This is a genomic window from Streptomyces sp. Isolate_45 (genome assembly GCF_024721315.2).
GTDB lineage: Bacteria > Actinomycetota > Actinomycetes > Streptomycetales > Streptomycetaceae > Streptomyces.
On sequence record NZ_JANFAK020000046.1, the window covers coordinates 1 to 55,000 of the forward strand.

Genomic DNA, 55,000 nt, shown 5'->3' on the forward strand with positions numbered 1-55,000 from the left:
CTCTTCCGATGTCGCGGGGTCTCGGGGACGGCGCGCCGCCGGGGAGGGGGGGCGGCCCCCCCCGCCCCCCCCCCCCCACCCACGCGGGGTGAGGGCCTGGAGCAGCGGCAGGATCAGCTGGTGGCGGCCGGTCCTGTCCAGCGGCTCGAACGCCTCCCGGGCCCGGGGGTCCCCGTCGAAAGCGGCCACCAGGTCCGGCGGCGGCTCCGCCGTCCTCCGGGACGCGTACGCCGCCTCCCACCTGCCGTCCTCCTGCGCCCTGCGCACCTCGGCCAACCCGGGCCCGCGCATCCGGCCCGCGTCCGTGAGCGCGGCGACCTTGTCCCACGTTCACCTTCGGCCACAGGCTCCGGGGGCGGCGCGGCACGTACCGCTGGAGGTGGTGCCGCTCGTCGAGGGAGCGGCGCTGCCCGGAGATCCAGCCGTAGCAGAGCCCGATGTCGACGGATTCGTCATCGGTCACCGACGGGATGCCGGGCCGCTTCTTCCCCGCCGCCTTGTCCCACACGCCCTCCGCCCGCGCCCAGTGTTCCGCCGGCCAACCCTAGAAGGCCTCCGCGTCCGGGAAGGCGATGATGTCGACCCCGTCGCCGCCGCCGCTCTCGCCGCTCTCATCTCTCTCGTCCATGGCGCCGGCCCGGGTCCGGGCCCGAGCACGGGGGGCCCGGCCCCCGGGTCACCGCCCGCGCGGCCCATCACACCGTGCGGGGCCCGGCGGTGGCCGCCACGATGGGGAGGGCCGGCGGCGACGGGAGTGAGTGGATGAGCGCGGAACGGTACGAGCTGGTGTTCCCCGACGACGACGGAACGGGGCAGGACGTCGTGGTCGTGGACCGCACCGAGGCGAAGGGATCCGGTGGCCATCCGGTGTACACGGACGCGACCGGCATCGTGCGCGCCGAGATCAGCGACCGGGGGGAGGTCCGCATGCTGGCCACGGGAGGTCAGCAGGCACCGCTGAGGCGGGTCGTGGCCCGCCCCCTGCCGGAGGATCCCGTTTGACTTTACCGTGCCTTTACGATTCCGTACGGGTTGATCACCGGCTTCATCGCAAAGGACCCCGTACCCATGCTCCGCCTCGCCCGTACCTCGCTCCTCTCCGCCGCGCTCCTCCTGGGCGCCACGGCCTGCTCGGCCGCGGACGCCGTCGACCAGGTGGACAAGGCCGTGGACGAGACCTACGAGGTGACGTACGAGGTCACCGGCAAGGGCGTGGACTCCATCGAGTTCGCCGCCGGCGGCGGCACCGCCTCCGCGCCGAAGGCGGAGACGGTGTCCGCCCCCGCGCTGCCCTGGAAGAGGACGGTCACCCTCCGGGGCATCATGCCGGCGTCGGTGGTGCCGGTCGCGGCGGACGTGACGGGCGGGCAGGTGACCTGCAAGATCACCTACAAGGGCAAGGTCATCGCCGAGCAGACCGGGCAGGGCCTCGTGACGGCCGGCGGTTGCGTCGCCGTCTCCCCGATCGTGGGCTGACCCGGCCGCCGGCCCGGCCGGGCGGGAGCCCGGTCCGCCGGGGCCAGGGTCGGCTACGCGGCGCCGCCGCAGATGACGTCGTACGGTCGGCCGACCGACATGGTCAGCTCCATGGGCTCGGTGGTTCCCGTCGGGCACGCCCCCTTGTCCGCGACGAGGTCCAGGACCTTGAAGGCGTCCGCCCCCGCCGAGGCGCACGGCACCTCCTGCGCGGTCGAGCTGACGCAGTCCCCCTTCACCAACTGCCCGCCGCCGGCGCCCGCGTCGCCGGGGTGGTCGCCGGAGAGGTTGCGCCCGCAGACGGTGTGGGTGGGGATGCCGGAGCCCTTCTTGCCGTCCTTCGCGGAGGCGCCGTAGGACACCGAGACGCGGATCATGACGTCCGTCCCCGCGGGGCACTGGATCGAACCGGGAAGGATGCCGGCCGAGGTGACCTCCAGCGCCTCGAAGGTCGCGCCGGGGTCGCCGCAGTCCAGCGCCCGGTAGCCGTCCGGAGCGCCCCCGGGGTCCGGGCCGCCGCAGTCGCCGGTCTTCCAGGACCCGTTGCCGGCCTTCGCCGAGGAGGGCGAGGAGGACGAGGACGAAGGTGAGTCGTCCCCCGTGTCGTCGCCGTCGAGGACGATGGCCAGGGTGATGGAGAGTCCGAGGAGCACCGCCACGATCACCGCCCCCGCGGTGCCGCCCCTGCGTGCGGGGGCCGGGGGTGGGGTACTGCCGTGCGCGTCCATGCTGGTTCTCCTCGTTGCCGGGGTGTCGGGAGCCGGCTCACCGGTCGGTGTGCGGATCGTCCGGGACGGACGGATCGCCCGGGGCGGACGGGTCGGTGGTGGAGCGGTGGGCGAGGCGGTCGGCGGCGCGGCGCCCGCGGCGCTCGACGGGGAGCACCCCGGTGGCGGCGCCCAGCCCGAAGGGCGGCATGTCCGCGTAGATCGATTCGTACGAGCCCTCGGGCGAGACGTAGGCCTCGTGCCAGATGCCCACGTGCCCGCGCACCTTGCCGGCGCGCTCCTTGCGGTTGACGGCCGCCCACACCCGGTGGTGGAGGGCGTCCGGCGCCGCGGCGTAGGCGTGCAACTTCTCCTGGGACTCCCAGTACTGGACCACGTAGTAGGTGCGCGGCGACGCGGTCAGCAGGACGTGGCCGAGCAGGCCGCGGCTCCGGTCGCGGCTCAGCTCGCGCAGCATCCGGGGCATGGCCACGAGCACCGGCGCCCATTGGTGCGCCGCCCAGAAGTGGTTGATGCGCATCCCGATCAGCAGCACCACCGCGTCGCCCTCGTGGGCGGCGGTGGTGCGGCCGGGAATCGGCTTGGCGAACACGCGACCTCCGGTGGTCCGGGTGGACGGGGGCAGGGTTGGATAGCGGCACTGTCCACGTGCTGATAGTTAGATAGTGACGCTCTCCAAGAAAAGGTGCAAGGGTGCGGCTGGCCGAATTGAGTGAGCGCAGTGGTGTGTCCACCGCGACGATCAAGTACTACCTGCGGGAAGGGCTGTTGCCGCCCGGTCACCGGGTCGCCGCGACGACGGCCGACTACGACGAGGGCCATCTGGCCCGGCTGCGACTGGTCCGCACGCTCATCCAGGTCGGCCAGGTGTCGGTCGCCAGGGCGCGCGAGGTGCTCCGACACATCGACGACGATTCCCTGGGGCGCACCATGCGGATGGGGGCGGCGCTGTGGGCGCTCCCGCAGGTTCCCGAACCGGACGAGTCGGACGAGGCCGTCGTCACCGCGCGCCGCGAGGTCGACCGGCTGCTGGAGACGTTGGGCTGGTCCACCGCCCGCGAGCTCGCCGACCTCTCGCCGGACCACCGCTCGCTCGTCGTGGCGGTCGCCTCGCTGCTGCGGCTGGGCCACTCCTGGGACGCCGAGCGGATGGTCCCGTACGCCCGGCTCATGCACGAGGTGGCCGTCAGGGACCTGGACTACATCGACACCCGTGCGTCCGGCGCGGACATGGCGGAGGCCGCGGTCGCCTCCGCCGTGCTCTTCGACCCCGCCCTCAAGGCGATGCACCGGCTCGCGCAACAGGAGGAGTCGGTGCGCCGGTACGGGCTGGACTGATCCGGCGCCACGACCCCCGGTCGTGGCCCCGCGTCACGGCCCGGCGTCACGACCCGTCGACCGCCCCCCCGTGCCGGGGCGTATCCGCGGGCCAGGACCACCTCCTTGGTCAGGGCGGTGAAGGCGCGGGCGGCGGCGCTCAGGTAGCCGCCCTCGCGCCGCAACAGGGTGACGGTGCGCGGCGGCAGGGCGGGGGTCAGCGGGACCGGGGTCAGTCGGGGGTGGTCGTCCGTGATGGCGTCCGGCAGGACGGTGGCCAGGCCGGTCCGCCGCACCAGCTCCGTCAGGGCCTGGACGGAATTGGTCTCGACCGCGATCCGCGGCCGGACCCGGTGCGCGGCGAGGTACGCGTCGATGTGCGTGCGGGTCGCGAAGTCCCCGCTGAGCAGGGCCAGTCGAAGCTCGGCCAACTCCGCGACGGGCAGCGGGTCCGCCGGCCGATCGGGGGCGGGGCCGGCGACGACGAGGCCCAGCGTCTCGGTGTAGAGCGCTGCGGCGGCGATGCCGGGCGGGTGGGGGCCGTCGAAGGCGATGCCGAGGTCGAGGGAGTCCGCCAGCAGCCCGGCCTCGACGCGGTCCTGCGGCATCTCCCGTACGTCGACGGTGACGGCCGGGTGGACTTCGTGGAGGGCCGCGAGCAGCGGGCCCAGCAGGTACGCGGTGAACGTGGGCGTCATCGCCAGCCGCAGGTGGCCGCGGGACAGGTCGGCGACGTCGTGGACGGCGCGCTCCGCCGCCGCGAGGTCCCGCAGTGCGCGGCGCGCGTGGTGCGCGTAGGCCTCGCCCGCGTCGGTGAGGCGCACCGTGCGGCCGCCCCGGTCCAGCAATCGCACGCCCACGGCGCTCTCCAACTGCTTGATCTGCTGGGACAGGGTGGGTTGGGAGATCCGCAGGACCTCGGCGGCGCGGGTGAAGCTGTGGTGCTCGGCGACCGCGAGCAGGTAGCGCAGGTGACGCAGTTCCGGAGCCATGGCATCAACTATAGATGGCATCGATGAGATGTATCAGATCTGCGTCTTGGACACTATGACCGCAGCTCATGCATGGTGGAACACATCAGCCCCACGGGGGAGGATCCCAGTGCAGAGGGAGTGACCATGCACGGTCTCATCGAGGGCGTCGCCCGTTTCCGGCGCGACGTCTTCCCCGCCAAGGCGAAGCTCTTCGCCGATCTGGCGCACACCCACCGACCGCCCACGCTGTTCATCGGGTGCTCCGACGCCCGAGTGGTGCCGGAGCTGATCACCCAGAGCGAGCCGGGTGAGCTCTTCGTCATCCGCACCGCGGGCAATCTCGTACCCGCCCACACCCCGTCCCCCGACGGGGTCGCGGCCGGCATCGAATACGCGGTCTCCGTCCTCGGCGTCACCGACGCCGTGGTGTGCGGGCACTCCGCCTGCGGTGCCATGACCGCCCTCGCCGAAGGGCACGACCTCAGCGCCGCACCGGCCGTCGCCGGCTGGCTCCGGCACGCCGACGCCTCCCTGGCCCGCAGCTCGGGTGGGCTCGACTCCCTCGTACGGGAGAACGTGCGCGCCCAGCTCGCGAACCTGGCCACCCACCCCTCGGTGGCCCGCGCCATCGCGGAAGGCGCCCTCACCCTGCGCGGCTGGGTCTACGACATCCCCACGGGCGCCGTCGAACAGCTCGACCCCGTGGCCGCCTGACCCCCCACCCGACCCGCCCGCGGCCTCCGTCGCACCCCGCTTCGGGAGCCCGGGGCCAAGTCGGGCACGACCTTCCCCGTCGAAAGGACACCCCTTCCCATGCCGCACGCCCAGTTCGACACCACCGTCCGCAGCCGCCTCGCCGAGGCCGCCGTCGAAGCCAAGATCCGAAAGGACCTGACGTGGCGCCAGATCGCCGACGTCACCGGACTGTCCGTGGCCTTCGTCACGGCCGCCGTCCTCGGCCAGCACCCGCTGCCCGCCCCCGCGGCGGAAGCCGTCGCCGAACTCCTCGGCTTGGACGACGACGACGCCCTGTGGCTGCAGACCATCCCCACGCGAGGCGGAGTTCCCGGCGCGCTGCCGACCGACCCGACCGTCTACCGTTTCCACGAGATGCTCCAGGTCTACGGCACCACCCTCAAGGCCCTGGTCCACGAGGAGTTCGGCGACGGCATCATCAGCGCCATCAACTTCCGGCTGGACGTCAAGAAGGTCGCCGACCCCGAGGGCGGCGAGCGCGCTGTCATCACCCTGGACGGCAAGTACCTGCCGACCAAGCCCTTCTGAGGCAGGACCGACTCCCTTCGCCGGGCCGGACCCCGTCGCCTCCGGCGCGGCCCCGGCCGGGCTCAGTCCCGGCCGGCCCGGTCCCGGCGGGCCAGGCAGGTCAGCGCGGCCTCCGTCAGCGCGGTGACTCCGGCCGGGAGCGCCGTACGGACGTCCGGGGCGAAGTCCGGTGCGTGGTTGGCGGGGAGCGCCGCCAGCTTGCCCGCCGCGCCCTCCCCGGGCGCCGCCGCCCAGGCCGCCGGGCCGATGGAGCCGAGCATCCAGTAGGCGAGCCGAACGCCGGGCGCCCCGTGCACCTCCAGTCCGGCGTCACCGAACAATCCGAAGTCCTCCGTGGCGAGCGACGGCGGCCACATCGCCACCCGCCGCGTTCCGAACCGCGCCGTGTGGGCGTCCCGGACCGCTGCCGTCGTCGCCGGATCGGGGTGGGTGACGGGCGAGGAGCGCTCGCGGACGATCTCCGGTTCCCGGGGGCAGTCCGAGGCGGCGCACTCCGCGCGGACGATCCGCTCCACCGCCGTGGCCGCCCGCGCGAGCGCCGCCTCCCCGGCGGCCCGCACCGTGATGCCCAACTCGGCGCGATCGGGCACGATGTTCGCCCGCTCGCCCGCCCGGAACGAACCCACGGTGACGGCCACCTGCTCGGACGGGGCCGCCTCGCGCGCCACCACCGTCTGGAGCCGCGTCACCAGGTGCGCGGCCGTCACCACCGGATCCACCGTCAGGTGCGGCGCCCCCGCGTGCCCGCCGCGTCCGTGGACGACGACCCGGAAGGTGACGCTGCCGGCCGTCATCGGCCCGTACCCGTGCGCGACCATGCCCGCGGGCAGCGGCGCCGCGTGCTGCGCCAGGACCGTGTCCGGCCGACCGGCGCGCTCGTACAGCCCGTCGGCGAGCATGGCCCGCGCGCCCTCCAGGGTCTCCTCGGCGGGCTGCCCCACCACGATCAGCGTGCCCTCCCAGTGCGGGGCGTCCGGGCCGGCCAGCAGCGACGCCGTCCCCGCGGCCGCGGCCAGGTGCAGATCGTGCCCGCAGGCGTGCGCCACGGGACCCTCGCTCGCGTACGGCAGCCCGGTCGTCTCCCGTACGGGCAGCGCGTCCAGTTCCGCGCGCAGCATCACCGTCGGGCCCGTGCCCCGGCGCAGCACCCCGGCCACGCCGTGGCCGCCGATCCCGCGGATGGTCTCGTACCCGTCGGACTCCAACCGACCGGCGAACCGCTCGGCCGTGCGGGCCTCCTCGCCCGACAGCTCGGGGTGGCTGTGCAGGTCCAGGTAGAAGGCCGTCAGCGGCCTGAGGAGCGCGGGCAGTCCGGCGTACGCGGAGGTGACGGTCATACCGCCATCCTCGGACACCCGCTCCGACCGCGGACGTCAGGGCGCTGACACTTCTTGTCAGCGGTGTGACAGGAAGGGGACAGGTGACTTGACGGCCGGACCGGCTTTGCTGGAGACGCGCCGAAGAACCAAGGCAACGGTCGCCCACCCGGTGACCGCCAACCCAAGGAGTCCCCATGCAGAAGTCGCCTCTGGCCTCGCTCGCCGACGAGATCCTGGAGCTGGAGTCGGAGACCTTCGAGATCTCGGACTACTCGGACGCCAGCGAGGTCGTGCTCGCCGGTTCCACGAGCTGCAGCTCCACCTCGACGTGTTCCTCCACCACCAGCACCACCTCCTGCAGCGCCTGACCCCAGCGCCACACCGATGCCCCGGACCCCGCGCAGGCGGGGGTCCGGGGCATTCGGCGTACGGCCCGGTCAGGGGAAGGGGTGCGGCACCAGTCGGATCTCCTCCCGCGTCAGATCGGACTCCCGCAGGCCCGCCCGCCGGGCGGCAGTCCGCAACCGCGGCATGAACGGCGCCCGTTGGCGCGACCAGCCGAAGTCGATCGGCAGCAACCCCGGCACGACCGCGCAGACCGTTCGCAGCCCCATCGCGCGCTGCTCCGGCGTCGTCTGGTCGACGACGATCACATCGTGCCCCGCGCCGGTCAACTGCCCCACGCACGACAACAGATCGTCCCGCAGGTCCCCGCTCGTGGGCCGGTGCTCGGTCTCCCACTCCCGGTAGAGGTCAGCCATCGGCGCGACGCCCGTCGGCTCCAGGTAGGTCCGCACGTGCGGGGCCATCGCGGGCAGCCCGTACAGCTGGGCGTGGTCCTTGAGGTGCTTCACCAGCCCGAAGTCCCGGCTCATCGCCTCCAGTTCGACCTGCCGTTCGGCCACCTGGCCCGGTAGGTGCGGGATGTAGGTCAGCACCTCCGAGAGGGCCGCCTCCACCGCCGTCGCCGGATCCATCGCCGCGCCCGCACCGAAGGAGTACAACCCCGGGCCGCCGTCGCGCCGCACGGCGAGGCCGGTCACCACGGGGACCGCCAGGTCGACGCGGTTGTCGAAGGCGTGGACGTCGTAGCCCTGCAGGGCCGCCCGGTCCACCATCATCCGCACCGCCGGCCCCGGTACGGAGGCCAGGTCGATCTGCGTCAGGTGCTGTCCGCCGTACCAGGCGAGCAGGAAGGCGTCCCGCTCGATCAGTTCCAGCAGGGCGCCGAGCAGGGCCTCCTCCAGGCAGCTGCCGATCGCGCAGCCGTTGGAGCACTCGAAGACGAAGTTGTCGGAGGCGAGCCCGGCGCTGTAGTAGGCCAGCCGGGCCGGCACCAGCACCGGCCGGTCGTCCCGCAGGGAGTGCCCGTACACCCAGGGGATCGGCCGCTCCGGATCGAAGGGCGACACCAGCGGGTCGTCCCGGTAGGTCTCCGGCGGGTAGAACCCGCACTCCGCCGGATCCAACGCCCGCTCGCCCAGCTCCGCGTACGACGCGGTGAGAACCGAGGCGCCGGTGCGCCGGTGGGTGCCCGCGTACCGCTCCAGTCCTTCGAGGAAGGCCAGGTCACGGCTGGCCGCGAAGCTGTTGGCCTGACCGCTCCAGGTGACGTCCGTCAGCCCGGCGTAGCCGCGCATGAAGACGCTCCCGGCGACCGGCGCGGTCGTAGGTGAGGTGACGTTGATCCAGGTCCCCCCGCCGAGCACCCCGGTCACCGGATTGGCCAGCGCCGTCCGCGGCATCGGGTACGAGGAGGCCTTCCGCAGCCGCTGCGCGCCCGGGGCGGGCTTGGGCCGGGAGACGGGCGCGAAGGGGGCGGGGCCGTCGGAGCCGCCCGGCCCGCAGTCGGGGCAGAGCGGATCGGCGGCGAGGGGGTACGTCCGCACCTGGAGGGTTTCCAGGTCCAGCCGGGACACCTGGGGCAGGGCCCGGTCGGCGGCCGACGGGCCGGGGGCGAGGACCGGGGCGCCGGGGCCGTGGACGGCGGCGTGCACGGCCGACGCGGCGTCCAGCGCGTACGGGGACAGCCGGGGCCAGTCCGCGGCGACGGCGGTGACCGGCCCGCCGCCCGTCTCCAGCGCGTCCCGCTCGCTACGGCTGCGCAGCCGCTGCCAGCGCATGGCCAGGCACTGCCCGCAGGCGGGAGCGGAGCCGTCGCCGCCCCAGGGGCCGATCAGCACGGCCCGGGCGGTCAGGTGGACGCCGGCGCCCGGCCGCACCGCCGCGAAGGGGTCGGCGGTGCGCGGCCCGAGGGCGTCGTGCACGCCGAGGGTGACCACTCGCGCCCCCCGGCCGGAGCCCGCCAGGGCCCCTTCCAGTTGGCGCCGGGCCGTCTCCATGGGGGCGCCGTCGGGGGCTTCGGCCCGAACGGGCCTCACGTCGGCCGCGGTCATGAGGAGTTGCTCCAACGGAACGTCTTCAGGCCGATGCCGCCGAACAGCAGGGCGAATCCGAGCAGCGCGGCGCAGCCGATGCCGATGGCCGACATCGAGCCCGATCCGGTGAGCGCCCCGGTGGCCGCGTCGTTGAGGTAGCGCAGCGGCAACACCCGGGAGACGCCCTGCAGCCAGGACGGCATCATGTCGAGGGGCAGGAAGGACCCCGACAGGAAGGCCATCGGCACCATCATGCAGTTGGCGATCGCGGCGACGGCCTCGGGGGTGTTGGCGTACGTTCCGACGATCACCCCGATGGCCATGAAGGCCGTGATGCCGAGGACCAGGGCGGGCAGCACCAGCGGCCAACGTCCGTCCAGCTCCAGTCCGAAGCCGGGCAGCATCGCGACGGCCACGAACACCATCGCCTGCACGACGCCGACCACCAGGGCCAGGACGTACCGCGAGGCCAGGACGGTCGTCAGCGGCGTGGGCGTGAGGCGGATCAGGCGCAGCAGGTCGTCGCGCCGCCACTGCATCAGCGTGAAGGCGATCCCGAAGACGGCGGCGTTGGCGACGCCCCACGACATCACGCCGGGCGCGATGTACGAGATGTACGGGCGGCCGCTCTCCTCCACGTCCTGGCCGCTGAAGATCAGGCCGAAGACGACGAGGAAGAGGAGGGGGAAGGCGAAGGTGAAGAAGAGGGTCGCCTTGTCCCGGACCTGGGCCCGGTAGCCGGCGGCGGTCAGTGCCGTGTATGCGCTCATGCCCGGTGCTCCGTGGTGTGTGCGGTGGTGGGGCCCGCGGTGTGGCCGGTGAGTTCCAGGTAGACGTCCTCCAGGGTCGCCGTCCGGGTCATCACCCCGTCGAGGCCGGTCAGGGCGTCGACCGCCTGGAGGAGCCGGCCGGGTGCGGAGGTTTCCAGCACCATCGACCCGCCCTGCTCGGTCACCCGGTCCACGCCGGGCAGCGCGGCGGCCTCGTCCGGGGCGATCCGGCCGGCCGGAACGAGCAGTCGGGCCGGCGCGCCGGCGGCGCTGACCAGTTGGTGCGGGGAGTCGAGGGCGGCGATGCGGCCACCCACGAGGATGGCCACCCGGTCACACAGGGCCTCGGCCTCGTCGAGGTGGTGCGTGGTGTAGACGATGGTGCGGCCCTCGCCCTTGAGGGCGCGCAGCACCTCCCACAGGTCGCGACGGGCCTGCGGGTCGAGCGCGGCCGTCGGCTCGTCGAGGAAGATCAACTCGGGGTCGTGGACGAGCGCCGAGGCGATGGCGAGCCGCTGGCGCTGCCCGCCCGAGAGGTTCTCGACCATGACGTCGCGCTGCTCGGTCAGTCCGACGGTCTCCAGCGTGCGGTCGGCGGCGGCCGCGTCCTTGCGGTAGAGCCCGGCGACGGTGGCCAGGTGCTCGCGCGCCGACTGCCGGACGAAGAACGCCGAGGCCTGTGTCTGGACGCCGATGCGCGGCAGCAGGGCCGTGTCGCGGGGCCAGGGGCTGTGGCCGAGCACCTGGACCGTCCCGGAGTCGGCCCGGCGCAGGCCCTCGATGATCTCGATGAGGGTGGTCTTGCCCGCACCGTTGGGGCCGAGCAGGCCGAAGAACTCGCCGCGGCGCACGTCGAGGGAGATCCCGTCCACGGCCTGGCGGTCGCCGTAGCGCTTGCGGACCTCGTGGACGGAGACGGCGGGCGATTCGGGCGGTGGGGTGTGGTGAGTCGTCATGGGCGGTGCGGTTCCCTCGGTGTCTGGACGTGTGTCGGGCGGGAGGTCGGGACGGTGGAGCGGTCGGGGACGGGGGAAGGGGAGGGGTAGGGGGGCGGGGGACGGGGAAGGGTCGCGGGGTCAGGTGCCCGCGCGGCCGATGGCCAGGAGTACGGCGGTCACCCCCACCCCGGCGAGGAGCAGGACGAGCACGGCCGAGCCGATCCCGTAGCCGAGGTAGAGCCGGCGGGCCCGTACCGGGTACGCGGCCGCCGCCGCCCGGTCGCGCAGCCGTAGCCGCAGGTAGGCCGAACTGGCGGGGGCCAGCCGGGTCACGCGCAGGGCGTGCCCGAGGATCGTGTAACCGTCGAGCGGCGGCAACGGGACCAGGTTGACCAGGGCCTGCGCACTGCCGAGCAGCAGGAGCGCGCCCAGGACCCGGCCGGTCGCGTCACCCGGCGGGAGGGCCGTCCACCAGGCGAAGAAGGGCAGCAGGAAAAGGAGGTTGGCGAAGGCGCCCGCCCCGGCCACGGCCAGCTGGTCCCGACGGCGTCGCAGGTAACGGTAGTTGTCCACGGTGCAGTACATGATCGCGACGGGCAGCCGCCAGCGCAGCCCGATCTCCCCGACCGTCCCCCCGACGTGGCGGGCCGCGACCCCGTGTGCGAACTCGTGCAGGGCCGTACTGAGCCACAGCAGGGTCGCCACCGCCACGAGCGGCGCCGGCCGGCCCAGCAGCCACCACAGGTCACCGAGGAGACGGCCGGCGGAGGCCGCGAGGACCCCCTCTACGGCCAGGCACACCAGCAGCAGGAGACCCAGGAGGAACGGCCGCAGTACCGGCCGCAGGAACGCGTGCAGCCGGGCCGTCGTCGCGTCGGCGTCCGCGACCAGCCGCAGGGTCCCCTTCAGCAGCGTTCCGGTGCGCTGCGGGCCCGGTCCGGCCGCCGGCCCCGGGGCCGGACCGCCGGCGAGCAGCCGCCGGCTGCCGAGCAGCCCGAGCAACTGCCGCCAGTTGCCCTCGCCGAGCCGTCGCCCGAAGGCCTCCCCGTACGCCTCGCCGATCTCCGCCAGGCTGCGGGACCCGTCCAGTCGGGAGACCAGGAAGTACTCCTTCGGCCCGATCTCGAACGAGGCCCCGGACCCGGGGTCCTTGACCAGGTGCACGACCGCGGCGCCGTTCAGCAGGGGCGGCGACAGCAGGATCCCGGCCCGCAGCGCCGGCCGGTGCTCCAGCATCCCGGAGGGCGAGGGGGAGGTCACGAGCCGACCACCCCGGCCGCCGCGTCCCCGGCGGAGCCCGTCGGGGCGGCCCCGCCCTCGCGCAGGACCCGGCCCAGCAGGTGCGCCAGGTAGGCCTCGTCGCGGATGGTCACGTGCAGCCGGTTGTTGGTCATGTGCATGTACGGGGACAGCAGCAGCGGCAGCGCCACCGCCGGGTCGGTCACCTTCTCGTCCCGGGTGCCGTCCCAGGACCGGAAGACCAGCTCGCCCGAGACGGCGAGGGCCTCGGCCCGCCGGCGCAACTCCCGGCAGTGCTCGGCCCAACCCGCGAGGAACCCGGGCAGCCGCCCGGTCTCACCGGAGCCGACGGCCTCCAGCACGGCGGCGAAACGCCGTCCGAGCCCCGGGCCCGTCTGCGCGTAGGTGCGGTCGTACTCCGCCGAACCGATGAACCCCGTGCCGGGGAAGGCCTGGTGCCAGAACTGGTAGTAGCGGTCGAGGTAGCCGCCCAGTTCCTCCCGGTCGGGCAGGAACACCCCGGCCATCACCATCATCAGCTGGGCCGAGGTTCCCAGGAGGACCGTGCGCACGTGCAGGTTCATCCCGCTCAGCGCCTCCATGACCAGGTCGCTGGAGTGCGCGAAGTGCCACTCCGCCAACTCGATCCCGGCCGGGCCGCCGTACTTCCCGTACTCCGGTTCGTACGGCTCGTGGCTGAACGAGTTGTTGGGCCGCAGGTTCATCCTGCCGTCGGGGCCCATGAAGGCGGCGCGGTCGCCCTCGGGGAACTCGATGTCGAACAGGGTGTTGTAGAACTCGTTGAGGAAGCCGGAATCCACCTCGTAGAGGGCCGGCCGCGCCTTGAGGAACGCCGACACCGCCTCCTGCGCGCGACGGCTCACCTCCGGCTCCGCCTCCGGAGTCACCGGGCGCAGCCGCAGCCGCACGTGCGGCCCCTCCAACCAGTAGTTGATGAAGAAGTGCCCGGCCAGCAGCCCGTCCGCGGTGAGCGAGGCGATCAGCGGGCGCACACAGTTGACCAGCAGTGGCTGTGGGTTGGCGGCGTAGAAGACGTGCATCGCCTGCCACGCACCGCGCGTCGGGGTCATCTCTGACATCGGGGACCGTCCTCCGGGCTCGGGATGATTGCGTTCGTGGTCGTCGTGAAGGTCTCCACGGCGAGTTCGGCGACGTGCTCGCCGCGCGCCGAACGGGTGTGCAGGCCGCCGGGATCCGGGAGCATCTCGCGGAACACGACCCGGTGACCGGGCTCCCGCAGCAGCGGCTCGAAGGCCGCCAGCGACAGCAGGCTCGCGAAGTCCACGTACTGCGGCTTCGCGCCGAGCGCGGACGGACCGGCCGACACCGTCGCGAAGACCCGCTCCGGCAGCCCGTGCGCCCGCCGCCAGCGCTGCCACTCCAGGAAGTGCGCCGCCTCCCGCGCGCCGCGCGCCGGCAACTCCCCGGCCGTCGTGCTCCAACTGCGCCGGCTGAGCACCAGGTCCCCGTGCACGACCCGGGGCCGCCGGCTCACCCCGCCGTGCGACACGGCCTCGGGCACGCCCGCCCAGACGTCGAGCGGGGACATCGACGACGGCGACAGCAGCAGCAGGGTGCGCGGTACGGCGGGCAGGGCCAGCGGCACCAGGTAGCCCAGGTAGACCGGGATCACCTCCACCCCGAGCCTGCGCGAGCGCAGCACGACCCGGCCCGTGGCCGGCACGTGCTCCGCGTACAGGTCGTCGAGCCGCAGCAGCCGGTCCTCGGGCAGGGTGCCGCTCTCGCCGGGGCAGACGATCTCGTAGTCGGTGAGGCGCCCGTGCAGGTTCAGGTTGGTGGTGACCGGGCCTCCGGTGACCTCGGCGAACACCGCTCCGGGCGGGGTGACCTCGGCGGCGGTGGCCCGCAGCTGCCCGTCGAGCGCGGCCCGTCCGTCCTGCTCCTCGTAGACGTGGGTGAACCGGCTGAAGGGGAAGGACAGCCCGCCGTAGGAGCGGTTCAGTACGGTCAGCCGCTCGCCCGTCCCCGGGTCGCGGGCGAACTGGAGGTGGTGGCAGCGCGGCGCGAACCCCGCCGCCATGGGCTCCAGTTCGGCGGCGACGGCCGCCATGTCCGCATCCGCCAGCCGGAGTTCGCCCCCGCCCTGGTCCTCGTACGCCGCCCAGTGCTCCCGCATCCGACCGACGAAGGCACGCCGCGCCGCGTCCAGGGCCCGGATGCCCGGCAGACCCAACCAGTTCTCCTCCGGCACGTACTCGCCCTGCGCGTCGAAGGGGGTGCGCCGGGCCGAGAACGACAGGTACTGGTCGAAGAAGTCCTCGTGGAAGTCGTGGACCAGGCCCAGCAGGTCCTCGCACCGACCGCCCTGCCCGTAGCGGGCGGTGAAGAACCCCTCGAAGGTGATCCGCTGCGCGAGGGTCAGGTCGAACGCGGGCAGGATCCGCTCCACCGAGCGCAGCGCGCCGCCCCCGGCCTCCGCCCACGCGGGCCGCCGCGCGGCGAGGTCACGGCCCGCGCTGACGTCCTCGTAGACCAAGGTCTGCGGCAGCGGGGTGTTCGGCGCCGCGCCCAGTTCCTCCTGGGCCCGGCGCAGCCCCGCGCGCAGCGCCGGCAGGAGCTCCGCGCGTTCGTCCCGGCCGGCCCGCGGGTAGCGCTCCAGCACGCGGGCGGGCTCCTCCAGCAGCTCCGCGAGGTGATCGGCCCAGGGCCGCTCCAGCCCCGTCAGTGACCGTTGGAAGGCACGCAGCGGATCGCCGCCGTGCACCTCGGTGTCCAGGCAGGGCACCCGGACCATGCCGAGTTGCAGCAGGGCGCCCACGTACGCCTCGCACTCCGCCGGCTGCGCGTCGTGCTCCCGCGCCAGCCAGTCGGCGAGCTCCTGGTGGCGCAGATCGCCCCCGCCGGGCTGCTCGGCCCGTTCCGCGAACAGGGCCAGGAGCCGGTCCAGGGTGCCGCTGCGGCGCAGGAAGAACAGTCGGTCCTTGACGGCGTCGAAGGTGACCGCGGCCGCGTCGTCCCCGGCCGTGACCTGCCGGCGCACGTACCGGATCCGGTCGTCCTCGTGACCCCAGCCCGAGGCCGGCCGCAGCGGCAGGTCCCGCCGGCGCACCGGGTCGGCGAGGATCAGCTCGGCGAGCCGCGCCAGTACGACCACGTTGAGCCGGACGTGACTCTCCCACCGGTCCTCGACCCGGATCCCCTCCGCCCGATCCCCCGGCGGTACCTCCCCGTCCGTGAAGCGGCCCGTCGCCACACCGGTGAAGGTGCTGAAGGGGCTTGTCTTGCAGGCGGTGCGGTAGAGGTACGAGAGCACCGACCGTTCCGCCTTGCGCGCCCGGCCCCCGGGCACCCCGCCCTCCGCGGTGGCCGCCGCGTAGGCGTCGAGCTGCCCCTCCAGGACCGGGGAGGCGAGCAGCAGACCGTGCCGCAGCCGCTCGTCACCGAGGAGCCCGCGCAGCGCCTCCCGGCCCCGGCCCAGGTCGGCCGCCAGCAGCGGCTCGCCCTCGGCCAGCAACTTCTCCAGCTCGCGCAGCCGGTTCAGCCAGCCGGCCAGCCGCTCGCCGACGGCGTCCGCGTCCGGCCCGCCCAGGGCCGCCACCGTGCGCAGCGCGGCGTCCGGATCGGCCGGCAGCCGGCCGTTGTGGATCTGCCGGCGCAGCCTCAGCAGGTCCCGGCGCAGGGCCGCGCCCGGCCCGCCGGGCTCCGGGTCGGTCGCGCCGACCGCGCGGTGCAGGGTCTCGCTCAGGCACTGCGCGTCCGTGCGCAACACCTCCTCCGCCGCGAGGACGTCGGCCGCCCAGCGGCCGACGTCCGGACAGCGCAGCGCATCGGCCGCGGACAGCGGCAGGCCGGCCACGCGCAGCATGAAACGGTCGCCGGCGTGCCATTGGGTGGTGGTGTTCATCCTGGTCTTCCTGCTTCTCTCGTCGCCCGCTCAGGCGATCTCGTGGCGGAAGTCGGCGGGTCGCGGCCGCTCGTGACCGAGCAGCATGATCAGCAGCGGGGCCTCGTCGGTCTCCGTCAGCCCCAACCGCTCGCGGTAGGCGATGTTGTCGAATCCGAGCGCCACGCCCGCACCGAGCCCGTGGGCGGAGGCGGTGGTGTAGAAGGTCTGCGCGACGGCTCCGACGGCGGCCCCCACCAGCCGGTAGCCGCGGTCGCCCACGGCGTCGAGGACGGCGGTCGTGCGGACGGTGGGCACGAGCACCGCCCCCGCCTGCTCCAGGTTGTAGTTGGACAGGAAGTAGTTGCTCTGGAGGAAGGGACCGGGAGCCCCCGGCACCACCAGCCGCAGGGCGTGGGCCTGCGGGTCATAGGCGTAGCTGCCCGGCGCGATCCCCTCGACGTGGTTGACGAACACGTACAGGGAGGTGAGCCGGGGCCCGTCGGGACCCTCCGCCTCGCTGCCCACCGCGGTCGCCGCGCAGTCCGCGAGGGCGGCCGCCAACGCCTGCGCCGCCAGCGGCCGCGTCGCGTCGAACCGGCCGAAACTGCTGCGGCGGGCCCGCAGCGCGTCGGCGACCGGAAGCCCGGCCGCCGCCGGAGCGGGCAGCGCCACCGGGTCCGTACCCCGGGGCGGGTACGCGGCCGCCGCGTCCAGGGCGCCCGGTGTCGGACGGTCGGCGGCCCGCCCGAGGGTCGCCGCGTGGATCCGTCGCAGCGTCTCGAAGGCGATCACCTCACGGGAGCGTTCCGCGTCCCGGTGGCGCACCCGCGGCCGCTCTGCCGGGAGGGTCGGAACCTCGCCCCCGACGGCCGGCGCCCCGCCCTCCCACTCCAGCGGGACGACCGCGAAGACGCCCTCCTCCTCGGGGGCCGCACCCAGCAGCCGGGCCAGCCGCTCCTCGTCGAACCAGAGCGCGGGCGCGATCCGCAGTCCGTACGCCCGGGCCCACAGCCGCCAGGTCTGGAGCACCGTGCCGACGTCCATGCTCACGGCGTGGAAGGAGAAGCTGTTGTACTTGAACGCGTTCTGCCAGTACTTGACGCTCAGCACCAGGTACTGCGACGCGCCCCGCGGGCCCCCACCGAGCGCCTCGCGGACGTCACCGGTCACATCGCCCGTGAGCAGCCGGCGCAACCCGTGCTGGTGCGGGGCGTAGTGGTACAACCCCGGCGCGAGCGGGCCGCCGGGCCCGGCCGCCCAGTACACCCCGACCGGGTAGAGACCGCCCCCCGATGAGGTGCCCCGCGACCAGTTCGCCTGCGTGTAGTGGGGGAGCGCCGCGAGGTCGGTGTTGGCCTGCACGCCCAGCCGGCGCCCGCTCAGCCCGTACGAGTCCTGCAACATCCCGGACAGCAGCGGAAGGGTGAACCCGTCGGCCGGTACGGGGTCCACCTCGCGCGCGGGCTCCGGCAGCGGCAGGGTTTCCGCCTCCGGGTAGAACTTGGCCTTGCGCGGACGGTCGGACCAGTCGGGCACGAAGTCGACGGGCTCCATGGGAATCCGGCCCCGGTGCATGATGGCGCTGGCGTAGTCATGGGCGTAGCCCACAAGTCCTCCTCGGTTCATGTCGGACACGACGGCTGCCGGGTCAGGGGAAGGGGTGCGGGGCGGGGTTCAGGTCGGCGGGCTCCAGGTCCCGCTCCCGCAGACCCGCCTCGCGCAGCGCTGTCCGCAGCCTCGGCATGCCGAGCGCCCGTTGACGCGACCAACCGAAGTCGATCGGCAGCAGACCCGGCACCAACACGCTCACCGTGTGCAGGCCCAACGCCCGCTGCTCCGGCAGCGTCTGGTCGACCACGACCACGTCGAACCCCGCGGCGGCGACGGCCTCCACGCACCGGTCCAGATCCTCACGGACGTCGGACGCCACGCCCCCGGGAGGAGCCAGCGCCGACACGGGCCGCGGCGGGTCACCGGTCCCGCCGCGCAGCAGGAAGTCCGCGTGGGCGCCCATCTCAGGCACCCCGTAGACCAGCGGGTGGTCGTGCAACGCGGTCACCAGGTCGAAGTCGGCGGCCATGGCCCGCAGCCGCGCCTCGTCCCGCTCGGTGCGCCCGGCCAGGTTCACGGCGTCCGTCGCGATCTCGCACAGCGCCGAATCCAGCGCCGACTCCGGGTCCAATCCGGCACCGGCCCCGAAACACATCCGCCCCGGCCCGCCGTCGAACCGTTCCGCGACCGCGGTCACCACCGGGATCGGGAAGCTGATCCGGGTGTCGAAGAACCGCGCCCGGTACCCGTACAGCGCGAGCCGGTCGACCATGGCCCGGGTCGATGCCCGGGAACTGGTCGCCGGGTCGATCTCGGGCAGCGGCTGGCGCCCGTACCAGGCGAGCAGGAACGCGTCGCGCTCGACGACCTCCATCAGCCCGAAGTAGCAGGCCTCGGCCGTGCTCCCGCCCGAGGCGCACCCGTTGGAGCTCTCCTGGACGAAGCGGTTCTCCAGACCGGGCGCGTGGTAGTACGTCAACACCTCCGGCACCAGGCGGGGCTCCCGGTCGCGCAGCGACCACCCCCACACCCACGGGATCGTCCGGTCCGGATCGAAGGGGCGCACCCTCGGGTTGTCCCGGTGGAAGGCGTCGCTGTACAGACCCACCAGGCGCGGGTCGACCGCCGAGGCCCCGAACTCCCGCAAGGACCCGCTCACGCTCGTCGTACGGGACCGCGCGCGCATGCCCGCGTACCGCTCCAGTCCCTCCAGCACCCCGACGCGGGCACTGCGGTCGAAGGTGTCCGTGTGACCGCCCCAGAACGTCTCGCGCAGGTACTCGCCGGAACGCATCGAGAAGCAGCCGATGGTCGCCGAGGTGGAGGTCGACGAGACGTCCTGCACCAGCGAGGGACCCAGGGCCCCGCACAGCGGGTTCGCGAAGGCGGCGACCTCGATGTCGTAAGCCTCCACGGGCCGGGTACGGAACGCCCCCGGCCGGTACTTGGGCGCGGGCGCCGGCGCGAACTCGACCGGCTCGTCCACGGTGGGCGCACCACACCCCGGGCACTCCGGGTCGGGCACCAGCGGGTAGCGCCGAACGTCCCCGCCGCGCAGGTCCAGCAGCCGCACCTCGGGGAACACCCCGCCGGCCGGACCGGAGCCCTCGGGGGCGTCCCCTTCGGCCCGGGACACGACGAGCACGACCAGCGCGGCCAGCGCGTCGGCGGCGAAGGCGTGCGCGTACGGCCATTCGCCCGCCGGCAGGGTCCCCCCGCCCAACTCCAGGGCGTCCCGCAGCGCGACGGACCGCACGGCCTGCCAACGCCGCTCCAGACACCGGGCGCACCCGGGCCCGCCCGCCGGCGCGAGCGGCCCCACCACGGCCTGGTGGCCGTACAGAGCGACCGGCACACCGGCGTCGACCGCCCCGGCACCCGGCCCGGAAGCCGGGGCCGGGGCCGCGAAGGCGTTCCGCAGGCCGAGGACGGACAGGGCGACCGGCGGCCCGTCGAGGGCCGCCAGGGACCGCTCCAGCAGGGCGGTGAACCGCCCCGCGGCGCCCGCCCCGAGCCCGTCGGCGACCGCGGCCCCGACCCGCACCAGCGGGCGACGGCCGTTACGCGTCATCGCCCGGCTCCCGCACCGTCGCGAGCAGCACCCGCACCGTGTGGACGCCGACGCCGGCCAGCTCCGGCGACCCCGTCACCGCGACGTACGCGTCGAGCCCGGCCGCGGCGAGCCGCTCCAACACCCCGTCCCACGACAGCGCCGGCTCCGCGCCCAGGGGCCCGGCCGCACCCGACACCGCCAGCGCCCGCGCGTCGAGGTCGCGCACCAGCGGATCCCCGGTGTCGACCGGGCGGTCGCCGCGCGCGTCGTCCGCCTCGTACTGAGCCACGCCCAGCAGCTCGCGCAGGGCCGAGACGGCCGCCGTGCGCCGGTCCAGGCCCTCACCGAGGGCCCAGCGCCCGCCCGACCGGGCCAGCAGCACCTGCACCCCGCTGCGCGCCCCTTCGCCGAGGTCCAGCAGCTCCGGCTCCATCCCCAGTCGGTCCGCCGACCGTACGAGGAATCCGAGCTCCGCGTCCTCGCCTTCCGGATCCGGCAGCGGCACCGGGGCCGCCGCGGCGCCCCGTACGGCCCGCATCAGGGCGGCGTGGCCCAGTGCCGACAGCAGGCCCGCCGCGGCGGCGTCGGCGGGGGAGGGGCCCGCGCCCGCACCGGCCCGGGTCCGCTCGAAGAGCCGCTCGGCGTTGTGCGGCCCGAACGGCCGCACCGCGCCCGCCGGCACCAGTACGGGTTCCTTCGTCAGCAGGGAGAAGGCCCGCTGGAGCGCTCCACCCGCACCGGGGATCCCGCTGGACGTGGTGAGCGCCGAGGGGGGCACGACCGCGCCGTCCCCGCCGTCGGTGACGAGGTACCGGGCGGGCACCACGTGCTCGGCGTGGACCAGGGCCGCCGCGTCGAGGGCCCGCATCCGGGCCCCGGCCACGTGGTGGATGTCGAAGGCGGCCACCGAGCGCGGTCCGGAGTGCCCGATGCCCAGTTCCACGACCCCGAGCTTCAGCGGGATCTGCGTCAGCTCCTCGTCCGCGTACCGGGTGAACACTCCGGCGAGCGGCCGCACCACGGCGGAGCGCCGGTTCAGTTCGGCGACGAGGTCGTCCGCGTCGCGGGCGGTCTCCAGCGTCGGCAGCGCGGGCGTGTCCGTGGTCCCGGCCGCGGCGAGGTCGATCGGCGCGGCCGGTTCGTCGTCCGCGCAGAACGGGCAGCGGGGGTGCGGGAACAGGGGTTCGGCGGCCACGTCCAGCGAGGCCGTGTCCTGGACGAGGAGCCGCCCGGCGGTCTCGGCCGGCAGCGCTCCCGACGTCGCGCGGAACACCTCGTACCCGAGCAGGTTGCCGATCATCGCGGCCAGCGGCCGCCCCGGCACCGGACCGGCCGCGGGCGCGGCGTCCGGCAGCGCGAGGGAGCTCCACAGCTCGGCCGCCCCCGCACCGCCGCGTGCCGCGCCGAGGCGCAGCGCGGCGCAGGCCCAGCAGCCGGCGGTGCCCCGTGTCATCAGCGGGCCGATGACGCAGTCGTCGCCGTACGACCAGGCCGGGAGCAGGGTGCGTCCCTCGGGTATGCCGGCGCGCAGCAGCGGGAAGAGCCGGCCCGCAGCGGCCGCCCCGCCGGTCACCACGACGAAGTCGTACCCCTCCAACCGGTCCCATTCGTAAGGGCCTTGGGCGTCGGGCAGGATGCGGACGCGTACGGGGGCGCCGTCGGCCCGGGCCTCCTCGGCCTCGGCGAGGATCTCCGCCGGTTCCAGTCCGGGCAGCAGGCCGATCTCGGCGCAGCCGTTGCGGACCAGGCTCAGGGCGCACCAGTGGGCGACCCGGTCCTCGCCGAGGACGGCGACGCGGGTGCCGCGGAAGCGCATGAAGCGGGCCTCGGCGTCATCGGCGTAGTGGTCGGCGTAGGCGATCTGAGGGGCGAACCTGCGCGCGACGTCCGGGTCCGGTGCGGCGGCCGCCGCCGCGGGCCCCGGTTCCGCGATCGATCTGGCGAAGTCCCTTTCGTACAGGGTCTTGACGAGGTCGCCGACCATCGCGCGCTGGGGTTCGCCCAAGCCCTGACAGAGCTCGGCGACGGAGTGCTCGCCGGTCAGGTGCGGGACGATCAGCGTGGCGAAGCGGTACGCCGCCTTGGCGTTGAGGCGGAACCCGCCGTCGGAATTGTGGAACAGCACACCCTCGGGGGTCTGCGTGAAGAGCACGTCGCGGCGGATCCGGGGCCGGGACGTGGCGACGGCTTCGTAGCTGGCTTGAGACATGGAACACCTCTGATTGCGGTCTGTCGGGACGGTGATGCGAGGTGGGAAATGCCGTTGGAGGGTGTGCGGGAGCGACGCCCGGGGGAGCGAGGGGCGTGGAGGGTGGTCAGCGGGCGGCGGGTAGCGCGGCCGCGCCGTCCCGTCCCCGGGACAGCCACCGCGCGTAGACCCGGAGGAAGGCATGGATCCGGTACGGCTGTCCGGGCGGACCGTCCTCCAGCAGCCCCGCCTCCACGAGCTGTTCCAGGACGACCCCGGATCCGGCGGTGCATGGCCCCGGGCCCGGGTCGAGGGAACCGAACCGCAGGAAGGTTTCCCGCAGTTCGGGCGGGAGGGCGCTGAGGGCCTGCCCGAAGACCTCCGGGACGGAGAGCCTGGCGTCCTCGGCCAGCGCCAGCCGACCCGGGGTGTCCTCCGACAGCCAGGCGGCGCAGTCCGCGACGGACAGCCCGGGACGGGTGAGCAGCCGGCCCGCGGCGATCCGCAGGGCCAGCGGGAAGTACCCGCACACCGAGGCCAGTTCGCGGGCGGCGTGTTCCTCGGCGGCGATCCGTTCGGCTCCGACGAGTCCGGCGAGCAGCCCGTGCGCCTCGGACGGGCCGAGCACGTCGAGCCGGTGGACCGCGCCGCCGTGCGTCGCGACGACCGCCGCGAGCCCGCGCCTGCTGGTCACCAGCACGGACACGTCACCGGAGGCGGGCAGCAACGGCAGCACCTGCCCCGCACCGGTGGCGTTGTCGAGGATCAGCAGCCGTCGCCCGTCGCCCGGCTCGGGCAGCAGCCCCCGGGCCTCCTGCGCGGTGACGCCGTTTCCCTCGTTACCGCCCAGGTCGACGCTGAACACCCCGCCGGGGAAGGCGTCCTGGACCCGGTGCGCGCACTGGTGGGCCAGCGCCGACTTGCCGATCCCGGGAGCGCCGGAGACGACGAGCAACCGGGGTCCGTCCGCGTCGGTGAGCCGCAGCGCCATCGTCCGCAGGTCCGCGACCCGCCCGGCGAAACCGGGCACCGACGGCAGCCCGCCGCGCCCGGGGGGACGTACGGGGGGCAGCGGGTGCGGTGGCGTCGGCAGGGGCGGCGCCTGTTCCTCGGGGCGCGGCGGCCCCAGTTCCTCGGAGCGCAGGATCGCCATCTCCAGGCGCCGCAGGCCCGGCCCGGGGTCGACGCCGAGCTCGTCACGGAGCCGGTCGCGCACCGCACGGTACTCGGCCAGCGCCTCCGCCTGCCGGCCGGTGCGGTACAGGGCCTCGATGAGCTGCTCGGTGAACCGCTCCCGTACGGGGTGCCGGCGGCCGCTCTCGTAGAGGTCCACGAGGACCTGGTGGCAGTTCCCGGCGGCGAGTTCGAGGTCGCATATCCGCTCCAGCACGCGCAGCCGCTCCTGTTCCAGCGCGGGCACCGCGTCCCGCTGGAGCATGCGCGAGGCGACGTTGGCCAACGGCTGGCCCTGCCAGAGCGAGAGGGACTCCCTGAGCCGGTACAGCTCCTCGTCGGTCCCGGTGGCGGCCCGCGCCTTGGCGGCCAGTAAGCGGAAGAGTACGAGGTCGAGCGTCCCGGTGTCGTTGTGCATCCGGTATCCACCGGGCACGGCCTCGATGGTGGTCGCGGATATGCCGTATTTCGCGAATAGCCGCCGCAGTCGCAACACGCAAGTCTGGAGGGCCGCTCGCGCGGTGGCCGGCGGTTCCTCGTCCCATACCGCGCGGAGCAGGTAGTCGGTGGAAACGACCGTACCGGGATGAAGGAGGAGCGCGGCCAACAGACTGGTCGGCTTGGACGGTTTGAGTACTACTGTCTCGGGGCCGTGCGCAATGCTCAGGGGCCCCAATAGCTGGAACCGCATGGTGGTCCCCCGTGTCGGGTCACGAATGTGTCGGTCGAGCGTGGCGGGGGGTGGTGGTCGTCGAGCCCCGCCCCTGACACATTCCCGAAATAGTCCGGACCAGCGCATGGGGTTGCTCGCCGCCCCCCGTTGGACGGTGAATGACTGGAACCCTACATAACGGATCTTGTGAAAGTCGAGTCGTGGGTCGGCTCAATTCGAACCCTGCATACGGACTTCCCCTCTCGGTAACCCCGGCGCCTCACCGAGTTACTGCCGACGCACCAAGACTGTTCATGCGTAAACGAGTTCCGATGGCCGGATCGCTTGAGTTTCAATGGAGCAATTTGCCCCCCGCATACTCCCCCGTGACCGGATTGAAGCACTCCGCCCAGCGGATTCCGGCCCCGGAACCGGAATCCGCCCTGATGGGGACGAGAGGTGGCGGTTACTCGAATCGTGTCGTGTCGCCCGCGCCCCGGCGCACGATCTCGGCCTCGCCGCTCGAAAAATCGATCACGGTGGTGGGGCTGGTGCCGCAGTCGCCCGAGTCGAGCACCGCGTCCACCTCGTGGTCGAGGCGCTCCTTGATGTCCCAGCCCTGCGTCATCGGCTCTTCCTCGTCGGGCAGCAGCAGGGTGCTGGAAACCAGCGGCTCGCCGAGTTCCGCGAGCAGTGCCTGCGTCACGAGGTGGTCGGGGATCCGGACCCCGACGGTCTTCTTCTTGGGGTGCATCAGCTGGCGGGGCACCTCTGAGGTCGCGCGGAGGATGAAGGTGTAGGGGCCAGGCGTCGCCGCCTTGATGGCGCGGAAGACGTCGTTGTCCACGTGCGTGAACTGGCCCAGCTGCGCGAAGTTCTGACACACGAGGGTGAAGTGGTGCCGGTCGTCGAGGTCACGGATGGACCGGATCCGGCCGAGCGCCTCCCGGTTGCCCAGTTGGCATCCGAGAGCGAAACAGGAGTCGGTCGGGTACGCGATGAGCGCCCCGGAACGGATGCTGTCGGCCACGCTGCTGATGGTGCGCCGCTGAGGATTCTCGGGGTGCACGTCGAAGTACTTCGCCATCCACCGAGCCTACGGGACCGGAACCTTCCGTTCGGCCGCCCGCCGGTCGGGCCCGAGGTGCGGGCGTGCCCGTGCCCGGGAGGCGACCGCGGACCGGGCCGGGGTGCGGTCCCCGCCGGCGCGAACCGACCGCTCCCGCAAGCAGAAGTGCTCCGTCCGGGTTCACTTCGGGAACCCGTTCGGCCCCAGGGCCGAGTTTGTGATCATCGTTTTGGCTCCCGATCGTTTTGATGCTGCCATCCGGCGTACGAGATCTGGGAGGCCTGCGTGGCGATGCCGCGGACGAAGCGGACGAGTGCCTGGGGCGTCGTGGCCGCGGTGACGGGTGCCGTGCTGGTCACGGCGGCCGCCCCGGGCGGGACCCCCGGAGCGGGCGCCCCGCGATGGGGTGCCGGTGCGGCCCCGGAGGCGGCGGTGACGCTGCTGGTCTCGCGCGCGCTCGACGTGGGCGGCGGGACCGGGACCGGCGGGGTGCGGTGCGCCGCCGGGTCGTTCCGGGCGGGTCTGTGCGGTGCCTGGCGGGAGCAGCGGGTGCTGGCGACCGCCCGCGGCGAGGGGGCCGTGCTGCGCGGTCCCTACACGGTCGCGGGGGACGTCCTGCCGACCGACGCCGACGGCCCGCTGGAGATCGCCGCCGAGGCCTCGGGGCGGCTCACCGACGTGACCGTCCACGACGCCCACGGCCGTCACCTGGCCGGCGAACTGGAACCCGGCACCGGGCGCTGGCGCAACACCGAGCCGCTGCGGGCGGGCGAGCGCTACACCGTGCGCGTCGGCGCCCAGGACGGATCCGGCGTGCCGGTCGCCGCGACGATGGCGTTCAGGACCGCGCCGCCCGCCACCTCCGCCGCCGACGGAGTCCCCCTCACCGTGGACTTCGGACCCCGGCCCGGCACGTACGGCGCGGGCGAGATCGTCACGGCCGAACTCAGTCGGCCCGTACCCGCGGACGACACGCGGGCCCGCGGCCGGCTGGAGCAGGCCCTCCAGGTGACGTCGGAGCCGCACGTCGAGGGCGCCTGGCACTGGGTCGACGACTCGACGCTGCACTTCCGCCCCCGCACCTACTGGCCCGCCCACACCGTGGTCCGCGTCCGCAGCGGCCTCGACGGCGTCGAACTCGGCGAGCAGGGCTACGGAGGCCCCTCCGAGCCGGTCGAGTTCACCGTCGGCGACCGGATCGAGGCGGTCACCGACTCGGCCGCGCACGAGATGACCGTACGCCGCAACGGACGGGTCATCAGGACGATCCCGGTCACCACCGGCAAGGCGGGCTTCCTGACCCGCAGCGGCATCAAGGTCGTCCTCGGCAAGGAACGCAAGGTCCGGATGCGCGGGGACTCCGTCGGGATCCGGCGCGGCACCAAGGAGTTCTACGACCTGCCCGTCCACTACGCGACTCGGGTGACCTGGAGCGGCGAGTACGTCCACGCCGCGCCCTGGTCGGTCGAGGCGCAGGGCGAGGAGAACGTCAGCCACGGCTGCACGGGCATGAGCACCGAGGACGCCGCGTGGTTCTTCGAAACCGTGCGCGAGGGCGACATCGTGGAGGTCGTCAACAGCGGCGGCGACGCGATGCCCCCCTTCAGCAACGGCATCGGCGACTGGAACCTGGACTGGCGCACCTGGCTGTCGGGCAGCGCCCTCGCCGCCGGCCCGGCCCCCGCACCCGCCCGGGCCACCGACCCGCTGCGGACGTCCCGGCTCCACCCGACGACCTGACAGCGGCACGGCCGCCCCGCTGCCCGCTGCCCGCGCCGCCGCCCCGACCGGGGCCGATGTGCTGAACCACACGGCCCCGAGGCATCCCCGCCCCGCGCACCGGGCACCCACCACCGGTGACCCCTCTCCAACTGCGCGGACCCGCCCCGCCGGCCACCGGCCACCCGCGCCGCGCCCTGCTGGCGGGCTCGGCGGGCAACTTCGTCGAGTGGTACGAGTTCGGCGTCTACGGCTGCTTCGCCACGGTCATCGCCGCCCGGTTCTTCACCCCGGACACCACGACGGACCCGGCCGGCGCCGGACCGCTCCTCGCCACCTACGCCTCCTTCGCGGTGGCCTTCTTCTTCCGGCCGGTCGGGGCCCTGCTGTTCGGTCGGCTCGGGGACCGCGTCGGGCGCCGCCCCACCCTCGTCCTCGTCGTCTGTCTCATGACCGCCGCCACCACCCTGATCGGCCTGCTGCCCACCCGGGAGACGGCCGGCGAGCTCGCGCCGTGGCTGCTGACCCTGCTGCGCGCCCTGCAAGGCCTCTCCGCGGGCGGGGAGTTCGGCGGCGCGGTCGCGCTGATGACCGAGTACGCACCGCCGGGGCGGCGGGGCCGCTACGGCGCGTGGCAATCCCTCACCGTCGCCCTCGGCCTGCTCGCGGGCGCCGGCACGGCCGCCTCCGTGGCCACCGCGCTCTCCCCGGCGGCCCTTTACGACTGGGGTTGGCGGATCCCGTTCCTGCTGGCGCTGCCGCTCGGCGCCGTGGCGCTGTGGCTGCGCACCGGCCTGGCGGAGCCGCCCGGATCGCCCCGAGGCCCCCAGCCCCGCGGCCTTGAACTCGGGGCCTGCGAGCCCCGGGCCTGCGAGCCCCTGGCCTGCGAACCCCTGGCCAGCGGGCTACCCGCCCCGGGACCCTCCGTCGCCGGCCCCTTCGACCCCGAACCATCCGCCCCCGGAAGCCATCCGGACCGGTCGTCGCCGGAGCCCGTCCCGCCGGCGCCCGCCCCGAAGGCGCCCGGCACGGCCCGCGCCGTCGTGCTCGGCATCGGCCGGATCATGGGGTGGTCGGCGGCCGGGTACACCTTCCTCGTCGTGCTCCCCTCCCATCTCCAGGCCACCCTCGGCGCGTCCTTCCAGGAGGCCCTGATCGCCACCACCGTCGCCAACCTCGGTTTCGCCGCCGCGATCCTGCCGGCCGGCATCCTCAGCGACCGCGTCGGCCGTCGCCCCGTCATGCTGTGCGGCGCCCTGTGCGTCACGGTGTTCGCCCTGCCCCTCCTGCACCTCGTGCAGGACCCGGGCGCCTCCGCGCCGACCAAGGCGGCAGCCCTCCTCGGAGCGGGTGCCGCGGTCGGCCTGCTCGCCGGACCCGGGCCGGCCATGCTCGCGGAGATGTTCCCCGCGTCCGTGCGCTGCACCGGGCTCGGACTCGCCTACGCCCTCGCCAACGCGGTGTTCTCCGGCTGTGCGGGCCTCCTCGTCACGGCCGTGACCGCGGCGACGGGCGACACCGACGTCCCCGCCCTCTACGCCGCCGGTGCCTGCGCCCTCAGCGCGGTGGCCCTGGCGAGCCTGCGCCGCGACGACCATCTGCGACCCCTGCGATGAGGGTCGTCGGCCTGATGTCGGGCACCTCCCACGACGCGATCGACGCCGCCGCCGCGGAGATCACGTTCGCCGACGGCGGCGAGACCCTGCGCCTGGTCCCGCTCGGCATGATCAGTGCCCCGTACGAGGACGAGCTGCGCGCCGCGCTCACCGCGGCCCTGCCGCCCGCGCCCACCACCCTGGCCGACGTGTGCGTCCTCGACACGCGCATCGGGCAGGCCTTCGCGGAGCTGGCCGTCCGGGCCGACCGCGAACTGTGTTCGGGTGCGGCGGAGTTGATCGCCTCGCACGGACAGACCGTCTACCACTGGGCGTCCGGTGGCGCCGTCCACGGCACGCTCCAGCTCGGCCGTCCCGCCTGGATCGCCGAGGCCACCGGCTGCCCCGTCGTCGCCGACTTCCGCCCCGCCGACGTCGCGGCGGGCGGTCAGGGCGCCCCGCTGGTCGGCCTCATCGATCTGATGCTGCTGCGCGGTCGCCCCGGTGCGCCCGCCGCCCTGAACATCGGCGGGATCGCCAACGTCACCGCCGTTCCCGCCGCCGGACCGCCCCTGGCCTTCGACACCGGACCGGGCAACGCCCTGCTGGACGCCGCCGTACGCCGACTCCGCCCCGACGGACCGGGATACGACGAGGGCGGCGCCCTGGCAGCCGCCGGACGGGTCCACGAGCCGCTCCTGCGCCGACTGCTGGCGGAGCCGTACTACGCGCTGCCCGCGCCGCGGACGACCGGCAAGGAACTCTTCCACCCCGGCTACCTGGACACCGCCCTGGCCGGCTTCGGCGACCTCGCCCCGCAGGACGTCGTCGCCACCCTCACCCGTCTCACGGCGCGGACCGTCGCGGACGCGCTGCGCCCGCTCGGCGTCACCGAGGTCTTCGCCTCCGGCGGCGGCACCCGCAACCCGACCCTCATGTCCGCCGTCCGGGAGGAACTGCCGCCGTACACGGCGCTGTTGGACTCCGCTGCGCTCGGTATGCCCGCCGGGGCGAAGGAGGCGTACGCCTTCGCCGTCCTCGGCTTCCTGACCCTCCACGGGCTTCCCGGCAACGCCCCCGCCTGCACGGGCGCCCGGGGCCCTCGGGTCCTCGGCTCCCTCACCCCGGGTCGGCGCCCGCTGGGCCTGCCGGCGCGGCCGTCCCGAGCGCCGCTCTCCCTCGTCGTCACCCCGGCACCCGACCCCGCAGGACAGGGCGAACCGTATTGATGCTCCGTCATAATCATTGAAGGGGAAGCTTCTTGGGGGGAGCCCGACATGTCGGTGGACGACGATCCGCCCGTGGGGCCGGGACCGGTCACCACGGTGGCGCCGGGGCATCCGCCCCGGTGGTCCTGGTGGGTGGTCGGGGTGCTCGTGCCGTTGGTGGGCGCCCTCGTGACCCTGTACGCCGCGCCGTGGCGGATCGCGCCGCCGCCGGTGGCGGCCCCCGCACCGGGCGGCGTCGTACAGGCGCCGGCGTCCCCGCCCCCCTCCGCGACGGCCGGGGCCACTTCGCCGCCGCCCTCCGCGAGCCCGGGTGTCACGACCCCGCCCCCGACGCCGCCGGCGCCCCCGAAACCGTCCGCGCCCGCCGAAACGGCCGGTGCGCCGCCCGCCCCCGCCCCGAGCAGGCCGGCCGCCGCACCCCCGGAGCCGGTCGTCACCGGCACGCCGGTGCGGGTGGTGAACGGCAACAGCGGGCAGTGCCTGGCCGTCCCGGGCGCGAGTACGGAGGTGGCCGTGCCGGTGAACCAGTTCCCGTGCGGACCCCACCCCGACCACTTCTGGCGGGTCGAGTACCAGGAGGCGGACGGGGCGGGCCGGGCCCGCCACCTGATCGTCAACGACAACAGCGGCCAGTGCCTCGCCGTCCCGGGAGCGAGCACCGGGTCCGGCACCCAGGTCAACCAGTTCACCTGCGGGGACCACCCGGACCACTTCTGGCGGGTCGAGTACCGGTCCGTCGACGCCACGGGCCGGTCGCGCTACCGGATCGTCAACGGCAACAGCGGTCAGTGCCTGGCGGTCCGCGATGCGAGCACCGAGGCCGCGGCCGCCGTCGTCCAGCTCCCGTGCGACGGCCGCGCGGCCCAGGAGTGGCGCATCGCCCCCTGAGCCGAACCGTACCGGCCGTCGAACACGTGTACGTACGCGCGGGGGCCCGCCTCGCCGTAACCGGCCGCCGTCCGCATAGTGAGTGGAGGAACCGGCAGGTGGAAGGGGACGTCTCGTGCCATCGGTACGGCCGGGGGGCGAGCAGGCGCAGGGCCCCTTCCCGTCCGAGCCCGGGACCCTGCTCGAACACGTGTCCGTCGCCGTCTTCGGCATCGACGAGGACGGCCGCGTCTGCCACTGGGGACCGGGTGCCCGCGACCTGTTCGGCCACGAGGCCGAACAGGTCCTCACCCGCCCCGCCGGCCTGCTCCTCGCCGAGGGCCCCGAGGAGGCCGCCCGCCTGACCGGACGGGCCAGGACCCAGGGCTACTGGCGGGGGCGGCTCACGGCCCGCCACCGCGACGGGACGGACTTCGCGTGCGGCTTCCGGGTCTTCCCGGTGAACGGCGCCGACGGCCGCTCGGAGGTCCTCGGCCTGGCGAGCCGCAGCGAGGAGCTCGACCGGGTCAAAACGAACCTGGCCTTCCTCGACGCCCTCTTCACGACCTGCCCCATCGGCCTGGTCATGCTCGACGAGGACCTCCGCTACGTCCACCTCAACCAGGCACTCGCGGACATGGACGGCCTGCCCATCGCGGAACACCTCGGGCGCGGCATCGACGAGATCATGCTCGTGTCCGACGCCACCGAGTTCCGGCGCATGCTCCACGGGGTGACCGAGGACGGCGTGCCCGTCATCGGGGCGCTGACGGGCCTGCGCCCACTGGGCCGACCGGACCACGACCAGGTCCGCTCGGTGAGCTTCTTCCCCCTGAGCCGTGCTGTCGGCACCCCGCCCGGCCTCGGTGGCCTGATCGTGGACGTCACCGACCGGGAACGGGCCATCCTGGAAGCCGCGGCCGGCCGCCGCCGACTCGCCCTGCTGGACCGCGCCTCCACCCGCATCGGCACGACCCTGGACGTCGGCCGCACCGCCGGGGAACTGGTCGAGGTCGCGATGCCCGAATTCTGCGACGGCGCCGTGGTCGAGGTCGTGGAATGGATGGACGAGTCCGAGCTGTTCGACCCCGCCCGCCCGCTGCTCACCCGTCGCATCGCCTCCGGGACGATCCTGCCCCCGCCCGCCGACGAACTCGTCGGCGGGGTGGAGCGGGTGCGCTACCCGCCCGGCTCCGCCATCCACGACATGCTGAGCACCGGACGGCCCGTCTCCTCCGTCGTCGACGAGGCGTTCCTGGCCCGCACCGTCGTCATCGAGGAACGCGCCCGCCTCATCGCCGAGAGCGGCGTCGCCTGCATCCTGGTCGCCCCCCTCATCGCCCGCGGCACCGTGCAGGGCATCGCGCTGTTCGGGCGCTCCGCGCGGCGACCGGCCTTCACCGAGGACGACCTCGCCCTGGCCGGGGAGCTGGCGTCCCGCGCCGCGATCTGCCTGGACAACGCCCGCCTCTACAGCAGGGTCCAGGACATCTCGCTCACCCTCCAGCGGGCCCTCCTGCCCAGTGCGCAGGCGAACAGCCCCTACGCGGAGGTGGCGCACCGCTACGTCCCCGGCGGCCGGATCACGGAGGTGGGCGGCGACTGGTACGACGTGATCGAACTGCCCGACCACCGGGTCGCCCTCGTGGTCGGCGACGTGATGGGCCACGGCGTCCCGGCGGCCGCGGCCATGGGGCGGCTCCGGATCACCACCAAGGCCCTGGCCCGGCACAACGCCGAACCGGCCGCCATGCTCGGGGAGCTCGACGCGCTCGCCCAGGAAGCCGGCATCGAGCTGGCCACCTGCCTCTACCTCGTCTACGACGCGACGAACGGGCGGGCCAGGATCGCCAGCGCGGGCCACCCGCCGCTCCTGGTGCGCCACCCCGACGGCACGGTACGGACCGTCGGGGAGGTGCTCGGCGTACCGCTCGGAGTCGGCGGTTTCCCGTTCCGCACGACGGAGATCGAACTGCCCGAGCACGCGGTCCTCGCCCTGTACACCGACGGGCTCATCGAGGCCCGCGGCCGCGACATCGAGGCCGGGCTCGACGCGCTGCGCGCCGAACTCGGCAGACCGACCGGTCCGACGGACCCGCTGGACGCGGTCGCCGACCGCGTCCTGGCCGGCCTCCTGCCCGACCCGCCCACCGACGACACGGTCCTCGTCCTGGCCCGCGTCCACCGCACCCCCGGAAGGGTCCCGCAACCGCCCCCGTGACGCGCGCTCGCGCGGCGCGCCCGCCGGGTCCAGGGTGGAGGGGGGACCTACCGCACCCGCCGACCTAGGTGAGCGAGGAAAGACACATGACGGCGACCACACGCGAGAGCACACCGGTGGAGATCGAGGGCGGCGGCGTAGAGCTGCGGACCCGGGAGATCGGGGGCGGTCTGTCCGTCGCCTTCGTCCGCTTCCCCGCGGGAACCGACATGACGCCCGCCCTCCGGGGCATGCCGGACGGGATGTGCCCATGCCCGCACTGGGGATACCTCCTCAAGGGCCGGCTGAAGATGGTGACGAAGGACGGCGAGGAGGTCTACGAGGCGGGGCAGGCCTTCCACTGGCCCGCCGGTCACGTCCCGGTGGCCCTGGAGGACTGCGAGTACGTCGACTTCTCCCCGACGCGGGAGTTCACCGAGGTCGTGGACCACATCAAGGGCCAGGGCTGACGGGTTTCCCCGTGCGCCGACAGCACGAGGCCCCGGGGCTTCTCGGCCCCGGGGCCTCGTACGGTCACTTCGCTTGACCGGTCGTTCAACGATCCCCGGGCCGGGACGTCACGGCCCGGGACGGGGCACGTCATAGGGTGGGCGCGTGACGATCGAACCGAACACGCGAACGAGCGAGTGCCGGGTGCTGTACGGGTGCATGGGGCTGGGCGGGAGCTGGGACCCGGAACCGTACGGCCCGTCCGACATCGACGCCGCCGAGGCGGCGATATCGGCGGCGCTCGACAGCGGCATCACCGTCTTCGACCACGCCGACATCTACCGGCACGGCAAGTCCGAGGCCGTGTTCGGCGAGGTCCTCGCCCGGACGCCCGGGCTCCGCGAACGCGTCACCCTCCAGACCAAGTGCGGCATCCGCCTCGCGGACGAGGACGGCCCCGGCCGGTACGACCTGCGCGCCGGGAGCATCACCCGACGGGTCGAGGAGAGCCTGACCCGGCTGCGGACCGACGTCATCGACGTCCTGCTCCTGCACCGCCCCGACCCCCTCGCAGACCCCGACGAGATCGCCCGGGCGCTGACGTCCCTGCACCGACAGGGCCTCGTACGGGCCTTCGGCGTGTCCAACATGGGCGCGGCGCAGATCGCGAGGCTCCAGTCCCGGCTCGACGTACCGCTCGTGGCCAACCAACTGGAGATGAGCCTGCACAGCCGCGACTGGGTCGAGGCCGGGGTCCTGCTCAACACCGGCGGGGCCACCGCCAACGGCTTCCCGTTCGGCACGCTGGAGCACTGCCTCGACCACGGCATCCGCCTCCAGGCCTGGGGCGCACTGGCTCAGGGCCGCTTCACCGGCCGCCAGGAGACCCCCGCCGAACGCGCCACCGCCGACCTCCTCACCGACCTCGCCCGGCGCAAGGGGACCACACCGGAGACCGTCCTGCTGTGGTGGCTGATGCGCCACCCCGCCGGCATCGCGCCCGTCGTCGGCAGCGCCCGCCCGGAGCGCGTCCGCGCCTGCCGCGACGCGGCCCTGCGCGAGCCCGACCTCACCCACGAGGAGTGGTACGGACTGTGGACCACCGCCCGCGGGGTACCGCTGCCGTAGGGAGTGGCGCCGTGTCGTAACACCCCCGCGCGGTGGCCCCGGGCCGATAGTGGGGCTGTGAGCGAGAGCGCGGAGGGACCCGGCCCGGCCGGTGACACGGGCGGCGCGGCCTGGTCCGGGAGCGAGGGCGCGCAGGCCTACGCGGCGGTGGAGGCGGCCACGAACTGGCTGCTCGGCTACCCGTTCGTCTTCGGGACGCTGTCCCGCCGGGTCGGAGCCGGCTCCGTCCTCGTGGACTACGGCTGCGGCCCGGGCAAGATCGCCGACCGGGCCGCCCGCAGGCTCGGCGCGTACGTCATCGGCGTCGACATCTCGCCGCAGATACTGGCACTGGCCCGCACCGGGGCCCGGGCCGTCGCGGAGTTCCACCTCGTCGAGAACGGACGGGTCACCGCGCTGGCGAACGGCTGCGCCGACGCGGTCATGTGCAACCACGTGCTGGCCTCGCTCTCCACCAGGGAGGCGGTGCTCGACGTCCTCAAGGAGATCCGCCGCCTCCTGCGGCCCGGTGGCCTCTTCGTCCTGTTGAGCACCGACCCCGCGCACAGCGGCACCGAGTACGCCTCGTTGCGCATCGGCGAACCGGGGGAGGAGTACGGGCCCGGGGACCAGCTGACCGTACGGCTGCTGCGCACCGACGGTTCCTGGGAGGAGATGAGCAACCACGCCTGGCCCGTCGAGCTCCTTCCGGGGCTGCTGGAGCGAGCCGGGTTCGGGGACGTCGCCCAGCACCGGCCCACCGTGGACGAGGCGTCGGCCGTCGCGGACCCCGACCTCGTCCGCAGCCGACGGTGGCGGGCCGAACGGGTCGCGCCGCCCCTCGTCGTCACCACCGCGGCGGCCGTCTGACCGGCCCGGGCTCCGCCGGGAGTCCGGCGGTCTTCCGGAGCCGGGGCCCGGTCCTCCCTAGAATGGCCGCATGGCCGCATGACCGCGACCCCGCCCGACCGGACCGCCGCCCCCACCCCGAGGAGCCACGGCGGCTCGCTGGCCAGATCCCAGCGGTCGTTGGGCGATCCGGGCCTGGAGTACCCGCTGTGGCCGCCGCTGCCGCGCGGTTGCCCCCGTACCCGTACGGCACTGACCGACTTCCCGCTGGAGGTCGACTACGCCTACGGGGACACCCCCGCCGACCTGTTCGACGCCCCCGTGCGCGGCGGGCTGGAGCGCTGGGCACCGCTGTTGCCCCCGCTCGAAGTCCCCGGACTGGGGGAGGGCGCCACCCCGCTGCTGCCCATCGGTGACGGAGTCTGGATCAAGGACGAGTCGCGGAACCCCACATGGAGCCACAAGGACCGCCTCAACCGGGTCACGGTCGGCGCGGCCGTCCACGAGGGCGCGCCGGGCATCGCCGTGGCCTCGTCGGGTAACCACGGCGCCTCGGCCGCCGCCTACGCCGCCCGCGCGGGGCTGCGCTGCGTGGTGCTCGCCTCCGCGGGCGCGCCGCCGGCGGTGGTGTCCTTCCTGCGGGCCTACGGCGCCGTCGTCCTGCCCGTCCCCGCCGCCGACCGCTGGCCGCTGCTGAACGAGATCACCGACCGGCTCGGTTTCCACCCCGTCAGCAACCTGACCCGCACGCACACCGGACACCCCTTCGGCGCGGAGGGGTACAAGACCATCGCCTACGAGATCCACGCCGAGCTCGGCGTCCCCGCGGCCGTGTTCGTCCCCAGCGGGTACGCCGAGTTGCTGTTCGGCGTCTGGAAGGGGTTCGCGGAACTGCGCCGCCTCGGCGTCACCGACCGGGTGCCCCGCATGTTCGGGTGCGAGCCGGCCGCGGGCGGCCCACTGGCGGAGGCCGTCAGGACCGGGGCCCCGGCCGCCGTCGTACCCGTCGGTCCCACCGACGCGTACGCCATCAGCTGTGCGGCGGGCGGACACCGCGGGGTGCGTGCCGTCCTCGACAGCCGCGGGGCCGCGCTGCTGGTGACGGACGCGGAACTCACCGCGGCCCAGCAGGCCCTGGCCGCGCAAGGACTGTGGGCGGAGCTGTCCGCCGCGGCCGGCCTGGCGGGACTGCGCCAACGGGTCGCCACCGGTGAGGAGTTCGACGGGCCCGTCGTCTGCGTGTCCACCTCCGGAGGCTTCAAGGACCGCGGCGTCGGCGAGACGCCCCTCGCCCCCGTCGCCCCGGAGTGGGACGCCGTCTCCCGGGTGTTGAAGAACGCCGGGATCGGCTGAACGGGGCCTCGGGCCCCGAGTCGGGTCCCTCATCCGTGGGGCGTCACCGGGTGCCCGTGTTCGTCCGTCGGGTCCAACTGGCTGGAGAACTTGTTCAGGAAGACGTCGTACCAGCCGTCCGGCCGCCGGGTGAGGGTGGCGCCGTCCTGCCAGATCCCGTTCTCGTCCCACCACCGGCTGCCGTACGGATCGCCCTGGTTCTGATGGATGTTGTGCATGCCGGGGCCGTGGTGGGTGAAGGGCTCCCCGAAGACGAGGATCGGCCTCCCGGGCACCAGCATGGGTTCCAACGCCCGGGCGGCGTCCAGATTGGATCCCGTGACCCACGGCCGCGGCGGGCTCCACCGGTCCACCAGCGACCGGAGCCACGCCGGCGGGCGAGGCGGGACGAGACAGCCGCGGCGGTCGGCGAGCGCCGGATGCCGCAGGTAGTCGAGGGCGCCGGAACCGGAACTCATGGAGAGCTCGTGGTACCCCGGAGCCAGTGAGGGCACGGGATCGAGCACCGAGGGCGCCAGGACGAGCCTCTTCCACCGGACCCCGGTGGCGGACTGCTTGCTGTCCACGTCGACGGCGCACCGGTACCGGCCGTCCGGGGCGTCGACCTCCAGATTGACGTGGAACCAGGCGCCCTGGTCGTCGGGCCGGTCGCGGAAGTGGCGGTGCAGGGTCCCTGACAGCACGCCGTAGGCGTCGAATGGCATGCCGACCAGTCAACCACCGGCCGCGCCCCGGCGCCCGGCCCCGCGCCCGGCCGCCGCCCGGAACGCACGCCGGGACCGGCCGGCCGCTGGGCGCCGGCCGCCGTCAGGACGGCCGGCGGCGCAGACGCGTCGTCAGGTGGTGCTGGAGCGGCTGCCCCACGGCCGCCATGTCGTGGACCACCGTCAGCCCGTCCTCGTCGAGGGTGTAGAGGCGCCGGGTGGCGGTGACCTCCTTGGCCTTCGGCGTCAGTGTCACCTCGTCCGTCCGGATCTCGATCACGGATCCCTCCACCTGCCCGACGTACGTCTCGACGATCCCCGTGGGATGGGCCAGTACGACCTCCAGGGAGGCGTCGGGCAACACCCGCCACCATCCGGCCTCACGGCCGGCGGGCCGCACCGGGGCGCCGGATCCGTCGATCAGCCAGGCGCGCGCCTCGTAACGCAGGAAGGGCCGGCCGTCGTGGCTGAAGGTGATCTCCTGCTCGTAGCGGAAGTCCGCGTCGAGGGTCGGGTACTGGCCTTCGCCCCGACCGTGCCAGCGCCCCAGGAGCGCCAGCACCGGGCCCAACTGCGGATGCGGGGCGGGGCCCTCGCCGAGCACGTGGGTATCGGGGTACGGATTTTCCTGCACCGGCTCGAACATGTTCACCTTTGTCTGTCTGGGGGTCGCGCGAGCCGCAGTCTAGTGCTGTGACCGGACCGGTTCACCGTGTCACGGCGCCCGGCACGGCCCCTCGCCGCTTGTCGGACCACGCCGGTACGTCCGGTACGGGTCGAGGCCCTCCGCCTCGCGACGCACCGCACCGGACATCGCGCCCCGGCAAACCTCTCCGGCCACAGGCCCTACCGCGGCGTACGCCCGCCCGCGCCCCGGCCCGTGGCCCCGCGCCCCGTCCAGCGGGCGAGCTCCCCGTCCAGCGCACCCGGGGGAAGGTATTCCGCCGGCCCGGCCCACGCGTCGCGGTCCTCGTACACGGGGAAGTCGGGGAACCCCGGGCGCTCCGGGTCGCCCAGGCGGACGCCCAGCCGTACGGCCACGTCCTTGCGCAGGCGGGGGAGGAGCGCGTACAGCCGGTCGCCCGGGCAGGCGGTGTCGTTGAAGTCCCGGTGCCCGTGGATCTCCGTCGGCGCGATCCCGTACCGGTCGCAGATGTGCGTGCACAGTGCGACGAGGGCCTCGAACTGCTGGGCCGGGGGTTCCTCGCTGGTGTAGGTGCCCTCGTTCTCGATGCCGACGGACACGTCGTTGCGGCCCACGCAGTGCGCCGAACGCACCTGCCGGCGGCCCGAATCCAGTTCGGCGAGACTGTGGTGTCGGCCCTCGGTGACGAAGGCGCCGCGGCTGATGGTGAAGTGCTGGCCGGTGTCGATCCAGCCCTGGATGTCCATGTGGTAGTTCTGGATCGCCCGTGCCAGGGCGAACGCCCGCTGCTGCGAGTAGTCCTCCACGTTCCTGGTCGCCGTGTGGTGCACCACGATCTGCTTCGGCGGCGCGGCCAGGATGACCACGGACTCGGACGGCGGCCGGGCCCCCCACGCCGCACAGCCGAAGATCGACGGACCGCCGGCGGCCGCGGCGTGGGCACGTCCGGCCGCGGGCCACCCGGCCGCCGCCCCGAGCCCGAGCGCACCGGCGAGGACCATCCGACGGCTGGGGCCGGGCGAAGCGAGGGCGCGAGCGCGCATGGGGAGCTCCTTCTGACGAGGACGGGGCGTCGCGGGCCGCGGCGCCCACCGCCCAACGAGCCGGCGATCACCCGGCAACGACCTCACCGCCGGACGGGGGAGCCGTTGCCCCCGTTCGGACGTCCGCGCGAACGTATGATCATCTCCGTCGGACCCGACCCGGGTCGCCCGGAACCAGCCCAGGGGAGCCCGCACATGACCGGCACCGCAGACCGGCCCGCCCCGTCGCACCGGCCCCCCGGGCCCGCCCCGTCGGAGCGCGTCCCCCCGTCGGACCCGGCCGAGCGGATGCGCGGCCGGCTGGCCGGGTACGAGCGGCACTTCGCCCGGCTCTTCGCGGACTACTTCGACGGCCTCGAACGCACCCTCGACGCACCCCCGCACAGCGCCTTCGCCCCCGAATGCCTGAGCCTGCTGCGGGACCTGTCCCTGCGCGGCGGGAAGCGCCTGCGGGTCGCCCTGATCCACGAGGCGGCCCGTCTGGTCACCACCGAGCCCGTCCCGGCTCTGGACGACGCCGCACTGAGCATCGAACTCCTCCAGACCCACGGCCTGATCCACGACGACATCATCGACAACAGCCCCACCCGACGCTCCGGCCCCTCCACCCACCACGCCTACCGAGCCCGCTTTCCCGACCACCCGCAGGTGGCCCTCGGCCTGGCCGTCCTCGCCGGAGACCTCGCCGCGTTCCTCTCCCAACAGGTACTCCTCGACTCCACCGCGCCCCTCCCGCTGCGCCACGCCATGCTGGAGGTCCAGACCCGGGCGGCGACGGCCACCCTCCTCGGCCAGATCGCCGACCTGGAACGGGACTTCGCCGCGCTGCCCGACGAGGAGACGCTGCACGAGGTCGCCGAGTACAAGTCGGCCCGCTACTCGATCCTCGCCCCGCTCCAACTGGGCCTGCTGGCCGCCGGCGCGGACCCCCGGCCGTTCGACGCGGAGCTCCGCCGCTACGCGCGCCTGGTCGGCATCTGCGGACAGATGCGCGACGACCACCTGGACCTCTTCGGGGACGCCCGGTCGCTGGGCAAGCCCCCGGGCAACGACCTGCGCGAAGGCCGCCGCAGTTACGCGGTCACCGCCGTCCTCGCCACCGCCGGCGGCCGCGATCTGGCCGTGGTCGAGGCGGCGCTCGGCGACCCGGGATGCTCGGCCGACACCGTCGAGGCGGTGCGCGACATCGGGCGCCGCTGCGGCGCCGAGGAGCGCCTGCGGGCCGGCATCGAGCGGCACGCCGTACGGGCCGCCACCGAGGCGGCCGGCTGGCGGCCCCGCTGGCGGGAGGAAGCGGTGACCTTCTTCGAGGCCCTGCCGCTACAGGTGCTGGCCGGCGTCGGGTGAGGCTCGGGGGCCGCAGCCCCCACCGGGTACCTCGGGTCGTTCCGGCATCGGGTCAGGGTGCCAGGTTGCGGGCCAGCAGCTCGGTGGAGCGGGCCACGCCGACCGTGTTCGGCGACGGTTCCGGCAACAGGCCGTCGCGGGACAGCAACTCGCCGAGAGCGGCGTCCATCGCCCGGTGCGCGGCGAACAGACAGGGGGTGCTGTAGACGGCGGCGGCCACACCGAGGCCGTCCAGTTCGGTGAGGGAGAGCCGGGGGGACCGGCCGCCCTCGATCTGGTTGAAGAGCAGCGGCGTGTCCCCGACCGCCTCGCGGATCAGCTTCAGCTGTGCGGTGCTCCGTACGCCGTCCACGAGCACCATGTCCGCTCCGGCAGCGGCCAGTTGACGCGCGCGCAGCAGCATCTCCGGTTCCTCCGTGGCGTCGGTGCGGGCCACCACGAACAGGTCACCGCGTGCGTCGAGGACCCGGCGGAGCTTGGCGAGGTATTGGGGCAGGGGCAGGATCTGCTTGCCGTCCGCGTGGCCGCAGCGGCGCGGGCGCCGCTGGTCCTCCAGGACGACGCCCGAGGCGCCCGCCCCCTCCAGGCGCCGCACGACGTGGGCGGCGACCTCCGGGTCGCCGTACCCGTCGTCGATGTCCACCAGCAGGTGGTGGCGGGGGAAGGCGGACCGGAGCCGTTCCGTGAACGCCACCATGTCCGGCCAGGCGATGAAGCCGACGTCCGGCAGCCCGTAGTAGGAGGCCGCGAAACCGAACCCGGAGACGAACAGCGCGTCGTGGTGACCGGCCGCCACCGAGGCCGAGTACATGTCGTACACCCCGATGAGCGGGGTCGTACCCGGCCCCGCCAGGGACTCCCGAAGGGTGCTTCCGTAATGCCGGACCACTGTGCCTCCTCGTGTGCGGGACCCCGTACCGGCCCCGGTCCGGGGATCCTCGCCGGGCCACCGGGTGCAGGAACGATCCCGCCGCGCGTGTCCGCGCGCCGTTCACCCCTGCGGGAGGCCGGCGCCCGCCGGGGACAGCGTCCGGAGCCGTTCGAGGCGGCCGCGGGTCTCCTCGTCCACCGGGACGTAGGCCACCAGCCGGGGGCCCGCCGCCGGCCCCAGCCACAGGTCGGTGTGCCGCAGGTGCAGCAGCCCCACCAGCGGGTTCCGGATGTACTTCGTCTTGCCGCCCTGCGCGACCACCTCGTGGCGCGCCCACACCTCGCGGAACTCCGCCGACGCCCCCTCCAGCCGGGCCAGCAGCGCCTTCCAGGCCGGCTCGGCCAAGTGCTCGGCCATCGACGCGCGGAACTTGGCCGCCATCAGCCGGCTCGCCTCGGGCATGTCCACGGTGCAGGCCCGCCAGTCGGGATCCGTGAACGCCAGCCACAGACAGTTCCGATCCTCCGGAGGCATCCGGTCCAGATCGCACAGCAGCCGCCCGTACGTCGCGTTGTACGCGAGGATGTCGTAGCGGCTGTTCTGCACGCAGGCCGGGATCGGCCCCAGCTGGTCGAGCATCACCCGCAGCTCCGGCGTCACGCTCGGACACGGCGTGTGCGGGGCCGGATCGACGCCGCCGGCCAGTGCGAACAGGTGCGCCCGCTCGCTCCGGTCCAGCAGCAGGGCGCGCGCGAGGGCGTCCAGCACCTGGGCGGACACCTGGATCTCGCGGGCCTGCTCCAGCCACGTGTACCAGGTGACGCCCACCGCCGAGAGCTGCGCGACCTCCTCCCGCCGCAAACCCGGGGTGCGCCGGCGCCGGCCGCGCACGAGGCCGACCTGCTCGGGAGTGATCCGCTCCCGGCGGCTGCGCAGGAACTCCGCCAGCTCGCGCCGGCGCACATCGGATTCGGGAGCCACCGTGGTCATGGTCCCAGCCTGCCGTACCCCGCAGCCGGTTGCCAGGTACTCCTGGTACCAGGACAAGGACACTCTGGTACCAGGCTGAGGGCCGGGGGATCGTCGTCCTCGTGAACGAAACCACCGTACGCACGCCCTCCGCACCCCCCACCGCACCATCCGCCCCACCCACCTCCGGCGCCGCCACCGCACCCGACCCGTCGGCCCCGTCGGCACTGCGCCCGCTGGGACTGTTCACCGTGCTCCTGGGCGCGGCCCTCCCGCTGATCGACTTCTTCATCGTCAACGTGGCCCTGCCCGCCATCGACGCCGACCTCGCCGCCGGACCGGCCCTGCTGGAACTGGTCGTGGGCGGCTACGGCGTCGCCTACGCCGTCCTGCTGGTCCTCGGCGGTCGCCTCGGTGACACGGCCGGTCGGCGCCGGCTCTTCCTCCTCGGCATGGCCGCCTTCGGGATCACCTCCCTGGCCTGCGGACTGGCGCCCACCGCCTGGACGCTCGTCGGCGCGCGGGTGGCGCAGGGAGCCGCGGCCGCGCTGATGCTGCCGCAGGTCCTCGCCACCATCCAGGCCACCACCAGGGGCCCGCGCCGGGCCCGGGCGATGAGCCTCTACGGGGCCACCGCCGGACTGTCGATGGTCGCCGGACAGATCCTCGGCGGCGTCCTCGTCGCCGCCGACCTGGCCGGCACGGGATGGCGGGCCGTCTTCCTGGTCAACATCCCCTTCGTGCTCCTCGGCCTGATCCTCGCCGTCCGTGCCGTCCCGGAGACCCGCTCGCCCCGCCCCGCCTCCGTCGACGTTCCCGGCACCCTGCTGCTCGCCGTGTCCCTGGTGTCCCTGCTCCTGCCGCTCACCGAGGGCCGGGCCGCCGGCTGGCCGTTGTGGACCGTACTGTCCCTCGCGGCCTTCCCGTTCGCGGCCACGGCCTTCTACCTCACCGAGCGCCGCGCCGACCGGCTCGGTCGCACCCCGCTCGTCCCACCGAGCCTGCTGCGGCTCGACTCGCTGCGCCGCGGCCTGGTGATGGTGGTGCCGTTCTCGATCGGCTTCAGCGGGTTCATGTTCGTGATGGCGGTGGCCCTGCAACAGGGCCTGGCGATGGGGCCCGTACGGGCCGGGCTCGCGCTCGTACCGATGGCCCTGACATTCTTCGCCGCCTCCCTCGCCGGACCGCGGCTCATCGGACGCTTCGGCAGCCGGGTCGTCACCGCGGGCGGCGTCCTCCAGGCCCTCGGCATCCTCCTGCTGCTCGTCGAACTCCGACAGGGCTGGCCCGGCGTCGGGCTCGCCGCGCTCGCCCCCGGCGTCGCCGTCGCCGGCCTGGGCCAGGGCCTCCAACTGCCCGTCCTGATCCGCATGGTGCTGTCCGACGTACCGGCCGACCGGGCGGGGGTGGGCGGCGGTGTCATGGTCACCACCCAGCAGTCGGCACTGGCCCTGGGCGTCGCGACCCTGGGCAGCCTCTTCCTCGCGCTGACCGCCTCCCTGGGGATGCGCGACGCCCTCCTGCTCACCCTCCTCGTCCAACTGGGCCTGATCGCCTTGACCACCCTCCTCAGCCTGCGCCTGCCGCGCGTGATGAACTGAGCCGTGGGCGCACGACCGTCACGGGGCGATGTTCTGGTTGAGGTGGAAGAGGTTCCCCGGGTCGTACCGCCGCTTGACCTCGACGAGGCGGTCGTAGTTGCCCTTGTAGTTGACCCGGATCCGGTCCTGGTCGTCGCCGGCCATGAAGTTGACGTAGCCGCCCTCCTGCGAATGCGGTGCGGTGGCCGCGTAGTAGTCGCGCACCCAGGCGGTGTTGGCCTCGTTGTCGGCCGGGTCGGGCCACATCCCCGCGATGACCGTCGCGAAGGAGGCGTCCCGGTAGGCGAACGCGGTGGCATCCGGCGCCACCCGGTGACAGGCACCGTTGATGGGATAGATGTGCACGGTCGAGTTCACCACCGGCACGCCCGGCCCGTACCGCAGGTGGGCCTCGATCGCCTCGTCGGTCAGCTCGGTGACGAAGTTCGCCTTCCAGTAGTGCTGGAGTCCGGGCGGCACGAGGGCGTCGAAGGCGGAGTTCAACGCCGGGTAGGGCATGGGGCCGACGTGCTCGGCGACCAACGGGGCGATCTCGTGGAAGGGACGCAGGGCGGCCTCGCCCTCGTCGATCGGCCCCGCCCAACAGGCCACGACCAGGATGAACGGCTCGCCGTGCCGGTCCTGCGGGATGAACGGCAACGGCGGCGCGATCTGGAAGGCCGGGAACGCCCCCAACTGCTCGGGCGCGTCGGCGATCAGCTCGCGGAACGCCCGCAGGACGGCGCCGGCGTCCTTCAGCTCGAAGAGCATCGGCCCCCCGTAGACGTCCCGGACGGGCGCGAGCCGGAACTCGAACGACGTCACCGCCCCGAAGTTGCCGCCACCGCCGCGCAGGGCCCAGAACAGGTCCGGGTGCTGCTCCTCGTCGACGACGAGGAGCTCGCCGTCCGCGGTCACCACGTCCGCCGACACCAGGTTGTCGCAGCTCAGGCCGAGCCCGCGCGCGAGGTGGCCGATGCCGCCGCCCAGGGTCAACCCGCCGACGCCCGTGGTGGAGATGATCCCGCCGGTCGTGGCCAGGCCGAAGGCGTGCGTCGCCGCGTTGAAATCACCCCAGGTCGCTCCGCCCTCGGCCCGCGCGGTGCCGCGCGCGGGTTCCACCCGTACCCCGCGCATCCCGGACAGGTCGGCGACCACGCCCCCGTCGCAGGTGCCGAAGCCGGGCACGCTGTGCGCGCCGCCCCGGACCGCCAGGTCGAGGTCGTTCTCGCGGGCGAAACCCACCGCGGCCATCACGTCGCCGGCGTTGACGCAGCGCACGACGACGGCCGGCCTCCTGTCGATCATGGCGTTGTGGACCGTGCGCGCCTCGTCGTAGGCCCCGTCCTGCGGCGTGACGACCTCACCGCGTACCTGCTCGCGCAGGTGGTCGATCGTGGGCTTGCCCATGGCACCGCTCCTCGTGGCCTGCCCCCGCGGTACGCGCGGGGGGAAACCGCCTCGGTGGCAGCGCGACGGCACGGTGGGACCGCCCCCGGAGGACACCGCTGCCGCCTGCCACTGGAGCGGGCCTCATTTCACGCTACGCCGATGAGCCGGAGCCTCAACCCGAGCCCGCGGACCCTGGGGCCTGTCGTCACACTCCCGTCTGCCTCACGACGTCCGGCACGCGCTCCCGCCGCACCGGGCGGAAGCCCGAGCACGTCCGGTACACGGGCTTCCGCCCGGCACGCCGGGAGCACGCACCGACCGCCGCGAGGCCGCCTTCGGGGCGACGACGGGGGTTCGACGACGGCCCCTGGCCCGGAGCGGGCACCGAGCCCACTGCCGGATCCGCCGGATCTGCCGGATCGTTTCTCCAGTGTGACGGCCGGCCCATCGGAGTGAGGCCCGCGCGCGTTCTCCCCGCCTCGGACCGCCCGCGGCGTCCGGTCCGCCCACCATGGCCCCGTGATCACATCGCTCCGCGTAGCGCTCAGCGCCGCCGCCGTGACCGGAACCCTGCTCAGCCTCGGCATCGCCCCGACGGCCGGCGCCTCCTCGGGCATCGCGCCCCCGGACCGGGTGACGGTGGACGTCGCCACCGTCAACGGATCGGGCTGCCGCCCGGGCAGCGCCGCCGTGGCCGTCGCCGACGACAACTCCGCCTTCACGGTCACCTACAGTGAGTACGTCGCCTCCGCGGGCGGGAACAGCACCGCGACCGACGGCCGCAAGAACTGTCTCCTCTCCCTGAACGTCCACGTCCCGCAGGGCTACACCTACGCGGTCGCCCAGGTCGACTACCGCGGCTTCGGCAGCCTGCAGCGGGGCGCGACCGGCACGCAGAAGGCCAGCTACTACTTCCAGGGCATGAAGCAGACCGAGTACCGCACGCACACGTTCCGCGGCGCGCTCAACGACAACTGGCAGGCCACCGACACCACCGGCATCGAGGCGCTCGTCTTCGCCCCCTGCGGCGAACTGCGCAACTTCAACATCAACACCGAGCTGCGCGCCGCGGTCGGGACCTCCGACGCGAGCAGGACCAGCTACATGGCCCTCGACTCCACCGACGGCAGCATCAACAGCGTCTACCACTTCCAGTGGAAGAAGTGCCCGGTCCGCTGAACCGACTCGCCGAACCGACCGGCTGAACCGACCGGCGGCCCGCCCGGTGCACGAGCACCGGGCGGGCCGTTCCCGTTCCCGTTCCGGGGTCAGTGGCGGCGCAGCAGGGCGCAGACGAAGTCCTCCTGGACCTCGCGGATCCGCTCGATCAGTTCGGGCTTGTAGGTGAGCGAGGCCTGCGCGGTGACCGTGAAGGTGAGGGAGCGACGCCCGTCCGCCGTGGCCGCCGCGAGCTGGGTGTAGCCCGCGGTGTTCCCCGTGTGGCCGTACACCACCCCGCACCGGGTCGTGTACCGGTAGATCGCCAGGCCCGCGTCGGTGCGTCCGGGTCCGGGAGGCTGCGAGAGCCCGCCGGGCAGGAACGTGAACTGCCGGCGCCGGGTCCGCTCCGAGACCAGTTCGCCGCCCGCGTACGCCCGGATGAACTCCGTCAGGTCCTGCGGGGTCGAGACGATGCCCCCCGAAGCCCAGGCGCCGGAAGCGCCGATGGCCTCGCTGACGTCCTGCGGCTCCTCGGGCGGTTCGACGACGTAGCCGTGCAGGAACGGGACGGGCAGCCGGTAGCCGCCGGGCAGGCTCGTCCGCTCCAGGCCGAGGGGCTCGTACACCAGGTCCCGCAGCAGGTCCTCGTAGCGGCGTCCGGTGACGGCCTCGGCCATGAGGGCGACGGCGATGTTGTCGGAGTTGGAGTACTGGTAGCGGCTACCGGGAGGGAACGCGAGGTCCTGCCCGGCGACGAAGCCCAACAGTCGGCGCGAGTCGAACCGGTGCCGGGGGTCCGCGGAGACGATCTCGCGGAACTCGGCGGAGGCCGAGTAGTCGGGCAGACCGCTGGTGTGGTTGAGGAGTTGACGGAGCGTCACCGCGTGCCAGGCCTCGGGCTGCCGGGGGAGCACCTTGCCGATCGTGTCGTCGAGGCGCAGCCGGCCGCGGTCGACGAGCTGGAGGGCCACCGCCCCGCTGAAGGCCTTGGCGACGCTGGCGATCCGCATGTGGTCGGACGGCGCGGGCCTGCGCCCGCTCTCCAGGTCGGCCACCCCCGCCCGGTACACCTCGGTACGGTCGCCGTCCTTGAGGACGGCGATGGCTCCGGGCGGCCCACCGGGACTGTTCACCAGCTCCTGGAGTTCCTTGCGCAGGGCCGCCGACCCCCGGCCGCCCGGATCGCGGTCGGTGCCCGCGTACGCCGGCGGTACGAGGACGCCGGCGGCGGCCGCGCACATCAGGGCGGTCGCGAGGAGGCGCCGCGCGGGGCGGACCCGGTTGCCGGCGGGGTTCGACCGTGGGGACATGGAGGTACCTCCGGGTTGGGGACGGGTGCCCGGTCACGATGGCAGGGCCCCGGCGCGGCCGGTCGGCGACACGGCCGCGCGCCCGTGCGCGGTGCTCCATCCGGACCCGTACCGCCCGGCCACGACCGTATGGCGGATCCACGACCGTATGGCGGATCCACGGCCGGATCCGGGGGAGCCGGCGCCCGGGGGGATACGCATGTCCCGTACGGCTTCGTGAACGGCACCGACCCGGAGGTTCATCCATGACCCGCATCAACCGACGTGACCTGGCCCTGCTGGCGCTGCGGACGGGCACCGGGGCGGTGCTGATGGCGCACGGCACGCAGAAGCTGTTCGGCTGGTTCGGTGGCGCCGGCCTGGACGGCACGGCGGCCGGGATGGAACACATGGGCTTCACGCCCGGCCGGCGGAGCGCCGTCGCCGCCGCGCTCGGCGAGGCCGGGGGCGGCGCCCTGCTGGTGCTGGGCCTGGCCACTCCGGCTGCGGGAGCGGCGGCCGCCGGCGCCATGGCCGGCGCGGTGGCCGTGCACGCGCCCGCCGGGTTCTTCGCCCAGGAGGGCGGCTACGAGTACCCCGCGTTCCTGGGGTTCACGGCGGCCGCCGTGGGCCTCGCGGGGGCGGGCCGGTACTCCGTCGACCACGCCACCGGCCACACCTTCGACCGGCCCTGGACCCTGGCCCTCGCCTTCGCGGGCAGCGCCCTCGCGGCCGCCGCGGTGCTCACGAAGCGGGCCAAGGAGCGGGCGTCCGCCGAGTAGCGGGGCCCGCGGGACGGTCGGAGGGCACCGGTGGTGCGCAACGCGTCCCGCGGGCCGGGGAGGGCTACTTGCAGACGGTGCCGTCCACCGGAGCGGTGCCGTCCAGCAGGAAGGTGTCGATCACCTTGGTGGCGCAGGCGTTGGTGCCGTACGTGCCGTGACCCTCGCCCTGCACCGTCAGGTTCACGCCGACGCCCTTGCCGAGCGCGTCGGCCATCCGCTTCGCGCCCTCGACCGGGGTGGCCGGGTCACCGGCGTTGCCGACGACCAGGATCGGCGTCGCGCCCGCCGCGTCGACCACCGGCTTGTCCGTCGTGCCGCGCACCGGCCACTCGGCGCAGCCGAGCAGACCCTCCACCATGTCCGGCCCGAACACCGGGGACGCCGCGCGGAACGCGGGCTCCTGGGCCTTGGTCTCCTCGACCGTGTGGCGGCGGCTGGTGTCGGCGCAGTTGATCGCCATGTTCGCGGCGTGCATGTTGCTGTAGCGGCCGTCCTCACCGCGCCCGTTGTAGCCGTCCGCGATGGCCAGCAGCATGTTGCCCGTGCCGTTCTGCATCACCTCGCCGAGGCCCTGGACGAGGTACTCCCAGCCCTCCTTGTCGTAGAGGGTGGCGACGATGCCGGTGAGGGCGAGCTCCGAGGTCAGCTTGCGGCCGTCCTCGGTCGAGGCGGGCTTGGTCTTCAGCTTCTCCAGCATGGCGGCGATCCGCTTGTTGCCCTCGGCGTCGCTCGGCCCGGTCGGGCAGTTGGCCGTGTACTTGTCCCGGCAGTACTTCATGGCGTGGTCCAGGGCCAGCTGGAAGCCCTTGGCCTGGCCGAGGGCTCCCTGCACCTCGTCGGCGGTGGGGTCGACGACGGCGTCCAGCACGGTGCGGCCGACGTTCCCCGGGAACAGGTGGGCGTAGACGCCGCCCAGCTGGGTGCCGTAGGAGATGCCGAAGTAGTTCAGCTTCTGGTCGCCGAGCACCTGCCGCAACAGGTCCATGTCGCGGGCCGCGTTGACGGTACCCACGTGGGGGAGGACCTTCGCGGAGTTCTTCTTGCAGGCCTCGGTGAACGTGCGCACGTCCGTCAGCGGGTCCGCGCTGTCGACCGCCTGGTCCAGGGTCTTGTCGTCCAGGCAGGTGATCCCGGCGCTGTTGCCCACCCCGCGCGGGTCGAAGCTGACCAGGTCGTAGGCCGCGTTCAGCTTCTTGTACTCGCTCGCGGCGCCCGGGAGCGTCTCGACGCCCGAGCCGCCCGGCCCGCCGAAGTTGTAGACCAGCGAGCCGACGCGCTTGCCCGCGTCCGTGGCCTTCTTGCGGATCAGCGCGACGTCCAGGGTTTCGCCGTCCGGCTTGGCGTAGTCGAGGGGCGCCTTCATCGTGGCGCACTCCCAGCCGCTGCCGGGGGCCTTGCCGCCGCCCTGCGCGGCGGACGGCGCCGGGCACTTCTGCCAGTCGGGCTTCTGCCCGGTCAGCGCCGCGGGCAGGACGGCCGGCTTGGCCTCGGCACTCGCCGCGGCCGAGGTCGACGGCTTCGGGTCGGCCTTGTCCTTCGCCTCCCCGCCGCAGGCCGCGAGGGCGGGCACGGCCAGCAGGGCGGCGGTGGCGAGGGCCGCCGCTCGGGCGGGGCGGCGTATGAGGTGGGCCATGGTGGTGCTCCTGGGCGAAGGGTCCTGGTGAGGTAAGCAGACGATAAGCGCTACCGGCCGACCTCCGGACCACCGAACGGCCCACTCCGGTTCGCCGGACACCCACCGGCCGGTCGAACGGTGTCGTGACGTACGCGGTGACGTCCCGTTGACAGTGCGCCCGGCCGCGTGCGACAAAGACATTGAGGCCGTGTTCGGCCGAAGTGCCCCTCTCGCCCTGACCGTCTTCGCTTCGATGTGACGTTCACCTCGCGACCTGCCCGCCCCCGCGCTGCGCTCCGGAGCGAGGCCGCTCGGCGCGAACCCCGCCGTCCCCGGTCGCGAAGACGTCAAAAACCCGGCACACCACCGCATATGTGAACGGACGGCCCACCCTTGACGATGATTCCCGGATCCCGCGTACCCGGTCGGACCTGGACCGTCCGGTTGATCGGTCACGGCGACCACAGCGTCTCCGTCACCTGCAGCGTCGAGGCCTGCCGGATGCCGCCCCGGTCCAAGGACACCGGCGCCATGCGACGCTTCGCCGCCGAGCACGCCCGCGCGCACGCCCGCCTCGCGACCGTGCGCCCGAACGCCGCGTGCGCCTGCGGAGCTGCCGAATGCGCCTACCACGAGGGCAGCAGGGCCTCCTGCGCGGGCACCCCGCTGCTCGTCCTCGTCCACAATCCGGCCGTGGGACAGGTGTGGACCCTCGCGGAGGTCTGCCAGTCCTGCGCGCCCCTGATCGGCAACCTCTCCGTCCTCGGCCGCGCACAACGCCCCGCCGCCGCAGGGGCCCCGGTCGCCGCCCCGGCCGTCGCCCAGCAGTCCCGTACGGCGGTTCCCGGCGGGTTCTCCTCGCCGCAGGCCGCCCCCGAAGCCTCGCCCGCCCGTCGCCGGCCCCAACGCGGCGGCCCCCGGCGCGCACGCTGACATCAGCGGCCCCGCCCGCGCCCGATGCCCGCCGCGACCAGCCAGGATGACCGGCTGTTATCGTGCGGGGATGCCCGAACTGATCGCACCCACCGCCGGGCTGCACTCCTCCTGGCTCGCCGCCCGCGCCGAATGGGGCGCCGAAGCGCACATGGACGGAGCCGGTCTCGGCTCCGACGACGACGTCGAGACCCCCGAGGGATTCGCGGCGTGGGTGGAGCGGTTGCGCGGCTACGCGGACCGTACGCTCCCGGTCGAGCAGGGCCGCGTACACGCCACCTACTGGTGGATCGTCGAGGGCGACACCTACCTCGGTGCCATTGACCTGCGGCACTACCTGAACGCCTTCCTCCTCGACGCGGGCGGACACATCGGCTACAGCGTGCGCCCCTCGGCACGCGGGCGCGGGGTGGCCGGGCGGGCGCTGACCGCCGTGCTGCACGAGGCGCGGGTGCTCGGCATGGACCGGGTCCTGCTCACCTGCGACCCCGACAACACCCCCTCGATCAGGACCATCGAGCGGGCGGGCGGCGTACTGGAAGACGTCCGCGAGACCCTCATCGGGCCGAAGCGGAGGTACTGGATCGACCTGTAGGGCCCTGCCGGGGGCCTCCGGGAATCCGGCCGAATCCCCGCCCAACACCCGCGGAATTCCCCTCGGATCAACGTGATGATGCTGTGACCTGCGACTGTTCTTTTCAGCCACGGAGATCGCTACGGTGCCACCGTGGCGCACAACGATCAGATACCGCCGGGCCGGAACGCACCGGACGACGACAAGTGGAACGCATTGCGCGCGCAGTACGAGCGGAGCGGCGCGGCCCCCGAACCCGAGGCCCCCGCACACCGACGGGCATGGGTGCGCAACACCGCGATGGCCCTGTCGGCGGCGGCGGTCGCCTTCGGCGTCCTGAAGCTCGCGGGATACGCGTCCGAGGAGGACACGGGAAAACCGGCGGCGGCTCCGGCGGCCCCGGCCACACCGGGAACTCGGGGGACACCCTCCGCCCCCGGGGCGTCCGCGACGCCCGCCGGCGCCGCGGCCCGGCCACCGATCCCGCTCGCCGACGCCTTCCCGGCATCCGTGCCGGACGGAACCGGCGGCACCTACACCAAGGTCGGTTCCGCCACCCCGGCCCCGTGCGCCCAACCCGGTACGGTCGGCCCGCGCCTGGCGGACCTGATCGCCGGGAGCAAGGGGTGCGTCGGCCAACACGTCGCGCTCTACAAGGACGCCCGCGACAACCAGTTCAACGTGGTCCTGTTCACCATGAAGGACCCCCGGGACACGCTGACGCTGGTGAACGAGCTGGGCACGGCCTTCGACGACTACCAGGTCGCGGCGCAGGCCCCGCCGCCCGCCTCGGGTCTGCCGACCCTTCCGCCGGACAGCGGCATGGTGCAGTCGTTCACCATGCGCGACCGCGTCATGGTGGTCGGACTGGGCCAGTGGTCCGACGGCCGCACGGCCGACTTCCAGCAGTTGGTCGACCGACTCCAGCCCCTGCAGGAAGCGATCGTGACGAACGTCGGCCGCTACGAGACCCCGTAGAGCCCGCCCCACGCCCGGCCCGTGGGAGCCGATCGACCGCGACCGTACCGTTGCCGGCCGCCGTACGCAGTTGCACGTGAAGCGCAGCTGGTCGGAGTGGGTATGACGGCCGTAGCCGCAATGGGTTCCGTGTGCCACGGTGGCTCCATGGAGGCGAATCAGCGCACGCGGAAGGCAGACCACCCCCACCCCCACTCCCACCCTCACCACGGTCACGATCACGCCGCCCCGGAACCGGGCCGGAGTGCCGACGGATCGCTCCCGGCCCGGCGGCTCCGGCACCGGATCGGGCACCTGATCAGGCCCCACCGTCACGAGGCCGCCGACAAGGTCGACGCGGCGATGACGGCATCCCGCGAGGGCATGCGCACGCTTTGGATCTCGCTGGCCATCCTGGGGGCGACGACCCTGATCCAGGCCCTGGTCGTCGCCCTCTCGGGGTCGGTGGCCCTGCTCGGCGACACCGTCCACAACGCCGCCGACGCACTGACCTCCGTACCGCTGGCCATCGCCTTCGTCCTCGGGCGGCGGGCCGCCAACCGCCGCTACACGTACGGCTACGGCCGCGCGGAGGACCTCGCGGGGATCGTCATCGTGGCCACCATCGCCGCCTCCGCCGCCCTCGCGGCCTACGTGGCCGTCGACCGGCTGGTCAACCCGCGCGGGATCACCCACCTGTGGGCCGTTTCCGTGGCCGCCCTCGTCGGCTTCGCGGGCAACGAGTGGGTGGCCCGCTACCGCATCCGTACCGGTCGGCGCATCGGCTCGGCCGCCCTGGTGGCCGACGGACTGCACGCCCGCACCGACGGGTTCGGCTCCCTGGCGGTGCTCCTCGGCGCCGCGGGCGCGGCCCTCGGAGTGCCCGCGGCCGACCCGGTCGTCGGCCTCCTGATCACCCTCGCCATCCTGTACGTCCTGGCCGCGGCGGCCCGCGAGGTCTGCCGACGGCTGATGGACGCGGTCGACCCGGCCCTGGTGGACGCCGCCGAACACGCGCTGGCACAGGTGGACGGAGTCCTCGACACCGGCCGCGTCCGGCTGCGTTGGATCGGGCACACCCTGCGCGCCGAGGCCGACATCGTCGTCGATCCGCGGCTCACCGTGGTCCGGGCCCACGCACTCGCGCTGGAGGCGGAGCACGCGTTGATCCACGCGATCCCCCGACTGGCGGCCGCCACCGTCCACACCGACCACGCCCGGCCCGACCCGACGGCCCCCGACCCGCACGCCGCCCTCGCCCACCACGCCCCGGCCCCGGCGGAGACGCTCGAACAAACAGGCTGATTTCGGGTGTGAGTTCTACTTTCCCTTCTTTACGCCGAAATTCAGACAATCCTGTGATCCGTGTGGGAATCTGCTGCGCACGGCAGGACGCGCACGCGTCCGGCCGCACAGGGGAGGTCTCATGCGTGGATCGCTGCTCAGGAAGAGCCGCTCGGTCCTTGTCGGTTCGCTGATGGCCATGGGGGTCGTCGGCCTCAGCGCCGCTCCGGCCAGTGCGTGGACAGGAGGGAACGTCTGGGTCAACTTCGGCAGCTGGAACTGCCCCGGTGGTGGTTCGGTCGTCGGCGTGTACTGGGGAGTGGACGCCTATTCGAGCGGGCCGGCCGGAGGTGACTGGGGCGACAACGTCATCTACCCGCGCGTACGCGTGGGATCCGGCGCGTACAACACCCTGAGCTACCAGGTGATGTGCAAGAAGTGGGGCTGGTACACCTACCGCGGTGTCGTCAGCCAGCGCACCCTGACGCCGTACAAGTCGGGCGTCAGCTACACCTACTGACCGGCCGGCGGCCGACGGTTCCTCCTCCAGGGGCGCCGTCGGTCGCCGCGGTGGGGCCCGGGCCCCGGCGGATGCGGGCGTGAGGCATGATCGGGGGATGTCTGAACGCATCATTGCCGCCTGCGACGGGGCGTCCAAGGGAAACCCCGGACCTGCCGGATGGGCCTGGGTCATCGCGGACGCCGAAGGGCGCCCCGAGCGCTGGGAATCCGGCGCGCTGGGGCGCGCGACCAACAACGTCGGTGAACTGACCGCACTCCAGAAGTTGCTGGAAGCGCTCCTGCCGGGAACACCGGTGCAGATCCGCATGGACTCCCAGTACGCGATGAAGGCCGTGACCCAGTGGCTGCCCAACTGGAAGCGCAACGGCTGGAAGAACGCCGCGGGCAAGGCGGTCGCCAACCGCGAACTGGTCGAGGAGATCGACCAACTGCTGACCGAACGCGACGTGACGTTCCTCTACGTCCCCGCCCACCGTGAGGACGGCGACCACCTGAACGCGATCGCCGACCAGGCGGCCAGTGAGGCGGCGATCAGCCAGCAGGCCGCCGGCACCGCCCTGGGCGCGACGGAATTCCCCGTCCCGGCACCGGTGACCGGCGCCCCGGCCCGGACCGCGAGGGCGACCTCGCCCGGGAGTAAGGCGAAGAGCGGCACGTCCCGCCCCCTCAAGGCCAAGTACCCGGGAACCTGCCCGTGCGGACAGCCCTACGCGGCGGGAGAGATGATCGCCAAGCACGGCAAGCGTTGGGGCCACGAGGCGTGCGCCGCCTCCGCACCGGAGTCCAACACGGCCTGACCGTGGGCGCCTTGGCCGGGTCGCGCCCGGCCGTCCCGGTGCCCGCCTGCGCACCGGGGCGGGGGGGGGGGGGGGGGGGGGGGGGGGGGGGGGGGGGCGGCGGGGGGGGGGGGGGGGGGGGGGGGGGGGGCCGGGGCGCCGGGGCCGCCGGCGCCCGCGCTGCCCCGCCCCGCCCACCCCCCGGC

At 73.9% G+C, this 55,000-nt stretch carries 48 protein-coding genes and 1 pseudogene; 25 read left to right on the plus strand and 24 right to left on the minus strand.

The features are described from left to right. The coding region (locus NOD94_RS17155) for a YdeI/OmpD-associated family protein (RefSeq protein ID WP_281206817.1) at positions 1 to 291 on the minus strand (291 nt) is incomplete at its 3' end. A 471-nt stretch (positions 292 to 762) separates the two neighbouring features. Here NOD94_RS17155 and NOD94_RS17160 point away from each other — a divergent pair. Then, complete coding sequence (locus tag NOD94_RS17160) at positions 763 to 1,002, plus strand: DUF6296 family protein (protein WP_281206818.1); 240 nt, start codon at positions 763 to 765, stop codon at positions 1,000 to 1,002. Between the two features lie 66 nt (positions 1,003 to 1,068). After that, on the plus strand, positions 1,069 to 1,476 hold the full coding sequence (locus tag NOD94_RS17165) for an MmpS family transport accessory protein (RefSeq protein WP_281206819.1): 408 nt from the start codon (positions 1,069 to 1,071) through the stop codon (positions 1,474 to 1,476). A gap of 53 nt (positions 1,477 to 1,529) precedes the next feature. Here the strand turns inward: NOD94_RS17165 and NOD94_RS17170 are convergent, their stop codons facing one another. Together NOD94_RS17170 and NOD94_RS17175 are read right to left on the minus strand one after the other, a co-directional pair. Then, the gene (locus tag NOD94_RS17170) at positions 1,530 to 2,204 is read right to left on the minus strand and encodes a hypothetical protein (protein ID WP_281206820.1); all 675 of its coding nucleotides are present in this window, start codon (positions 2,202 to 2,204) and stop codon (positions 1,530 to 1,532) included. 37 nt (positions 2,205 to 2,241) lie between these two features. Continuing rightward, on the minus strand, positions 2,242 to 2,796 hold the full coding sequence (locus NOD94_RS17175) for a DUF4188 domain-containing protein (protein ID WP_281206821.1): 555 nt from the start codon (positions 2,794 to 2,796) through the stop codon (positions 2,242 to 2,244). A gap of 101 nt (positions 2,797 to 2,897) precedes the next feature. On the opposite strand from NOD94_RS17175, the gene NOD94_RS17180 reads away from it, so the two are divergent. Continuing rightward, positions 2,898 to 3,542, plus strand: a complete 645-nt coding sequence (locus NOD94_RS17180; protein ID WP_281206822.1) for a MerR family transcriptional regulator — start codon at positions 2,898 to 2,900, stop codon at positions 3,540 to 3,542. A 74-nt stretch (positions 3,543 to 3,616) separates the two neighbouring features. Here NOD94_RS17180 and cynR read toward each other — a convergent pair. Then, positions 3,617 to 4,513: pseudogene (cynR, locus tag NOD94_RS17185) on the minus strand (transcriptional regulator CynR); the annotation flags it as partial. A 126-nt stretch (positions 4,514 to 4,639) separates the two neighbouring features. Between cynR and NOD94_RS17190 the strand changes: the two are divergent. Together NOD94_RS17190 and cynS are read left to right on the plus strand one after the other, a co-directional pair. Continuing rightward, positions 4,640 to 5,209 carry a carbonic anhydrase gene (locus tag NOD94_RS17190; protein ID WP_281206823.1) on the plus strand — a complete coding sequence of 190 codons (570 nt, stop codon included), beginning with the start codon at positions 4,640 to 4,642 and terminating at the stop codon, positions 5,207 to 5,209. Positions 5,210 to 5,308: 99 nt separating this feature from the next. After that, positions 5,309 to 5,779 (plus strand): cyanase, encoded by a 471-nt coding sequence (gene cynS / locus NOD94_RS17195; protein ID WP_281206824.1) that lies wholly within the window; start codon positions 5,309 to 5,311, stop codon positions 5,777 to 5,779. 62 nt (positions 5,780 to 5,841) lie between these two features. Here the strand turns inward: cynS and NOD94_RS17200 are convergent, their stop codons facing one another. Further along, positions 5,842 to 7,116, minus strand: a complete 1,275-nt coding sequence (locus NOD94_RS17200) for an amidohydrolase (protein ID WP_281206825.1) — start codon at positions 7,114 to 7,116, stop codon at positions 5,842 to 5,844. A gap of 176 nt (positions 7,117 to 7,292) precedes the next feature. On the opposite strand from NOD94_RS17200, the gene NOD94_RS17205 reads away from it, so the two are divergent. Beyond that, positions 7,293 to 7,466, plus strand: coding sequence for a thiazolylpeptide-type bacteriocin (locus NOD94_RS17205; protein WP_037917023.1), 174 nt, complete (start codon positions 7,293 to 7,295; stop codon positions 7,464 to 7,466). Positions 7,467 to 7,535: 69 nt separating this feature from the next. Here NOD94_RS17205 and NOD94_RS17210 read toward each other — a convergent pair whose 3' ends face one another. From NOD94_RS17210 to NOD94_RS17260, 11 genes are all read right to left on the minus strand, one after another. Then, on the minus strand, positions 7,536 to 9,494 hold the full coding sequence (locus NOD94_RS17210) for a TOMM precursor leader peptide-binding protein (protein ID WP_281206826.1): 1,959 nt from the start codon (positions 9,492 to 9,494) through the stop codon (positions 7,536 to 7,538). Continuing rightward, positions 9,491 to 10,246 (minus strand): ABC transporter permease, encoded by a 756-nt coding sequence (locus tag NOD94_RS17215; protein ID WP_281206827.1) that lies wholly within the window; start codon positions 10,244 to 10,246, stop codon positions 9,491 to 9,493. The genes NOD94_RS17210 and NOD94_RS17215 overlap by 4 nt, the downstream gene beginning before the upstream one ends. Next, positions 10,243 to 11,202 (minus strand): ABC transporter ATP-binding protein, encoded by a 960-nt coding sequence (locus tag NOD94_RS17220; RefSeq protein WP_281206828.1) that lies wholly within the window; start codon positions 11,200 to 11,202, stop codon positions 10,243 to 10,245. Before NOD94_RS17220 ends, NOD94_RS17215 begins: the two co-directional genes overlap by 4 nt. A 120-nt stretch (positions 11,203 to 11,322) precedes the next feature. Further along, on the minus strand, positions 11,323 to 12,420 hold the full coding sequence (locus tag NOD94_RS17225) for a M50 family metallopeptidase (RefSeq protein ID WP_281206859.1): 1,098 nt from the start codon (positions 12,418 to 12,420) through the stop codon (positions 11,323 to 11,325). A gap of 20 nt (positions 12,421 to 12,440) precedes the next feature. Next, on the minus strand, positions 12,441 to 13,523 hold the full coding sequence (locus NOD94_RS17230; protein WP_281206829.1) for a lantibiotic dehydratase C-terminal domain-containing protein: 1,083 nt from the start codon (positions 13,521 to 13,523) through the stop codon (positions 12,441 to 12,443). After that, positions 13,511 to 16,309 carry a lantibiotic dehydratase gene (locus NOD94_RS17235; RefSeq protein WP_281206830.1) on the minus strand — a complete coding sequence of 933 codons (2,799 nt, stop codon included), beginning with the start codon at positions 16,307 to 16,309 and terminating at the stop codon, positions 13,511 to 13,513. The genes NOD94_RS17230 and NOD94_RS17235 overlap by 13 nt, the downstream gene beginning before the upstream one ends. 30 nt (positions 16,310 to 16,339) lie before the next feature. Continuing rightward, positions 16,340 to 17,899, minus strand: a complete 1,560-nt coding sequence (locus tag NOD94_RS17240; RefSeq protein ID WP_281206831.1) for a SagB family peptide dehydrogenase — start codon at positions 17,897 to 17,899, stop codon at positions 16,340 to 16,342. Positions 17,900 to 17,939: 40 nt separating this feature from the next. Next, on the minus strand, positions 17,940 to 19,913 hold the full coding sequence (locus NOD94_RS17245) for a TOMM precursor leader peptide-binding protein (RefSeq protein WP_281206832.1): 1,974 nt from the start codon (positions 19,911 to 19,913) through the stop codon (positions 17,940 to 17,942). Continuing rightward, a complete protein-coding gene (locus tag NOD94_RS17250; RefSeq protein WP_281206833.1) occupies positions 19,903 to 22,104 on the minus strand; it encodes a TOMM precursor leader peptide-binding protein in 2,202 nt (733 codons plus the stop codon). The genes NOD94_RS17245 and NOD94_RS17250 overlap by 11 nt, the downstream gene beginning before the upstream one ends. A gap of 106 nt (positions 22,105 to 22,210) precedes the next feature. Next, positions 22,211 to 23,947, minus strand: a complete 1,737-nt coding sequence (locus NOD94_RS17255; protein ID WP_281206834.1) for a BTAD domain-containing putative transcriptional regulator — start codon at positions 23,945 to 23,947, stop codon at positions 22,211 to 22,213. Positions 23,948 to 24,374: 427 nt separating this feature from the next. Further along, positions 24,375 to 24,995, minus strand: a complete 621-nt coding sequence (locus NOD94_RS17260) for an L-threonylcarbamoyladenylate synthase (RefSeq protein ID WP_281206835.1) — start codon at positions 24,993 to 24,995, stop codon at positions 24,375 to 24,377. A 273-nt stretch (positions 24,996 to 25,268) separates the two neighbouring features. Between NOD94_RS17260 and NOD94_RS17265 the strand changes: the two genes are divergently transcribed. From NOD94_RS17265 to NOD94_RS17305, 9 genes are all read left to right on the plus strand, one after another. Then, positions 25,269 to 26,717, plus strand: coding sequence for an Ig-like domain-containing protein (locus tag NOD94_RS17265; protein ID WP_281206860.1), 1,449 nt, complete (start codon positions 25,269 to 25,271; stop codon positions 26,715 to 26,717). A 116-nt stretch (positions 26,718 to 26,833) separates the two neighbouring features. Next, a complete protein-coding gene (locus NOD94_RS17270; protein WP_281206836.1) occupies positions 26,834 to 28,312 on the plus strand; it encodes an MFS transporter in 1,479 nt (492 codons plus the stop codon). Continuing rightward, positions 28,309 to 29,520: an anhydro-N-acetylmuramic acid kinase gene (locus tag NOD94_RS17275; RefSeq protein WP_281206837.1), complete on the plus strand. Its 1,212-nt coding sequence runs from the start codon at positions 28,309 to 28,311 to the stop codon at positions 29,518 to 29,520. The genes NOD94_RS17270 and NOD94_RS17275 overlap by 4 nt, the downstream gene beginning before the upstream one ends. Positions 29,521 to 29,568: 48 nt before the next feature. Then, complete coding sequence (locus NOD94_RS17280; RefSeq protein WP_281206838.1) at positions 29,569 to 30,408, plus strand: RICIN domain-containing protein; 840 nt, start codon at positions 29,569 to 29,571, stop codon at positions 30,406 to 30,408. A 115-nt stretch (positions 30,409 to 30,523) separates the two neighbouring features. Then, entirely contained in the window at positions 30,524 to 32,608 is a 2,085-nt protein-coding gene (locus tag NOD94_RS17285; RefSeq protein WP_281206839.1) for a SpoIIE family protein phosphatase, read from the plus strand. 86 nt (positions 32,609 to 32,694) lie between these two features. Then, positions 32,695 to 33,057, plus strand: coding sequence for a hypothetical protein (locus NOD94_RS17290; RefSeq protein ID WP_281206840.1), 363 nt, complete (start codon positions 32,695 to 32,697; stop codon positions 33,055 to 33,057). 145 nt (positions 33,058 to 33,202) lie between these two features. After that, on the plus strand, positions 33,203 to 34,165 hold the full coding sequence (locus tag NOD94_RS17295) for an aldo/keto reductase (RefSeq protein WP_281206841.1): 963 nt from the start codon (positions 33,203 to 33,205) through the stop codon (positions 34,163 to 34,165). 57 nt (positions 34,166 to 34,222) lie between these two features. Beyond that, entirely contained in the window at positions 34,223 to 35,014 is a 792-nt protein-coding gene (locus NOD94_RS17300; RefSeq protein ID WP_281206842.1) for a class I SAM-dependent methyltransferase, read from the plus strand. A gap of 78 nt (positions 35,015 to 35,092) precedes the next feature. After that, on the plus strand, positions 35,093 to 36,346 hold the full coding sequence (locus NOD94_RS17305) for a pyridoxal-phosphate dependent enzyme (RefSeq protein ID WP_281206843.1): 1,254 nt from the start codon (positions 35,093 to 35,095) through the stop codon (positions 36,344 to 36,346). A gap of 29 nt (positions 36,347 to 36,375) precedes the next feature. Here the strand turns inward: NOD94_RS17305 and NOD94_RS17310 are convergent, their stop codons facing one another. The 3 genes from NOD94_RS17310 to NOD94_RS17320 all read right to left on the minus strand — a co-directional run bounded on the left by NOD94_RS17310 (position 36,376) and on the right by NOD94_RS17320 (position 38,739). Continuing rightward, the gene (locus NOD94_RS17310) at positions 36,376 to 37,050 is read right to left on the minus strand and encodes a DUF2278 family protein (protein WP_281206844.1); all 675 of its coding nucleotides are present in this window, start codon (positions 37,048 to 37,050) and stop codon (positions 36,376 to 36,378) included. Positions 37,051 to 37,153: 103 nt separating this feature from the next. Beyond that, positions 37,154 to 37,696, minus strand: a complete 543-nt coding sequence (locus NOD94_RS17315; RefSeq protein WP_281206845.1) for an FABP family protein — start codon at positions 37,694 to 37,696, stop codon at positions 37,154 to 37,156. A 200-nt stretch (positions 37,697 to 37,896) separates the two neighbouring features. Further along, positions 37,897 to 38,739, minus strand: a complete 843-nt coding sequence (locus NOD94_RS17320; protein ID WP_281206846.1) for a peptidoglycan recognition family protein — start codon at positions 38,737 to 38,739, stop codon at positions 37,897 to 37,899. A 288-nt stretch (positions 38,740 to 39,027) separates the two neighbouring features. Here NOD94_RS17320 and NOD94_RS17325 point away from each other — a divergent pair, with 288 nt between their 5' ends. Continuing rightward, positions 39,028 to 40,086, plus strand: coding sequence for a polyprenyl synthetase family protein (locus NOD94_RS17325; RefSeq protein ID WP_281206861.1), 1,059 nt, complete (start codon positions 39,028 to 39,030; stop codon positions 40,084 to 40,086). A 52-nt stretch (positions 40,087 to 40,138) separates the two neighbouring features. On the opposite strand, the gene NOD94_RS17330 is transcribed toward NOD94_RS17325, so the two are convergent. Both NOD94_RS17330 and NOD94_RS17335 read right to left on the minus strand, forming a co-directional pair. Further along, positions 40,139 to 40,975: an isocitrate lyase/PEP mutase family protein gene (locus NOD94_RS17330; protein WP_281206847.1), complete on the minus strand. Its 837-nt coding sequence runs from the start codon at positions 40,973 to 40,975 to the stop codon at positions 40,139 to 40,141. Positions 40,976 to 41,077: 102 nt separating this feature from the next. Then, positions 41,078 to 41,947 (minus strand): helix-turn-helix domain-containing protein, encoded by an 870-nt coding sequence (locus NOD94_RS17335; RefSeq protein ID WP_281206848.1) that lies wholly within the window; start codon positions 41,945 to 41,947, stop codon positions 41,078 to 41,080. A 206-nt stretch (positions 41,948 to 42,153) separates the two neighbouring features. Here NOD94_RS17335 and NOD94_RS17340 point away from each other — a divergent pair, with 206 nt between their 5' ends. After that, positions 42,154 to 43,527 (plus strand): MFS transporter, encoded by a 1,374-nt coding sequence (locus tag NOD94_RS17340; protein ID WP_281206862.1) that lies wholly within the window; start codon positions 42,154 to 42,156, stop codon positions 43,525 to 43,527. An 18-nt stretch (positions 43,528 to 43,545) separates the two neighbouring features. Here the strand turns inward: NOD94_RS17340 and NOD94_RS17345 are convergent, their stop codons facing one another. Further along, the gene (locus tag NOD94_RS17345; RefSeq protein ID WP_281206849.1) at positions 43,546 to 44,916 is read right to left on the minus strand and encodes an FAD-binding oxidoreductase; all 1,371 of its coding nucleotides are present in this window, start codon (positions 44,914 to 44,916) and stop codon (positions 43,546 to 43,548) included. 501 nt (positions 44,917 to 45,417) lie between these two features. Between NOD94_RS17345 and NOD94_RS17350 the strand changes: the two genes are divergently transcribed. Further along, positions 45,418 to 46,077 (plus strand): DUF4360 domain-containing protein, encoded by a 660-nt coding sequence (locus tag NOD94_RS17350; protein WP_281206850.1) that lies wholly within the window; start codon positions 45,418 to 45,420, stop codon positions 46,075 to 46,077. 89 nt (positions 46,078 to 46,166) lie between these two features. Here the strand turns inward: NOD94_RS17350 and NOD94_RS17355 are convergent, their stop codons facing one another. Further along, complete coding sequence (locus NOD94_RS17355) at positions 46,167 to 47,369, minus strand: serine hydrolase domain-containing protein (protein ID WP_281206851.1); 1,203 nt, start codon at positions 47,367 to 47,369, stop codon at positions 46,167 to 46,169. Positions 47,370 to 47,614: 245 nt separating this feature from the next. On the opposite strand from NOD94_RS17355, the gene NOD94_RS17360 reads away from it, so the two are divergent. Further along, complete coding sequence (locus NOD94_RS17360) at positions 47,615 to 48,130, plus strand: DoxX family protein (protein WP_281206852.1); 516 nt, start codon at positions 47,615 to 47,617, stop codon at positions 48,128 to 48,130. A 64-nt stretch (positions 48,131 to 48,194) separates the two neighbouring features. Here the strand turns inward: NOD94_RS17360 and NOD94_RS17365 are convergent, their stop codons facing one another. Then, a complete protein-coding gene (locus tag NOD94_RS17365; RefSeq protein WP_281206853.1) occupies positions 48,195 to 49,766 on the minus strand; it encodes an alpha/beta hydrolase in 1,572 nt (523 codons plus the stop codon). A gap of 381 nt (positions 49,767 to 50,147) precedes the next feature. Here NOD94_RS17365 and NOD94_RS17370 point away from each other — a divergent pair, with 381 nt between their 5' ends. From NOD94_RS17370 to NOD94_RS17395, 6 genes are all read left to right on the plus strand, one after another. Continuing rightward, on the plus strand, positions 50,148 to 50,681 hold the full coding sequence (locus NOD94_RS17370; protein WP_281206863.1) for a hypothetical protein: 534 nt from the start codon (positions 50,148 to 50,150) through the stop codon (positions 50,679 to 50,681). A 70-nt stretch (positions 50,682 to 50,751) separates the two neighbouring features. After that, positions 50,752 to 51,276 carry a GNAT family N-acetyltransferase gene (locus NOD94_RS17375; RefSeq protein ID WP_281206854.1) on the plus strand — a complete coding sequence of 175 codons (525 nt, stop codon included), beginning with the start codon at positions 50,752 to 50,754 and terminating at the stop codon, positions 51,274 to 51,276. A 132-nt stretch (positions 51,277 to 51,408) separates the two neighbouring features. Beyond that, a complete protein-coding gene (locus NOD94_RS17380; protein WP_281206855.1) occupies positions 51,409 to 52,233 on the plus strand; it encodes a hypothetical protein in 825 nt (274 codons plus the stop codon). A gap of 147 nt (positions 52,234 to 52,380) precedes the next feature. After that, the gene (locus tag NOD94_RS17385; protein ID WP_281206856.1) at positions 52,381 to 53,517 is read left to right on the plus strand and encodes a cation diffusion facilitator family transporter; all 1,137 of its coding nucleotides are present in this window, start codon (positions 52,381 to 52,383) and stop codon (positions 53,515 to 53,517) included. Positions 53,518 to 53,638: 121 nt separating this feature from the next. Beyond that, positions 53,639 to 54,016 (plus strand): hypothetical protein, encoded by a 378-nt coding sequence (locus NOD94_RS17390; RefSeq protein ID WP_281206857.1) that lies wholly within the window; start codon positions 53,639 to 53,641, stop codon positions 54,014 to 54,016. Between the two features lie 97 nt (positions 54,017 to 54,113). Beyond that, positions 54,114 to 54,815 (plus strand): ribonuclease H, encoded by a 702-nt coding sequence (locus tag NOD94_RS17395; protein WP_281206858.1) that lies wholly within the window; start codon positions 54,114 to 54,116, stop codon positions 54,813 to 54,815. Positions 54,816 to 55,000 lie beyond the last annotated feature (185 nt).

What these genes read in the sequence shown, in the direction of transcription:
- NOD94_RS17160 (WP_281206818.1), top strand. Translation starts at nt 763, where the DNA reads ATGAGCGCGGAACGGTACGAGCTGGTGTTCCCCGACGACGACGGAACG.
- NOD94_RS17165 (WP_281206819.1), top strand. Translation starts at nt 1,069, where the DNA reads ATGCTCCGCCTCGCCCGTACCTCGCTCCTCTCCGCCGCGCTCCTCCTG.
- NOD94_RS17170 (WP_281206820.1), bottom strand. Translation starts at nt 2,204, where the DNA reads ATGGACGCGCACGGCAGTACCCCACCCCCGGCCCCCGCACGCAGGGGC.
- NOD94_RS17190 (WP_281206823.1), top strand. Translation starts at nt 4,640, where the DNA reads ATGCACGGTCTCATCGAGGGCGTCGCCCGTTTCCGGCGCGACGTCTTC.
- cynS (WP_281206824.1), top strand. Translation starts at nt 5,309, where the DNA reads ATGCCGCACGCCCAGTTCGACACCACCGTCCGCAGCCGCCTCGCCGAG.
- NOD94_RS17200 (WP_281206825.1), bottom strand. Translation starts at nt 7,116, where the DNA reads ATGACCGTCACCTCCGCGTACGCCGGACTGCCCGCGCTCCTCAGGCCG.
- NOD94_RS17205 (WP_037917023.1), top strand. Translation starts at nt 7,293, where the DNA reads ATGCAGAAGTCGCCTCTGGCCTCGCTCGCCGACGAGATCCTGGAGCTG.
- NOD94_RS17210 (WP_281206826.1), bottom strand. Translation starts at nt 9,494, where the DNA reads ATGACCGCGGCCGACGTGAGGCCCGTTCGGGCCGAAGCCCCCGACGGC.
- NOD94_RS17215 (WP_281206827.1), bottom strand. Translation starts at nt 10,246, where the DNA reads ATGAGCGCATACACGGCACTGACCGCCGCCGGCTACCGGGCCCAGGTC.
- NOD94_RS17220 (WP_281206828.1), bottom strand. Translation starts at nt 11,202, where the DNA reads ATGACGACTCACCACACCCCACCGCCCGAATCGCCCGCCGTCTCCGTC.
- NOD94_RS17225 (WP_281206859.1), bottom strand. Translation starts at nt 12,420, where the DNA reads ATGCTGGAGCACCGGCCGGCGCTGCGGGCCGGGATCCTGCTGTCGCCG.
- NOD94_RS17230 (WP_281206829.1), bottom strand. Translation starts at nt 13,523, where the DNA reads ATGTCAGAGATGACCCCGACGCGCGGTGCGTGGCAGGCGATGCACGTC.
- NOD94_RS17235 (WP_281206830.1), bottom strand. Translation starts at nt 16,309, where the DNA reads ATGAACACCACCACCCAATGGCACGCCGGCGACCGTTTCATGCTGCGC.
- NOD94_RS17245 (WP_281206832.1), bottom strand. Translation starts at nt 19,913, where the DNA reads ATGACGCGTAACGGCCGTCGCCCGCTGGTGCGGGTCGGGGCCGCGGTC.
- NOD94_RS17250 (WP_281206833.1), bottom strand. Translation starts at nt 22,104, where the DNA reads ATGTCTCAAGCCAGCTACGAAGCCGTCGCCACGTCCCGGCCCCGGATC.
- NOD94_RS17255 (WP_281206834.1), bottom strand. Translation starts at nt 23,947, where the DNA reads ATGCGGTTCCAGCTATTGGGGCCCCTGAGCATTGCGCACGGCCCCGAG.
- NOD94_RS17260 (WP_281206835.1), bottom strand. Translation starts at nt 24,995, where the DNA reads ATGGCGAAGTACTTCGACGTGCACCCCGAGAATCCTCAGCGGCGCACC.
- NOD94_RS17265 (WP_281206860.1), top strand. Translation starts at nt 25,269, where the DNA reads ATGCCGCGGACGAAGCGGACGAGTGCCTGGGGCGTCGTGGCCGCGGTG.
- NOD94_RS17275 (WP_281206837.1), top strand. Translation starts at nt 28,309, where the DNA reads ATGAGGGTCGTCGGCCTGATGTCGGGCACCTCCCACGACGCGATCGAC.
- NOD94_RS17280 (WP_281206838.1), top strand. Translation starts at nt 29,569, where the DNA reads ATGTCGGTGGACGACGATCCGCCCGTGGGGCCGGGACCGGTCACCACG.
- NOD94_RS17290 (WP_281206840.1), top strand. Translation starts at nt 32,695, where the DNA reads ATGACGGCGACCACACGCGAGAGCACACCGGTGGAGATCGAGGGCGGC.
- NOD94_RS17305 (WP_281206843.1), top strand. Translation starts at nt 35,093, where the DNA reads ATGACCGCGACCCCGCCCGACCGGACCGCCGCCCCCACCCCGAGGAGC.
- NOD94_RS17310 (WP_281206844.1), bottom strand. Translation starts at nt 37,050, where the DNA reads ATGCCATTCGACGCCTACGGCGTGCTGTCAGGGACCCTGCACCGCCAC.
- NOD94_RS17315 (WP_281206845.1), bottom strand. Translation starts at nt 37,696, where the DNA reads ATGTTCGAGCCGGTGCAGGAAAATCCGTACCCCGATACCCACGTGCTC.
- NOD94_RS17320 (WP_281206846.1), bottom strand. Translation starts at nt 38,739, where the DNA reads ATGCGCGCTCGCGCCCTCGCTTCGCCCGGCCCCAGCCGTCGGATGGTC.
- NOD94_RS17325 (WP_281206861.1), top strand. Translation starts at nt 39,028, where the DNA reads ATGCGCGGCCGGCTGGCCGGGTACGAGCGGCACTTCGCCCGGCTCTTC.
- NOD94_RS17335 (WP_281206848.1), bottom strand. Translation starts at nt 41,947, where the DNA reads ATGACCACGGTGGCTCCCGAATCCGATGTGCGCCGGCGCGAGCTGGCG.
- NOD94_RS17345 (WP_281206849.1), bottom strand. Translation starts at nt 44,916, where the DNA reads ATGGGCAAGCCCACGATCGACCACCTGCGCGAGCAGGTACGCGGTGAG.
- NOD94_RS17355 (WP_281206851.1), bottom strand. Translation starts at nt 47,369, where the DNA reads ATGTCCCCACGGTCGAACCCCGCCGGCAACCGGGTCCGCCCCGCGCGG.
- NOD94_RS17360 (WP_281206852.1), top strand. Translation starts at nt 47,615, where the DNA reads ATGACCCGCATCAACCGACGTGACCTGGCCCTGCTGGCGCTGCGGACG.
- NOD94_RS17365 (WP_281206853.1), bottom strand. Translation starts at nt 49,766, where the DNA reads ATGGCCCACCTCATACGCCGCCCCGCCCGAGCGGCGGCCCTCGCCACC.
- NOD94_RS17370 (WP_281206863.1), top strand. Translation starts at nt 50,148, where the DNA reads ATGATTCCCGGATCCCGCGTACCCGGTCGGACCTGGACCGTCCGGTTG.
- NOD94_RS17375 (WP_281206854.1), top strand. Translation starts at nt 50,752, where the DNA reads ATGCCCGAACTGATCGCACCCACCGCCGGGCTGCACTCCTCCTGGCTC.
- NOD94_RS17385 (WP_281206856.1), top strand. Translation starts at nt 52,381, where the DNA reads ATGGAGGCGAATCAGCGCACGCGGAAGGCAGACCACCCCCACCCCCAC.
- NOD94_RS17390 (WP_281206857.1), top strand. Translation starts at nt 53,639, where the DNA reads ATGCGTGGATCGCTGCTCAGGAAGAGCCGCTCGGTCCTTGTCGGTTCG.
- NOD94_RS17395 (WP_281206858.1), top strand. Translation starts at nt 54,114, where the DNA reads ATGTCTGAACGCATCATTGCCGCCTGCGACGGGGCGTCCAAGGGAAAC.